Annotated in this window: 47 protein-coding genes and 1 tRNA gene; 28 read left to right on the top strand and 20 right to left on the bottom strand. The window is 69.1% G+C overall.

Features of this window, described 5'->3' with window-relative positions; genetic code table 11:
* Positions 1–517: 517 nt before the first annotated feature.
* The 3 genes from K206_RS0112115 to K206_RS0112105 all read right to left on the bottom strand — a co-directional run bounded on the left by K206_RS0112115 (position 518) and on the right by K206_RS0112105 (position 3687).
* The gene (locus tag K206_RS0112115) at positions 518–2200 is read right to left on the bottom strand and encodes a Na/Pi cotransporter family protein (protein ID WP_029043536.1); all 1683 of its coding nucleotides are present in this window, start codon (positions 2198–2200) and stop codon (positions 518–520) included.
* Between the two features lie 259 nt (positions 2201–2459).
* Positions 2460–3074 (bottom strand): LysE family translocator, encoded by a 615-nt coding sequence (locus tag K206_RS0112110; RefSeq protein ID WP_020202680.1) that lies wholly within the window; start codon positions 3072–3074, stop codon positions 2460–2462.
* Positions 3075–3114: 40 nt separating this feature from the next.
* On the bottom strand, positions 3115–3687 hold the full coding sequence (locus K206_RS0112105) for an adenine phosphoribosyltransferase (RefSeq protein ID WP_020202679.1): 573 nt from the start codon (positions 3685–3687) through the stop codon (positions 3115–3117).
* A gap of 216 nt (positions 3688–3903) precedes the next feature.
* Here K206_RS0112105 and K206_RS0112100 point away from each other — a divergent pair, with 216 nt between their 5' ends.
* Together K206_RS0112100 and K206_RS0112095 are read left to right on the top strand one after the other, a co-directional pair.
* Positions 3904–4482 carry a DJ-1/PfpI family protein gene (locus K206_RS0112100; protein ID WP_020202678.1) on the top strand — a complete coding sequence of 193 codons (579 nt, stop codon included), beginning with the start codon at positions 3904–3906 and terminating at the stop codon, positions 4480–4482.
* A 63-nt stretch (positions 4483–4545) separates the two neighbouring features.
* Positions 4546–4938 carry a ribbon-helix-helix domain-containing protein gene (locus K206_RS0112095; RefSeq protein ID WP_020202677.1) on the top strand — a complete coding sequence of 131 codons (393 nt, stop codon included), beginning with the start codon at positions 4546–4548 and terminating at the stop codon, positions 4936–4938.
* Positions 4939–4984: 46 nt separating this feature from the next.
* Here K206_RS0112095 and K206_RS0112090 read toward each other — a convergent pair whose 3' ends face one another.
* Positions 4985–6964, bottom strand: a complete 1980-nt coding sequence (locus tag K206_RS0112090) for a cation:proton antiporter (RefSeq protein ID WP_020202676.1) — start codon at positions 6962–6964, stop codon at positions 4985–4987.
* A 153-nt stretch (positions 6965–7117) separates the two neighbouring features.
* On the opposite strand from K206_RS0112090, the gene K206_RS0112085 reads away from it, so the two are divergent.
* From K206_RS0112085 to K206_RS0112035, 11 genes are all read left to right on the top strand, one after another.
* Positions 7118–8101 (top strand): SIS domain-containing protein, encoded by a 984-nt coding sequence (locus K206_RS0112085; RefSeq protein WP_029043535.1) that lies wholly within the window; start codon positions 7118–7120, stop codon positions 8099–8101.
* Positions 8102–8116: 15 nt separating this feature from the next.
* Positions 8117–8737 (top strand): LPS export ABC transporter periplasmic protein LptC, encoded by a 621-nt coding sequence (gene lptC / locus K206_RS0112080; RefSeq protein ID WP_020423758.1) that lies wholly within the window; start codon positions 8117–8119, stop codon positions 8735–8737.
* A 92-nt stretch (positions 8738–8829) separates the two neighbouring features.
* Positions 8830–9474 carry a lipopolysaccharide transport periplasmic protein LptA gene (gene lptA, locus K206_RS0112075; RefSeq protein WP_029043534.1) on the top strand — a complete coding sequence of 215 codons (645 nt, stop codon included), beginning with the start codon at positions 8830–8832 and terminating at the stop codon, positions 9472–9474.
* 34 nt (positions 9475–9508) lie between these two features.
* Positions 9509–10297, top strand: coding sequence for an LPS export ABC transporter ATP-binding protein (gene lptB / locus K206_RS0112070; protein ID WP_020202672.1), 789 nt, complete (start codon positions 9509–9511; stop codon positions 10295–10297).
* Between the two features lie 133 nt (positions 10298–10430).
* The gene (locus tag K206_RS0112065) at positions 10431–11906 is read left to right on the top strand and encodes an RNA polymerase factor sigma-54 (RefSeq protein WP_020202671.1); all 1476 of its coding nucleotides are present in this window, start codon (positions 10431–10433) and stop codon (positions 11904–11906) included.
* Positions 11907–11955: 49 nt separating this feature from the next.
* Positions 11956–12306 (top strand): ribosome hibernation-promoting factor, HPF/YfiA family, encoded by a 351-nt coding sequence (hpf, locus tag K206_RS0112060; protein WP_020202670.1) that lies wholly within the window; start codon positions 11956–11958, stop codon positions 12304–12306.
* A gap of 418 nt (positions 12307–12724) precedes the next feature.
* Entirely contained in the window at positions 12725–13180 is a 456-nt protein-coding gene (ptsN, locus tag K206_RS0112055) for a PTS IIA-like nitrogen regulatory protein PtsN (protein WP_029043533.1), read from the top strand.
* 78 nt (positions 13181–13258) lie between these two features.
* Complete coding sequence (gene hprK / locus K206_RS0112050) at positions 13259–14230, top strand: HPr(Ser) kinase/phosphatase (RefSeq protein WP_020202668.1); 972 nt, start codon at positions 13259–13261, stop codon at positions 14228–14230.
* Positions 14231–14432: 202 nt separating this feature from the next.
* Positions 14433–14768, top strand: a complete 336-nt coding sequence (locus tag K206_RS0112045; RefSeq protein ID WP_020202667.1) for a PsiF family protein — start codon at positions 14433–14435, stop codon at positions 14766–14768.
* A gap of 116 nt (positions 14769–14884) precedes the next feature.
* The gene (rapZ, locus tag K206_RS0112040; protein WP_020202666.1) at positions 14885–15793 is read left to right on the top strand and encodes an RNase adapter RapZ; all 909 of its coding nucleotides are present in this window, start codon (positions 14885–14887) and stop codon (positions 15791–15793) included.
* Positions 15794–15880: 87 nt separating this feature from the next.
* Positions 15881–16564, top strand: coding sequence for an LON peptidase substrate-binding domain-containing protein (locus K206_RS0112035; protein WP_020202665.1), 684 nt, complete (start codon positions 15881–15883; stop codon positions 16562–16564).
* Between the two features lie 80 nt (positions 16565–16644).
* Here K206_RS0112035 and mutY read toward each other — a convergent pair whose 3' ends face one another.
* The 3 genes from mutY to mutM form a co-directional block, all read right to left on the bottom strand.
* The gene (gene mutY, locus K206_RS0112030; protein ID WP_020202664.1) at positions 16645–17838 is read right to left on the bottom strand and encodes an A/G-specific adenine glycosylase; all 1194 of its coding nucleotides are present in this window, start codon (positions 17836–17838) and stop codon (positions 16645–16647) included.
* A gap of 120 nt (positions 17839–17958) precedes the next feature.
* Positions 17959–19896 (bottom strand): dynamin family protein, encoded by a 1938-nt coding sequence (locus K206_RS0112025; RefSeq protein ID WP_020202663.1) that lies wholly within the window; start codon positions 19894–19896, stop codon positions 17959–17961.
* Positions 19897–20155: 259 nt separating this feature from the next.
* Positions 20156–21085 (bottom strand): bifunctional DNA-formamidopyrimidine glycosylase/DNA-(apurinic or apyrimidinic site) lyase, encoded by a 930-nt coding sequence (mutM, locus tag K206_RS0112020; protein WP_029043531.1) that lies wholly within the window; start codon positions 21083–21085, stop codon positions 20156–20158.
* Between the two features lie 149 nt (positions 21086–21234).
* Here mutM and K206_RS0112015 point away from each other — a divergent pair, with 149 nt between their 5' ends.
* The 7 genes from K206_RS0112015 (at position 21235) to pth (ending at position 27341) form a co-directional block, all read left to right on the top strand.
* A complete protein-coding gene (locus tag K206_RS0112015; protein WP_020202661.1) occupies positions 21235–23121 on the top strand; it encodes a tetratricopeptide repeat protein in 1887 nt (628 codons plus the stop codon).
* Positions 23122–23246: 125 nt separating this feature from the next.
* Positions 23247–23843: a lipoprotein insertase outer membrane protein LolB gene (gene lolB / locus K206_RS0112010; protein WP_020202660.1), complete on the top strand. Its 597-nt coding sequence runs from the start codon at positions 23247–23249 to the stop codon at positions 23841–23843.
* Positions 23840–24718, top strand: coding sequence for a 4-(cytidine 5'-diphospho)-2-C-methyl-D-erythritol kinase (gene ispE / locus K206_RS0112005; protein ID WP_020202659.1), 879 nt, complete (start codon positions 23840–23842; stop codon positions 24716–24718). Before lolB ends, ispE begins: the two co-directional genes overlap by 4 nt.
* A gap of 58 nt (positions 24719–24776) precedes the next feature.
* A tRNA-Gln gene (locus K206_RS0112000) sits at positions 24777–24853 on the top strand.
* Between the two features lie 85 nt (positions 24854–24938).
* The gene (locus K206_RS0111995; protein ID WP_020202658.1) at positions 24939–25892 is read left to right on the top strand and encodes a ribose-phosphate pyrophosphokinase; all 954 of its coding nucleotides are present in this window, start codon (positions 24939–24941) and stop codon (positions 25890–25892) included.
* Between the two features lie 103 nt (positions 25893–25995).
* On the top strand, positions 25996–26601 hold the full coding sequence (locus K206_RS0111990; protein WP_020202657.1) for a 50S ribosomal protein L25/general stress protein Ctc: 606 nt from the start codon (positions 25996–25998) through the stop codon (positions 26599–26601).
* A 146-nt stretch (positions 26602–26747) separates the two neighbouring features.
* Complete coding sequence (gene pth / locus K206_RS0111985) at positions 26748–27341, top strand: aminoacyl-tRNA hydrolase (protein WP_020202656.1); 594 nt, start codon at positions 26748–26750, stop codon at positions 27339–27341.
* A 114-nt stretch (positions 27342–27455) separates the two neighbouring features.
* On the opposite strand, the gene K206_RS0111980 is transcribed toward pth, so the two are convergent.
* The 5 genes from K206_RS0111980 to K206_RS0111960 all read right to left on the bottom strand — a co-directional run bounded on the left by K206_RS0111980 (position 27456) and on the right by K206_RS0111960 (position 32217).
* Entirely contained in the window at positions 27456–27716 is a 261-nt protein-coding gene (locus K206_RS0111980) for a YfhL family 4Fe-4S dicluster ferredoxin (RefSeq protein ID WP_020202655.1), read from the bottom strand.
* Between the two features lie 69 nt (positions 27717–27785).
* The gene (gene coaD / locus K206_RS0111975) at positions 27786–28271 is read right to left on the bottom strand and encodes a pantetheine-phosphate adenylyltransferase (protein WP_020202654.1); all 486 of its coding nucleotides are present in this window, start codon (positions 28269–28271) and stop codon (positions 27786–27788) included.
* Between the two features lie 236 nt (positions 28272–28507).
* Positions 28508–29137: a 16S rRNA (guanine(966)-N(2))-methyltransferase RsmD gene (gene rsmD / locus K206_RS0111970; RefSeq protein ID WP_020202653.1), complete on the bottom strand. Its 630-nt coding sequence runs from the start codon at positions 29135–29137 to the stop codon at positions 28508–28510.
* Positions 29138–29288: 151 nt separating this feature from the next.
* Entirely contained in the window at positions 29289–30662 is a 1374-nt protein-coding gene (locus K206_RS0111965) for a pitrilysin family protein (protein WP_020202652.1), read from the bottom strand.
* Between the two features lie 19 nt (positions 30663–30681).
* Complete coding sequence (locus tag K206_RS0111960) at positions 30682–32217, bottom strand: pitrilysin family protein (RefSeq protein ID WP_029043529.1); 1536 nt, start codon at positions 32215–32217, stop codon at positions 30682–30684.
* A gap of 60 nt (positions 32218–32277) precedes the next feature.
* On the opposite strand from K206_RS0111960, the gene ftsY reads away from it, so the two are divergent.
* The gene (gene ftsY, locus K206_RS0111955; RefSeq protein WP_029043528.1) at positions 32278–33447 is read left to right on the top strand and encodes a signal recognition particle-docking protein FtsY; all 1170 of its coding nucleotides are present in this window, start codon (positions 32278–32280) and stop codon (positions 33445–33447) included.
* Positions 33448–33627: 180 nt separating this feature from the next.
* Here the strand turns inward: ftsY and maiA are convergent, their stop codons facing one another.
* Together maiA and K206_RS0111945 are read right to left on the bottom strand one after the other, a co-directional pair.
* Positions 33628–34272 (bottom strand): maleylacetoacetate isomerase, encoded by a 645-nt coding sequence (gene maiA / locus K206_RS0111950; RefSeq protein ID WP_029043527.1) that lies wholly within the window; start codon positions 34270–34272, stop codon positions 33628–33630.
* A gap of 7 nt (positions 34273–34279) precedes the next feature.
* Positions 34280–34981: a fumarylacetoacetate hydrolase family protein gene (locus tag K206_RS0111945; RefSeq protein WP_020202648.1), complete on the bottom strand. Its 702-nt coding sequence runs from the start codon at positions 34979–34981 to the stop codon at positions 34280–34282.
* Positions 34982–35216: 235 nt separating this feature from the next.
* Here K206_RS0111945 and K206_RS0111940 point away from each other — a divergent pair, with 235 nt between their 5' ends.
* The 5 genes from K206_RS0111940 (at position 35217) to ybiB (ending at position 40470) form a co-directional block, all read left to right on the top strand.
* Complete coding sequence (locus K206_RS0111940; RefSeq protein WP_029043526.1) at positions 35217–35861, top strand: ANTAR domain-containing response regulator; 645 nt, start codon at positions 35217–35219, stop codon at positions 35859–35861.
* A gap of 332 nt (positions 35862–36193) precedes the next feature.
* Entirely contained in the window at positions 36194–37510 is a 1317-nt protein-coding gene (locus K206_RS0111935; protein ID WP_020202646.1) for a CmpA/NrtA family ABC transporter substrate-binding protein, read from the top strand.
* A 196-nt stretch (positions 37511–37706) separates the two neighbouring features.
* The gene (gene ntrB, locus K206_RS0111930; protein ID WP_043366369.1) at positions 37707–38519 is read left to right on the top strand and encodes a nitrate ABC transporter permease; all 813 of its coding nucleotides are present in this window, start codon (positions 37707–37709) and stop codon (positions 38517–38519) included.
* A gap of 18 nt (positions 38520–38537) precedes the next feature.
* Complete coding sequence (locus K206_RS0111925; protein WP_020202644.1) at positions 38538–39341, top strand: ABC transporter ATP-binding protein; 804 nt, start codon at positions 38538–38540, stop codon at positions 39339–39341.
* Between the two features lie 118 nt (positions 39342–39459).
* Complete coding sequence (gene ybiB, locus K206_RS0111920) at positions 39460–40470, top strand: DNA-binding protein YbiB (protein WP_020202643.1); 1011 nt, start codon at positions 39460–39462, stop codon at positions 40468–40470.
* On the opposite strand, the gene K206_RS0111915 is transcribed toward ybiB, so the two are convergent.
* The gene (locus K206_RS0111915; protein ID WP_029043525.1) at positions 40467–41345 is read right to left on the bottom strand and encodes a pirin family protein; all 879 of its coding nucleotides are present in this window, start codon (positions 41343–41345) and stop codon (positions 40467–40469) included. The two genes, ybiB and K206_RS0111915, sit on opposite strands and share 4 nt — an antisense overlap.
* A 353-nt stretch (positions 41346–41698) precedes the next feature.
* Between K206_RS0111915 and rpoH the strand changes: the two genes are divergently transcribed.
* Positions 41699–42628: an RNA polymerase sigma factor RpoH gene (gene rpoH / locus K206_RS0111910; RefSeq protein WP_029043524.1), complete on the top strand. Its 930-nt coding sequence runs from the start codon at positions 41699–41701 to the stop codon at positions 42626–42628.
* 112 nt (positions 42629–42740) lie between these two features.
* On the opposite strand, the gene K206_RS0111905 is transcribed toward rpoH, so the two are convergent.
* The 5 genes from K206_RS0111905 to K206_RS38070 all read right to left on the bottom strand — a co-directional run bounded on the left by K206_RS0111905 (position 42741) and on the right by K206_RS38070 (position 47137).
* Complete coding sequence (locus tag K206_RS0111905) at positions 42741–43370, bottom strand: SCO family protein (protein WP_020202640.1); 630 nt, start codon at positions 43368–43370, stop codon at positions 42741–42743.
* A 146-nt stretch (positions 43371–43516) separates the two neighbouring features.
* The gene (locus K206_RS0111900) at positions 43517–44452 is read right to left on the bottom strand and encodes a heme o synthase (RefSeq protein WP_029043522.1); all 936 of its coding nucleotides are present in this window, start codon (positions 44450–44452) and stop codon (positions 43517–43519) included.
* Positions 44449–45552 carry a heme A synthase gene (locus K206_RS0111895; protein WP_020202638.1) on the bottom strand — a complete coding sequence of 368 codons (1104 nt, stop codon included), beginning with the start codon at positions 45550–45552 and terminating at the stop codon, positions 44449–44451. The genes K206_RS0111900 and K206_RS0111895 overlap by 4 nt, the downstream gene beginning before the upstream one ends.
* 51 nt (positions 45553–45603) lie before the next feature.
* Positions 45604–46260 (bottom strand): hypothetical protein, encoded by a 657-nt coding sequence (locus K206_RS0111890; RefSeq protein WP_020202637.1) that lies wholly within the window; start codon positions 46258–46260, stop codon positions 45604–45606.
* Between the two features lie 61 nt (positions 46261–46321).
* On the bottom strand, positions 46322–47137 hold the full coding sequence (locus K206_RS38070) for an SURF1 family protein (protein WP_020202636.1): 816 nt from the start codon (positions 47135–47137) through the stop codon (positions 46322–46324).
* Positions 47138–47221: 84 nt separating this feature from the next.
* Between K206_RS38070 and K206_RS0111880 the strand changes: the two genes are divergently transcribed.
* Positions 47222–47431 carry a twin transmembrane helix small protein gene (locus K206_RS0111880; RefSeq protein WP_020202635.1) on the top strand — a complete coding sequence of 70 codons (210 nt, stop codon included), beginning with the start codon at positions 47222–47224 and terminating at the stop codon, positions 47429–47431.
* The last annotated feature ends 29 nt before the right edge of the window (positions 47432–47460 follow it).

The raw sequence follows: 47460 nt of genomic DNA, 5'->3' as shown, positions 1-47460 counted from the left end.
GGTCCAGGCCCTTCGGGCTGCTGCCGCGACCGGGGCGGATGGGCTCGTCATAGAGATGGTGCTGGTTTCGTGGTGGGCGCGGTGGTCCCGCGTACCCGCCAACACCCGCGCCCCGGTCCACCACGCCCACCACGAAAACACGAGGGTGCTACGCCGTGACAGCCAAAACCGGTAACGGCAGATGCCCGAACCAGCGGTGCGCCCGTCATCATAGGTCTGACCCCGCAACCCATACCGCCAGCCAGATCGTGGTCGCTCGCACCGGTAACGGCAGGATGCCAGCAGAACCACGAACCCCACGACGAAACCAGCAACCTAAGCAATCCCAACGTTTCTGCCCCTGCCGGCCAGGCAGCCCGCTTTCTTTGCCTACTTTCTTTTCGGGCAAAAGAAAGTAGGTCGCTCCGGGGGAGCGAAAGCCTTTGACTTTGATGTTGACTTTGACTTTAGGCTTTTGACTTTGACTTTAAGCAGTTGACGTTAGGCAGTTGACGTTAAACCTTCCCCCCCATCAACCTCAAACCCCCGCCGAAGACACCACCCCCACCGGCGGCTCCCCATCATCCTCCTTCATCCGGCTCCGATTCAGCACCCCCGCTTCCTCCAGCACCGGATACGCCGTGGCGCAGAACAGCGAATTGAGCCGCTTGAGATTACTGATGATGTCGAGATGCAGCGAGCTGGTCTCGATGCTCTCCGCGGTCTGCACCGCAATGCGCTGCAGGTGGTTGCGCGCAAACCGGCGCTCCAGTTCGCGGAAGGTGGCTTTCTCGCTCATGAGCTGCTGCGCGCTCTTGAGGTCGCCGGAGAGGAACACCGACAACCCCAGCCGCAGGTTCGCCACCACGCGCGCGTGCATCTGCGCGATTTCCTCCATGCCCGCTTCCGAGAACGCCAGGTTGTGGGCGATCTTCTTCTCGCGCGCGTCGAGCAGGATGCGCTCGATGATGTCGCCGGCATGCTCGAGGTTGATGGTGAGCGAGATGATCTCGGTCCAGCGGCGGCCGTCGCGCTCGTCCAGCGCTTCCAGGCTGATCTGGGTGAGGTAGAGCTTGATCGCGGTGTAGAGGTCGTCGACCTCGTCGTCGATGCGGCAGGTGGCGGTGGCCAGCTTGGCATCGTTGGTGCGCAGCACGCGCAGCATGTTGTCGAGCATCTGCTCGATGCGGTCGCCGATGCGCAGCACTTCGCGCGCGGCGTTGGACAGCGCCAGCGTGGGCGTGGTCAGCGCCGCGGCGTCGAGGTGGCGCGGCGTGACCTGGCTGTCGCCGGTGTTGCGTCCCGGCAGCACCGCTTCGCACAGGCGCGCGAGCGGGCCGGTGGCGCCCAGCAGCAGCACCGCCAGCGCCACGTTGAAGAGCAGGTGGAAGTTGACCACCAGCCGCTGCGGATCGGCGTCGAGCAGCGCGAGCAGGCGCTCGGCCTGTCCCAGCAGCGGCAGCGCGATCACGCAGCCGAGCAGGCGCGACAGCAGGTTGCCCAGCGTGACGCGCTTGCCGGGCTGGTTGTTGCCCGAGGTGGTCAGCAGCGCGGAGATGCCGGAGCCGAGGTTGGCGCCCAGCACCAGCGCCATCGCCACGTGCAGCGAGACCACGCCGGCCGAGGCCAGCGCGCCGCAGAACAGCACCACCGCCAGGCTGGAATAGCACAGGATGGTGAGGAAGGCGCCGACCAGCATGTCCAGCGTGGGATCGCCGGTCAGCGTGCCGAACAGCACCTTGACGCCGGCGGCCTGCACCACCGGCCGGGTGGCGATGGAGATCAGCTCGAGCGCCAGCGTGATGAGCCCCAGGCCGATCAGCACGCGGCCGACGTGGCCGGGCTTGTTGCCCTTCCAGCTCAGGTGCAGGATCACGCCGACGAAGATCAGCAGCGGCGACAGCCACGACAGGTCCAGCGAGAACACCTGCACCATCACCGCGGTGCCCACGTTGGCGCCCAGCATGATGGCCAGCGCCGGCGCCACGGCGATCAGGCCCTGGCCGACGAAGGAGCTGACGATCACCGCGGTGGCGTTGCTGCTCTGTACCAGCCCGGTCACGCCGAGGCCGGCGGCGAACGCCGTGAAGCGGTTGGCGATGCTGGAGGAGAGCACGTGGCGCAGGTTGGCGCCGTACACGCGCAGGATGCCGACCTTGACGATGTTGGTGCCCCACACCAGCAGCGCCACGCCGGAAAGCAAATGAAGTAGAACGCCCATGGTCTGCCCTTCTGTGACCGGTGCCGCCGTTGCGAGGGCAGATGCAGGAGCCGGAAGATGCGGGGCCGGACGCGGGGCCGGGCGCGGCGCTGATGCCGGAGCTGATGCAAATGCCGGCGCAAGGTGCCGCCCGGCCATCGTATCGTTGTCAAGAGGGCATTATGCGCCGCCACGCATGGGCGGGCAACGCCGCGGACGGGGGGCGGACAGGGCGTGGGCACGCGGCGCAACGCGGCGGCGCCGGGCCGCCCGCGCGCGTTCAGGCCGGCAGCGCGACCTTGACGCCGAGCGCCACGAAGATGGCGCCGGCCACGCGGTCGAGCCAGCGGCCCGCGCGCGGCCGGTGCCGGAGCCAGTCGCCCAGCACGCCCGCGAACAGCCCGAACAGCGAGAACACCACCGCCGTCTGCAGCATGAAGACCAGGCCCAGCAGCAGCATCTGCCAGCCCGCGTGGGCGGCGTCGGCGCGCACGAACTGCGGCAGGAACACCAGGAAGAACAGCGTCACCTTGGGGTTCATCAGGTTGGCCAGCACGCTCTGGCGGAACACCCGCGCCAGCGGCACCGCCGGCGCGTCGGCACCCCGGCCGAGCGCGCCACGCGAGCGCAGCGCCTGGATGCCGATCCAGATCAGGTAGGCCGCGCCGGCGAACTTGATGCACTGGAACGCCAGCGGCGAGGAGCGCAGCACCGCCGCCAGCCCGACCGCGGCCACCACGGTGTGGAACAGGCAGCCCGAGGCGAAGCCGAGCGCCGCCACCACGCCGGCGCGGCGCCCCTGCGCCATGCCGCGCGCCAGCACCTGGAGGTTGTCGGGCCCGGGCGCCAGCGTGATGGCGACCGAGGTGACGAGGAACAGCAGCAGATCCGGCATGGCAGAGGCTCCGGTGATTGATTCAGGCGCGCGCCCGGCTTCAGTGCCCGTCGAAGCGGCACACGGTAAACAGCGGCAGCCCGCTGTCGAGCAGGTGGCGCGAGCCGCCCAGTTCGGGCAGGTCGACGATGGCCGCGCCCTCCACCACGGTGGCGCCCAGGCGCTCGAGCAGCTTGCGCCCGGCCATCATGGTGCCGCCGGTGGCGATCAGGTCGTCGATCAGCAGCACGCGGTCGCCGGGCTTGCAGGCGTCGGCGTGGATCTCGACGGTGGCGCTGCCGTATTCGAGCTCGTATTCCTCGGACACGGTCTGGAACGGCAGCTTGCCCTTCTTGCGGATCGGCACGAAGCCGAGGTTGAGCTCGTAGGCGACGATCGCGCCGAGGATGAAGCCGCGCGCGTCGATGCCGGCGACCAGGTCCAGGCGGGCGTCCATGTAGCGGTGGACGAAGACGTCGATCAGCACGCGCAGGGTCTTGGGGTCCTGCAGCAGCGGGGTGATGTCGCGGAACATCACGCCGGGCTGCGGCCAGTCGGGCACGGTGCGGATCCGCTCGCGCAGGTATTCGGTGACGTGGCCGAGGGCGGACGACTGGATGGTGGTATTGGGCATGGGAACTCGTTGGTGCGGCCTGCCGGCCCGGCAGGCCGGCCGCGGTGGCCGGATGCCGGAGGGGTGCGGAACAGGCTGCGGGACAGGATGCGGTAATGGGTTACTACCCGGGCGGCCGCGAACGGCAACACAATGGGCTCGCGCCGGGCGGGCCGGGCGCGCGGTCCGTCCGCGCGTGCGCCCCGCCGGGCACCCGTAACCATACAGGAGACCGCGATGGCAAAAAAGATCTTGATGCTGGTCGGCGACTACGCCGAGGACTACGAAACGATGGTGCCGTTCCAGGCGCTCCAGATGGTCGGCCACACGGTACACGCGGTCTGCCCGGACAAGAAGGCCGGCGCGAGCTGCGCGACCGCCATCCATGACTTCGAGGGCGACCAGACCTACAGCGAGAAACGCGGCCACAACTTCGCGCTCAACGCGACCTTCGCCGAGGTCGATCCCGCCGCCTACGATGCGCTGGTGATCCCGGGCGGGCGCGCCCCCGAATACCTGCGCCTGAACGAGCGCGTGCTGGAGATCGTGCGCCACTTCGCCGGCGCCGGCAAGCCGATCGCCGCGGTCTGCCACGGCGCGCAACTGCTGGCCGCCGCGGGCGTGCTGGAAGGACGGACCTGCTCGGCCTACCCGGCCTGCGCGCCGGAAGTGCGGCTGGCCGGCGGCAAGTACGCCGACATCCCGGTGGACCAGGCCCATACCGACGGCAACCTCGTGACCGCCCCGGCATGGCCGGCGCACCCGGCCTGGCTGGCGCAGTTCCTTGCGGTGCTGGGCACCCGGATCGTACATTAGAGGCTGCCGGAGGCGGCCCGCGTGCTTGCGTTGCCCGCCGGCCGCGCCGAACGGGAGTCTCCCATGTGCGAAATCTTCATCCGGGCCAATCCGGAGTCGTATCTGTGCCAGTCGCGCTCGCTGCGGCTGCATGGCGTGGCCACCAGCATCCGCCTGGAAAGCCTGTTCTGGGAAGTGCTGGAAACGCTGGCCCGGCGCGACGCCATGAGCGTGGGCCAGCTGATCACGCGGCTGCACGACGAACTGGTGGCCTACCGGGGCGAGGCGGCCAACTTCACGTCCTTCCTGCGCGTGTGCTGCCTGCGCTACCTGATGCTGCAGGGCGAGGGCCGCATCCCGGCCGACCCGCTGGTGCCGATCCGCTCGCTCGACGCGCGCTCGGTGCTCGAAGGCCTGCCGCCGTCGTGGGCCGACGGCGCGGCGAGCGCCACGGCCGCGCCGCGCGCGGCGGCCTGACGGTAGGTAGCTGACCGCGATCCGCGCATTTGCCTGACGGCGGGCATCAGCCCGTCAGCATGCGTTTTTCCGCCGCTTCCAGCGCCTCGGGCTGGCCGCGCAGGACCACGATGTCGCCCGGCTCCAGCACGGTCTCGGGCTGCGGGTCGAACGCGCGGATGCCGCGCCGGCGCACCGCCGTCACCTCCACGCCGATGCGCTCCAGCCCGAGCGTGCCGAGGCTGCGCCCGAGCGCGGTGGCGTCCGGCCCGAGCGAGACCGAGCACAGCCGCACCGACTCGCGCTCCACCATGTCCTCGTCGTCGTCGCGGCCGTGGAAGTAGCCGCGCAGCAGGCTGTAGCGCGCGTCGCGCGCCTGCTGCACGCCGCGCACCACGCGCCGCATCGGCACGCCCAGCAGCACCAGCGCGTGCGAGGCCAGCATCAGGCTGCCCTCGATGATCTCCGGCACCACCTCGGTGGCGCCGGCCTTCTGCAGCACGCCGAGTTCCGAGTCGTCCACCGTGCGCACGATCACCGGCAGCGCCGGCGCGAGCTCCTGCACGTGGTGCAGCACCTTGAGCGCCGACGGCGTGTTGGCGTAGGTGATGATGACCGCCGCGGCGCGGTGCAGGCCGGCGGCGATCAGCGCCTCGCGCCGGCCCGCGTCGCCGTACACCACGGTGTCGCCGGCGCCGGCGGCCTCGCGCACGCGGTCGGGGTCGAGGTCGAGCGCCACGTAGGTGATGCCCTCGCGCTCCAGCATGCGCGCGAGGTTCTGCCCGCTGCGGCCGAAGCCGCAGATGATGGCGTGCTTCTCGGTCTGCAGGCTCTGCACGGCGATGCGCGTCATGTTCAGCGACTGCATCAGCCATTCGTTGGCGGCGAAGCGCAGCACGATGGCGTCGCTGTACTGGATCAGGAACGGCGCGGCCAGCATGGAGAGCAGCATCGAGGCCAGGATGACCTGCGTCAGCACCGGGTCCACCAGGTTGAGGCCGTCGATCTGGTTGAGCAGCACGAAGCCGAACTCGCCGGCCTGCGCCAGCCCCAGCCCGGTGCGGATCGCCACGCCCTGGCGCGAGCCGAACAGGCGCGCCAGCCCGGCGATCAGCAGCAGCTTGAACAGGATCGGCACCACCAGCAGCGCCAGCACCAGCCACAGGTGGTCCAGCACCACGTGGATGTTGAGCAGCATGCCGATGGTGACGAAGAACAGCCCCAGCAGCACGTCGCGGAACGGCTTGATGTCTTCCTCCACCTGGTGGCGGTAGGGTGTCTCGGAGATCAGCATGCCGGCCATGAAGGCGCCCAGCGCCATCGACAGCCCGAGCCGCTCGGTCAGCGCCGCCATGCCCAGCGTGACCAGCAGCAGGTTGAGCATGAACAGTTCCTGCGAGCGGCGCGCGGCCACCACGTGGAACCACCGGCTCATCACTTTCTGGCCGAGGAAGAAGATCACGCTCAGCGCCACCGCGATCTTCACCGTGGCCAGCACCAGCGCCATGACCAGGTCGCCGGGGTCGCGCGACAGCGCCGGAATCACGATCAGCAGCGGCACCACGGCCAGGTCCTGGAACAGCAGGATGCTGATGATGTTGCGCCCGTGCTCGCTTTCCAGCTCGAGGCGCTCGGACAGCATCTTGGAGACGATGGCCGTGGACGACATCGCCAGCGCCCCGCCGAGCGCCACCGAGGCCTGCCAGGACAGCGGGAAGGCCCAGTTGAACAGCCAGCTCGCCGGCACCACCGCCAGCATCGACAGCACCACCTGCGAGCCGCCCAGGCCGAACACCTGGCGCTTCATGGCCTTGAGCTTGCCCAGGCTGAACTCCAGCCCGATCGAGAACATCAGGAAGACCACGCCGAATTCGGCCAGGTATTTGGTCTGCGCGGTATCGCTGGCCAGCCCGAGCGCGTGCGGCCCGATCAGGATGCCGACCGCCAGGTAGCCCAGCATCGGCGGCAATTGCAGCATGCGGAAAGCGACCACGCCAAACACGGCGGCGGCCAGCAGCACGAGAGTCAGGTCCAGCGGAGAATGCATCGAAAGGGGTCTGGGTGCGCCGTCCCGCGCCAGGGCCAGGCCCGGCGCGGGCGGCCCTGCCGGCGGGTTGCGGCAGGCGCGGCAGCCGCAACGGCCGCCCCGATCCCCGGAACAGCCAAAGCGCCATCGCATTCGTTGGTATACTTCGTCGCCATGATAGCTAATTTCAATGCGGATCGAGCACTTCGGCTCGCCCGCGACACGCTCCAGACCGAAGCCGAAGCCGTTGCCGCCCTCGCGGGCCGCCTGGACGGCGAGTTCGCGCGCGCCGTCGAGCTCACGCTCGGGTGCACCGGCCGGGTGGTGGTGTCGGGCATGGGCAAGTCCGGGCACATCGGGCGCAAGGTGGCGGCCACGCTGGCCTCGACCGGCACGCCCTCGTTCTTCGTGCACCCCGCCGAGGCCAGCCACGGCGACCTCGGCATGGTCACGCGCGACGACGTGCTGATCGCCTTCTCCAATTCCGGCGAGACCGCCGAGCTGCTGTCGATCGTCCCGATCGTCAAGCGCATCGGCGCCAAGCTGATCTCGGTGACGGGCAACCCGGAATCGGCGCTGGCCAAGCTGGCCGACGCCCACCTCAATGCCGGCGTCGAGAAGGAAGCCTGCCCGCTCAACCTGGCGCCGACCGCGAGCACCACCGCCGCGCTGGCGATGGGCGACGCGCTGGCGGTGGCGGTGCTGGACGCGCGCGGCTTCGGCGAGGAAGACTTCGCCCGCTCGCACCCGGGCGGCGCGCTCGGGCGCAAGCTGCTCACGCACGTGCGCGACGTCATGCGCAGCGGCAACGCCGTGCCCAAGGTGCGCGAAAACACGCCGCTGGCCCAGGCGCTGATGGAAATCACCCGCAAGGGCATGGCCATGACCGCCGTGGTGGACCCGGACGAGCGCCTGATCGGCGTGTTCACCGACGGCGACCTGCGCCGCCTGCTGGAGACGCCGCGCGACTGGAAGACCATGCCGATCAGTGAGGTCATGCACCGCTCGCCCCACGCCGTGGGCCCGGACCAGCTCGCCGTGGAAGCGGTGCAGGTGATGGAGGCCAACCGCATCAACCAGATGCTGGTGGTCGACGCCGACGGCCGCCTGGTGGGCGCGCTGCACATCCACGACCTGACCCGCGCCAAGGTCATCTGAGGCCGGCCACGACACATGCGGGAATTCCTGTCCTCCCTCGGCCGGCTCGGCATGCGGCTGCTGCCCCTGCTGCTGATGGCGCTGGTGGCCGGCAGCACGTTCTGGCTGGTGCAGGTCAATTCGCCGCGCGAGGCGCCCGCCGGGCCTGTCGGCGCCAAGCACGAGCCGGACTACTACATGGTCCGCTTCTCGGCCACCGAGCTGGCCGAGGACGGCAACACCAAGATGCGCTTCACCGGCGACAAGATGATCCACTTCGCCGACGACCAGACCTACGAAGTGACCAGGCCGGCCATGCGCGCCTACGAGATCGGCCGCCCGCCGGTCACGGGCCATGCCGACCGCGGCACCATGAACGCCGAGGGCTCGGTGGTGGACCTGTTCGGCAACGCCCTGATCGTGCGCGCGCAGGGGCCCGACCCGTCCAAGGACCCGCCCATGACGGCCGCCTCCGAGTATTTCCAGGTGCTGGTCAACGACGACATCGTCAAGACCGACAAGGCCGTCAAGCTCACGCGCGGGCCTTCCGTGATGACCGCCAACGGGCTCGTCTTCAACAACGTCACCCGCGAAGTACAATTGCTGGGTAACGTACACGGCACCATCATCACGGTCCCGCCGCCGGCCAGGCCGTGAGCAGGGCCTGACGTGGCCCCACCCGGAAACCGCCAGAGAAACGAAGCCGCCCGCGGGCCACAGCCGTCCGCGCCAACCGCCACCACGCCAATATGAATCCATTCCTGACGACATCGTCCTGTCGCCGCCGCGGCACGGCTGCCCTGATGACGGCTGCGGCCCTCCTCGGCCTGGCGCTGGCCGCGCCGGCCCGCGCCGAGAAGGCCGACCGCGACAAGCCGCTGGTGCTGGAGGCCGACAACGCCAGCTACGACGACGTCAAGCAGGTGTACGTACTGACCGGCAACGTGGTGCTGACCAAGGGCACGATGGTGCTGAAGTCGGACGCGGCGGAAGTGCGCACCGACCCCGAGGGCTACCAGTACGCGGTGGCCACCTCCAAGGGCGGCAAGCAGGCCTACATCCGCCAGAAGCGCGACAACGTCGACGAATACATCGACGGCTGGGGCGACCGCATCGAGTCCGACGGCAAGCAGGACCTGTCCAAGCTGATCGGCCACGCCCGCATGGCGCGCCTGGCCGGCGCCAAGCTGATCGACGAGATCCGCGGCGCGGTGATCACCTACGACAGCCGCAACGAGTTCTACACGGCCACCGGCGGCACCGACAACGCCACCGCGGGCAGCCCGTCCGGGCGCGTGCGCGCGGTGCTGTCGCCGCGCCAGGAGCAGCCCGCCAGCGGCGCCGCCGCCAGCGCGCTGCCGCTCAAGCCCGCGCCGGCCCCCGCCGCCCCCTGACCCCGCCGCAGCCGACCCACGGATTCACGCCTTCATGACCGCTACCCTGACCGAACCGTCGTCCGCGACCAACGTCCTGACCGAAAGCAGCACGCTCGTCGTGCGCCACCTGAAGAAGCGCTACGGCTCGCGCACGGTGGTCAAGGACGTGTCGCTCGACGTGAAAAGCGGCGAGGTGGTGGGCCTGCTCGGCCCCAACGGCGCGGGCAAGACCACCTCGTTCTACATGATCGTCGGGCTGGTGGCGCTGGACGAGGGCGACATCGTGCTCGACGACAAGCACATCAGCGGCCTGGCCATCCACGAGCGCGCCCGCATGGGCCTGTCCTACCTGCCGCAGGAAGCGTCGGTGTTCCGCAAGCTCAACGTGCAGGAGAACATCCGCGCCGTGCTGGAATTGCAGGTCCACGACGGCAAGCCGCTGGCCAAGGCCGAGATCGAGCGGCGCCTGGACACCCTGCTCGACGACCTGCAGATCGCCCACCTGCGCGACAACCCGGCGCTGTCGCTGTCGGGCGGCGAGCGCCGCCGCGTGGAAATCGCGCGCGCGCTGGCCTCCGCGCCGCGCTTCATCCTGCTCGACGAGCCGTTCGCCGGCGTGGACCCGATCGCGGTGGGCGAGATCCAGCGCATCGTCAGCTTCCTCAAGGCGCGCAACATCGGCGTGCTGATCACCGACCACAACGTGCGCGAGACCCTGGGCATCTGCGACCACGCCTACATCATCAGCGAAGGCACGGTGCTGGCGTCCGGGCAGCCGGAAGACATCATCGCCAACGAGTCGGTGCGCAAGGTCTACCTGGGCGAGAACTTCCGCATGTAGCCGCGGGAGGGGCACGCGGGGACACCCGCGAGGCGGCGTTCATGCCGCCTTTCGCCCCGCAAACGATCACGGCGACGCCAGCGATAGCAATTTCCGTTCCACCAGTACGGAAGTTGGGCATAAAATAGCTCGCATGAAACCGTCGCTACAGCTCCGCCTCTCGCAACATCTCGCGCTCACGCCGCAACTCCAGCAGTCGATCCGCCTGCTGCAACTGTCCACGCTCGAACTGCAGCAGGAAGTGGAACAGGCCCTGACCGAGAATCCGCTGCTCGAACGCGAGAACGACTGGATCGAAAGCCCGCTGCGCGTGGCCGCCGACGGCTCGGTCAACCTGCAGAGCGCGCCCGCGCCGGCCCCCGCCGACGGCCAGGGCACCAGCGAGAACCGCGCCGACGGCGCCGCCGACAGCGAGGACAGCTACAGCGACAGCGGCGAGGACTACGGCAACGACTGGAGCCTGGACGACTTCGCCCGCCGCCCGCAGGGCGACGAGGACGAAAAGACCCCGATGCAGTTGCGCGACGCGGAGCCCACGCTGCGCGAGCACCTGATGGAGCAGCTCGCCCCGCTGAAGATCTCCATGCGCGACAAGGGCCTGGCCATCTTCCTGATCGAGTCGCTCGACGACGACGGCTACCTGAGCGCCTCGCTCGAGGAAATCTGCACGGAACTGCCCGAGGAGCTCGAATTCGAGCTCGACGAGGTGCACGCCATCCTCACGCTGCTGCAGAGCTTCGACCCCGCCGGCGTGGGCGCGCGCAACGCCGCCGAATGCCTGGCGCTGCAGCTGCGCCGGCTCAAGCATCCGCAGCGCGAGCTGGCCCTGACCATCGTCACCAGCCATCTCGAACTGCTCGCGGTGCGCGACTACACGCGCCTGAAGAAGGCGCTGCAGGTCGACGAGGCCGACCTCAAGGCCGCGCACGAGCTGATCCGCTCGCTCGCGCCCTACCCCGGCCATGCCTACAGCCGCCCCGAAGCCGACTTCGTCGTGCCCGACGTGTTCGTGCGGAAAATGAGCGGCGGCTGGATCGCGCAGCTCAACCCGGATGTGATGCCGCGGCTACGCATCAACGACATGTACGCGCAGATCCTGCGCGGCGCAAAAGGCGACTCCGGCGCGGCCGGGCTGCAGCAGAAGCTGCAGGAAGCGCGCTGGCTCATCAAGAATATCCAGCAGCGCTTCGACACCATATTGCGCGTCGCACAAGCGATTGTCGAACGTCAAAAGAACTTCTTCACCCACGGGGAAATTGCGATGCGCCCCTTGGTTTTGCGGGAGATTGCCGATACACTGGGTTTACACGAGTCCACCATCTCTCGGGTGACAACTAATAAATACATGGCAACGCCGATGGGGACTTTCGAGCTGAAGTACTTCTTCGGCAGTCACGTATCCACGGAAACCGGCGGCGCGGCCTCATCAACGGCAATCAGGGCGTTGATCAAGCAACTCATAGGAGCCGAAGACCCCAGGAACCCCCTGTCGGACAGCAGGATCGCCGAACTGCTCGGCGAGCAAGGCTTCGTGGTGGCCCGGCGAACCGTGGCCAAATACCGTGAAGCGCTGAAAATCCCTGCCGTCAATCTCCGCAAGACTTTGTAGCCGAGCCGCACCGCCTGCCTGGTGTGGCTCTTTCAGAAGGAGAAACGCTATGAACTTCAAGATCAGTGGACACCACTTGGACATCACGCCCCCGCTGCGTGAGTACGTGGAAACGAAACTGGAGCGTATCGTCAGGCATTTCGATCAAGTCATTGGCGTAAGCGTGCTGCTCTCTGTCGACAATACAAAAGAAAAGGACCGGCGGCAATATGCGGAAATCAATCTACATCTCAAGGGCAAGGACATCTTTGTCGAGGCGCATCACGAAGACCTGTATGCCGCCATCGACGCACTGGTCGACAAGCTCGACCGGCAGGTGATTCGCCACAAGGATCGCGTGCAGAGCCACGACCGCGACGCGGTCAAGTACCAGATGGCCGCATCGCAGATGCAGCAATGACCGTGCCTGGCGGCCCGCCAAGGGGGCCGCCGGTGTCAGTCCCTTGAACCAGAACAAGCCGCGCCCGTTGCGCGGCTTTTTTGCGCCGTCCGCTTTCGTGTCCACCCTCGCGCCGGCGGCCGTTGCGCAATGCCACAAGGGGATTCCGCAACGCCCCGCCGCCGGTGTATGCTGCGCAATACATGAACGGTGGTTCAGCGATTCCGGGCATGCGCGCGGCACCGCTTCCGCGCACGGGCTATTGCGATGCACAAGGCGGGGGCGGGCCTGCTCTATAATGGCCAGACGCCCGACACCGGCATGGGACAACCGGTGCAATGCGGGTATGAGCCGGCACCAGCCTTTTCATCCCCTTTTTGCCTGGCGCGCCCCCCTGCCGGCCCCGGGCCTGCTTACTAGAAAAACCTGCGCATTCCACATGAATCGTTTGGCTAAATTGCTGCCACCCGGCAACATCAACCTCGACGTCAGCGTCACCAGCAAGAAGCGGGTGTTCGAACAGGCCGGGCTCCTCTTCGAGAACAACCACGGCGTAGCGCGCGCCACCGTGACCGACAACCTGTTTGCCCGCGAATCGCTGGGCTCGACCGGCCTCGGCGCCGGCGTGGCCATTCCGCACGGCCGCATCAAGGGCCTGAAGCAGCCGCTGGCCGGCTTCATGCGCCTGGCCGAGCCGATCCCGTTCGAGTCGCCGGACGGCAAGCCGGTATCGCTGCTGATCTTCCTGCTGGTGCCCGAGCAGGCCACCCAGCAACACCTGGAAATCCTCTCCGAGATCGCCCAGCTGCTGTCCGACCGCGAAATGCGCGAAGGACTCGCCACCCTGCCCACTTCCGATGCCGTGCACCAGTTGCTGACGCAATGGCATCCCTGATCCGCCTGGGCAGCCGCCACCCGGCACGCCGGGCGACGGCCCGCCCGGCCTGAAAGCCCGTCCCCCGAAAGTAGCCGCATGGAACTCACTGGCGTCACCTCGCAGTCGATCTTCGACGACAACGCAGCCGACATCAAACTCTCCTGGGTTGCTGGGCTGGAAGGCGCGGACCGCGCCTTCGACGTCGAGTTCGCGCGCGAAGCCACCTCCGCCGCCGACCTCGTCGGCCACCTGAACCTGATCCACCCGAACCGGATCCAGGTGCTCGGCAAGCCGGAGATCACCTACTACCAGCGCCTCGACGACGAGATGCGCAAGCGCCAGATGGGCGAGCTGATCCTGCTCGAGCCGCCGTTCCTGGTGATCGCCGACGGCATGGAGCCGCCGCCCGACCTGGAACTGCGCTGCACGCGCTCGTCCACGCCGCTGTTCACCACGCCGGTGTCCTCGGCCGCGGTGATCGACCACCTGCGGCTCTATCTCTCGCGGATCTCCGCGCCGCGCGTGACCATGCACGGCGTGTTCCTCGACATCCTCGGCATGGGCGTGCTGATCATGGGCGAGTCGGGCCTGGGCAAGAGCGAGCTCGGCCTGGAACTGATCTCGCGCGGACACGGGCTGGTGGCCGACGACGCGGTGGACTTCGTGCGCCTGGGGCCGGACTTCATCGAAGGCCGCTGCCCGCCGCTGCTGCAGAACCTGCTTGAGGTGCGCGGGCTGGGCCTGCTCGACATCAAGACCATCTTCGGCGAGACCGCGGTGCGCCGGAAGATGAAGATGAAGCTGGTGGTGCAGCTCGTGCGCCGCAACGACGGCGAGTTCGAGCGCCTGCCGCTCGATTCGCAATACCTCGACGTGCTCGGCCTGCCGATCCACATGGTCAAGATCCAGGTGGCGGCCGGCCGCAACCTCGCCGTGCTGGTCGAGGCCGCCGTGCGCAACACCATCCTGCGCCTGCGCGGCATCGACACGCTGCGCGACTTCATGGACCGCCAGCGCGCGGCGATGCAGGCCGACGTGGTCGCGCGCGGCCAGGGCCGGCTGCTCTGAAGCGCCGGGAGCGCGGGCGCGCGCGCGCAGAAAGCGCGCCCGCCCCGCGCGGTTTTCATTTGCTTACATTGCTTGCGGGTCCAGGCCGTCAACGGCTTTGGGACATCGTCCGTTTTGTGCTGTAATGGGCATCGAGCCCACCCCGAGCCGCCGCGCCGACAGGCCGGCGGCCATGACGTTTTCCACAGCCAGGAGAGCAAGCATGAAGAAGATGATCGCGATGTGCGCGCTGGTAGCCCCGCTGTTCGCCAGCGTGGCGTTTGCCCAGACGGCTGCGGCCCCCGCCGCACCCGCCGCCCCCGCGGCGGCACCCGCAGCCGCCAACACCCAGCAGGACAAGATGAAGGCCTGCAACACCCAGGCTTCCGGCAAGAAGGGCGACGAGCGCAAGACCTTCATGAAGGGCTGCCTGTCGAACAAGCCGGCGGCGGCGCCCGGCAACAGCCAGCAGGAAAAGATGAAGGCGTGCAACAAGGACGCCACCGGCAAGAAGGGCGACGAGCGCAAGGCCTTCATGAAGGATTGCCTGTCCAAGTAAAAGGGCCGCCCTTGCGGCAAGGCACGCAGTCGAATGGCGAACCCCGGTTCGCCATTTTTCTTGGCGCCCGCGCCGTCATGACGGCGTCATTCCCCTGATGTTATGCTTGTGACGCTATGCGCATCATACTTATCACCGGAATTTCCGGCTCCGGCAAGTCGGTCGCCCTGAACGTACTGGAAGACGCGGGCTACTACTGCGTCGACAACCTGCCAGCGCAGTTCATCCCCGAACTGGCGCGCTATCTCGCGTCCCAGGGCTACACGCACCTGGGCGTCGCCACCGACATCCGCAGCCGCGAATCGCTCGACCAGCTGCCGGGCACGCTGCGCGACCTCGCGGCCGAGCACCAGGTCCGCGTGGTGTTCCTGACCGCCAATACCGACGCGCTGGTGCAGCGCTACTCGGAGACGCGGCGGCGCCACCCGCTGTCCATGCGCACCGAGAAGCCCGGCGCGGCCGGCGAGAACAATGCAGACAATGTCGCCGCTGCCGCGCCGCTCAACGACACCTCGCTGGTCGAGGCGATCGAGATGGAGCGCGAGCTGCTCAGCCCGCTGGCCGAGGCCGCGCACCGCATCGACACCAGCAACGTGCGCACCAACACGCTGCGCGCCTGGATCAAGGAATTCGTGCGCGAAGACGGCCTGCAGCTCACGCTGCTGTTCGAGTCGTTCGGCTTCAAGCACGGCGTGCCCAGCGACGCGGACATGGTGTTCGACGTGCGCTCGCTGCCCAATCCGTACTACGACCTCGCCCTGCGCCCGCTGACCGGGCGCGACGCGCCGGTGATCGACTTCCTGCAGAGCCAGCCGATGGTGCTGGCGATGGCCGAGGACATCCGCGCCTACGTCGAAAAGTGGCTGCCGAGTTTCATCGCCGACAACCGCAGCTACCTGACCGTGGCCATCGGCTGCACCGGCGGCCAGCACCGTTCGGTCTACATCGCAGAAAGACTTGCCAACTATTTCCGCGCGCATGGTAATGTGCTGGTGAGACACCGCGAGCTCGCGCCGGGCGGCTGATACACGCTGCCGCGCCCGCCTTCGCGGCCCGGCCCCGGCAGCCGGTGCCCGGCACCGCTGCCCGCCCGCAACCTTTGCTGGCTCAGCATGTCCTCACGCGCCACGCCCGCCGCACCCGGCCCATCCGCCTCGCCTTCCCTGTCCGCCACATCGGCGCCGCCCACGCTGGATAGCCTGCCGCTGTTCCCGCTGAACACCGTGCTGTTCCCCGACGGCCTGCTGCCGCTGCGCGTGTTCGAGGCGCGCTACGTCGACATGGTGCGCGCCTGCATGCGCGACCGCGCGCCGTTCGGCGTGTGCCTGATCGCCAGCGGCAGCGAGGTGGCCCGCCCCGACGAGCCCACCGTGCCGGAAACCGTCGGCTGCCTGGCCGACATCATCGACTGCAACATGGAGCAGCTCGGCGTGCTGCTGATCAGCACGCGCGGCCGGCAGCGCTTCGAGCTGCTCAGCTACAGCGTGCGCGACAACGGCCTGCTGGTCGGGCAGGCCAGGTTGCTGCCGCCGGACATCATCGACTGCAAGCTGGAACTGCTGGGCGAATGCCTGGCCGTGCTACGCCGCATCGTCGGCGCGCTGCATGCCGAGCACCCGGGCAAGCTGCCTTTCTGCGAGCCCTTCCTGTGGGACGACCCGAGCTGGGTGGCGAACCGCCTGTGCGAGCTGCTGCCGGTGCCGCTCAAGGCCAAGCAGATGCTGATGGCGCTGCCGGACGCGGGGATGCGGATCGAGATCGTCCACAAGTACATGCACCAACACCACATCCTGTAGCGAAGGCGCGAATAAATCTACTGCGCGGGCCGTGGCAGGCGCTACGATTTCTTCGCACCTTCGGGGCGCTGATCAAACCATCAGAACAGGCCGCTTTGCGCTTGCGTTTCGAGCAGCTTGCGCACCGGCGCTGGCGTGCCGACTTCGTCCAGGTCATCCAGCGAGATCCAGCGCAGCGCGGGGCCATCGCCGCCGTCGCGCATGGCCAGCGCGGTCATGTCCACGCGGATGGCGCGGATCAGCAGGCGGAAGTGGGTGAAGACGTGGGTGAGCTCGCCGACCAGTTCGGCGCGGCCGGGCGTGCCGAACGCGCGGGCGCGTTCGAGCGCGGCGTCCTCGGCCCGCTCGGCGTCGAAGGGCACGGTGTCGACCGGCATTTCGGGCAGGCTCCACAGGCCGCCCCAGATGCCGCTGTCGGGACGCAGCGCGAGCAGGATCTCGCGGCCGCGCCGCAGCAGCAGCATCACGGTGCTGCGCTCGGGGATGGCGGCGCGCGGCTTGGGCGTGGGCAGCGCGGCGGTAAGGCCGTCGCGGCGCGCCACGCAGTCGGCGGACAGCGGACAGGCCGCGGCGCTGCCCAGGCAGGCGGGCTTGCCGCGCGAGCAGATGGTGGCGCCGAGGTCCATCAGGCCCTGGGTGTAGGACACCATGTCCTCGGACTGCGCGGGGCCTTGGGCGGGCAGCACCTCGCCGGCCAGTTGCCACATGCGGGTCTCGACCGCCTTGACGCCGGGATGTCCGTGGATGCCGAAGAACCTGGCGAACACGCGCTTGACGTTGCCGTCGAGGATGGGCGAGCGCACGCCGGCGCTGAAGGCCGCCACCGCCGCCGCGGTCGAGCGGCCGATGCCGGGCAGCGTCACCAGGACTTCGGGGTCGCTCGGGAACACGCCGCCGTGCTCGCTCATCACGGCCTTGGCGCAGCGGTGCAGGTTGCGCGCGCGCGAGTAGTAGCCGAGCCCCGCCCACAGCGCCATCACCTCGTCCGCGCTCGCCTCGGCCAGCGCGGCCACGGTGGGCAGGCGGCCGACGAAACGCTGGAAGTATTCGATCACCGCGCTGACCTGGGTCTGCTGCAGCATGATCTCCGACAGCCAGATGCGATACGGGTCGCGCGTGTTCTGCCACGGCAGGTCATGGCGCCCGTGCACGCGCTGCCACGCCACCACGCGGGCGGCGAAATCGGTGGGAACACCGGCGGCGGGAACGCCGGCGGCGGGCCGGGCTACGGTGGCGGGAATATCGGCGGACAGGACGGCGGACTTGCGGGGCATCGGGGACGTGGCGAGCAAAGGCGGCGCCGGGAGCGGCGGCGCGTCATGATACCGCCTCCCGCGGCGCGGCCCGCGGGCCGCGCTGCTTCATGCCGCCTTCAGACTGCCTTCAGCCTGCTTTCAGGCCGCCGCCCGCGCGTGGCCGCTGCTCTCGGGCCGCAGGATCTGCCGGGCATAGGCTTCGATGCGCCCGCTGCGGTCGTCCAGGCCGTTGAGCACTTCCTCGAGCTGCGCGATGCGGCTCTCGAGCGTGTCGGTGGCTTCATGGATGCGCTCGATCGAATCGACGCGGCGGCGCAGCTGCTTCTGGTGCTCGCGCACCTGCGCCTCGAGCGGCGTCATCACCGACTTGAGCCAGATCTCGATGTCGCGATTGAGGTCGCGGAAGGTCTCCAGCACGCGGCTGGCGATGGTCGAGAACGCGCTCTGCACCAGTTGCGGACGCGAGCGCGTGAGCATGCTCATGGCGCCGAAATGCGTGTTGGCCAGCGCCAGCGTGGCCTGCAGCTCGCTGACGTAGCGCGCGGTGACGAACTGGATCGGCGCCGGCAGCGTGAAGCCGTGCTCGGCATTGAAGCGGCGGTACATGCTGTCGGTGAGCTGGTGCAGCTGGGCGATCTTCTGGTCGGCCTCGCTGACCAGCTCGACCAGCCGCGCGAACAGGCTGTCCATGTCCTCGCGCAGGCCGCGCGAGAAGAAGCGCTCCTTCATCTGCTCGCGGCGCTCGCGCATGGTGCTGCGCACGTCGCGCAACTGCAGGCTCTTGATGATGTCGGCGCTGTGCCGGCCGAACACCAGCCGCAGCGCCTGGAACTTGGCGATGCTCTGCTCGAACTCCTCCTTCTCGGACTGCACGCGCGAGAGCATGTGCTTGACCATCGCGTGGTTCTTGCCGCGCAGCCCGCGCAACTCGAACAACTGCTCGACGATGCTGCGGCGGCGGCTTTGCAGCAGTTGCTGCGCGCCGCGCGCCATCTCCTCGACGGCGCGCTGCACCTGGTCGGCGACGATCTCGCGCCGCTGCGGGATCAACTGGTCCGACAGCACGTGCTCGAACTGCGGCAGGCCGCTGCGCACGAGCAGGTCGTCGTCGTGCGTCACCTTGGCGACCAGGCCCTTCTGCGCCGACACCGGGTAGACGCGCGCCTCGTCGATGCCCAGCACCTGCGCGCTGGAGGTGACCTGGCGCGTGATCTCCGCGGCGGTCTCGGCCGGCGACTTGAGCGGGTCCCACAGGCCGTCGATCTTGTTGAGCACCGCCAGGCAGCCCTTGCGGTGCCCCGCGCTGACATGGCTGCGCCACAGGTCGAGGTCGCTCTTGGTAACACCGGCGTCGGCGGCCAGCATGAACACCACCACGTGCGCATCGGGGATCAGGCGCAGCGTCAGTTCCGGCTCGGTGCCGATGGCGTTGAGGCCCGGCGTATCGAGGATCACCAGGCCCTGGCGCAGCAGCGGATGCGGGAAGTTGATCACCGCGTGGCGCCAGCGCGAGATCTCGACCATGCCGTCGGCGTCGAGCGCGTAGGCGGCGTCGGGGTCCTTGTCGTTGTACAGGCCCAGCGACTCGGCCATCTCGCGCGTGACGCGGCTGGTCTCGATCACGTGGCGGAAGGCGTCGAGCATGCCGTCGGGCGAGGACGGGTCGAGCGGCACGGTGTGCCAGTGCGAATCGACGTCGAGGAAGTCGGCGGTGGAGGCTTCCTGCAGGCGCGTCTCGATCGGCAGCAGGCGGATGCAGGGCGCCTCGGTCTCGTCGTAGCGCAGCTCGGTCGGGCACATGGTGGTGCGCCCGGCCGACGACGGCAGGATGCGCCGGCCGTAGTCGGCGAAGAAGATCGCGTTGATCAGTTCGCTCTTGCCGCGCGAGAACTCGGCGATGAACGCCACCTTGAGCCGGTCGCTCTTGAGCACGCTCTGGATGCGCTGCGCGCGCTCGTCGGCCTGGGCGTCGTAGAGGTCGTGCTGCTGCAGCCAGCCACGGAATTCGGCCAGGGAATCGAGTACCCCGGTTCTCCAGGCGCCGTACTGTTCGAATTGAAGGGCGAGGGTTGTCATTGGTACTGGGATCTTGAGCGATCAGCCCCCGCGGCGGCATCACGGGCCTGGCGCAGGCGTCTACGCCGGCTCGCGCCGGCGCAGGGGCTGAGTATTCGGCTGTGTATTCTGTAACACTTTTTTACGTTATCGAAGATACAGGTTTCCGGCGCACTTTTGTGAAATTAGAAGCGCCCGCGGGCCGCGGTGTTGCGCCGGCCCATCGGGTGCGCGCGGCACCAGCCGCAAGACGCCCGCGAAGCACTTCGCCGGGCGCCGCTCAACGCTGGCAGGTCGGGCAATAGAAGGTGGAGCGCTGGCCCTGCACGATCTGCCGGATGGTCGTGCCGCACACCCGGCACGGATGGCCGGCGCGGTCGTACACCGCGCAGTCGAGCTGGAAGTAGCCGCTGCTGCCGTCGCTGCCGACGAAATCGCGCAGGGTGCTGCCGCCGCGCTCGATGGCGCGCGCCAGCGTGTCGCGCACGGCCGCGGCCAGCCGTTCGCAGCGCGCCAGCGACAGCCGCCCGGCCGGCGTGGTCGGGCGGATGCCGGCGGCGAACAAACTCTCGGAGGCGTAGATGTTGCCCACGCCGACCACGATGTTGCCGGCCAGCAGCACGGTCTTGATGGCCGCGCTGCGGCCGCGCCCGTGGCGGTGCAGCCAGGCGCCGTCGAAGCGCGCGTCGAAAGGCTCGATGCCGAGCCCGCGCAGCAGCGGATGGGTCTCGAGTTCGGCCTCCGCCAGCGCGCTCCACAGCACCGCGCCGAAGCGGCGCGGATCGCGAAAGCGCAGCACGAGCGGCGCCGCGGCGCCATCTCCGTCCGTCCCGGCCAGGACCAGGTCGAGGTGATCGTGCGCGCCCGGCGGCGGCGCCTGCGGCAGCACCCGCAGCGTGCCGGTCATGCCGAGGTGGATCAGCAGCCAGCCGCGCTCGCCTCCGGGCGGCGACCCAGGCGCCGGACCCGCCACGGCGGCCGGGCCCGGCACCCCATCATCGTGCGGGGCCGCCCGCACGCACTCCAGCAGCAGGTACTTGCCGCGCCGCTCGATGCGCGCGACCACGCGCCCGGCCAGTTGCGCCTCCAGCCCGGTTTCCACCGGCCAGCGCAGGCCGCGATGGCGCACCACGACCTCGGCGATACGCCGGCCGACCACGTGCGGCAGCAAGCCGCGCCGGGTCACTTCGACCTCCGGCAACTCAGGCATCGAACCTCTCCCTTGCAAGCCACTCAAACCGCCAGAAGCCCCATGCCGGCTGGCGCCACGCGGACAAGCAAGGCATTGTAACGGCAGGCTACAATGCCCTTAACTATCCCATCGCATCTGCGCTTTTGCGTGCTGGAGCACCCACCCACATGTCGGACCGTCTGGACCGTACCTCGATGACCCCCGCTGACTCCATCCTTGCCCGGCCGGCCCGGCGGCCCCTGCGTCACAGGCTGGCGGCCATCGCCGCGGCCGCGCTGGCGGTCTGCGCCCTGGCTCCGCTCGCCGGCCATGCCGCCGACGCCCGTCCGCTCACGCTCGCCGCGGAAGCCGCGCCGGCGCCGGCCCGCTCCAACCCGCTGCCGCCCAAGATGCCGCTGCCGGCGGTGCCGCTGACCGGCGACATCCTGTACCGCGTGCTGGCCGCGGAGATTTCCGTGCAGCGCGGCGTGATCGGCCCGGCCTACCAGACCTACCTGGAACTGGCCCGCAACACGCGCGACCCGCGCTTCGCCCAGCGCGCCACCGAGATCGCGTTCAACGCGCGCAGCGCCCCGCAGGCGCTGGAGGCCGCGCGCCTGTGGACCGAGCTTGCGCCCACTTCGGCGGGCGCGCGCCAGGTGCTGTCCACCCTGCTGGTGCTGAGCGCCCGCTGGGACGAGGCCGAGCCGCTGCTCGCGCTGCAGCTCAACGGCGTGCCGCCGGGCCACCGGCCGGACGCGATCCTGCAGATGCAGCAGCAGCTCTCGCGCACCAGCGACCCGGCCGGCGCCGCCGCCCTGCTGCGGCGCCTGGTGGCCAACGACATGGGCTCGGCCGAGACCCACCTCGCGCTGGCCCGCGCCAGGGAAGCCGCCAACGACATCCCCGGCGCGCTGACCGAGCTCGACCAGACGCTGCGCATGCGGCCCGACTACGAGGCGGCCGCGCTGATGGCCGCCGAGCTGCGCGCGGACGGCGCGCCCGACCAGGCCATCGCCGGGCTGAAAGCCTTCGTCGACAAGGCGCCGGTCTCGATCAACGGGCACATCACGCTGGCCCGCCTGTACCTGCAGCAGAACGACCTGCAGGCCGCGCGCGCCGAGTTCGAGACCCTGCGCAAGATCGCGCCGAAGGACCCGCGCGTGCCGCTCGCGCTCGGCCTGACCAGCCTGCAGTCCAAGCGCTACGACGAGGCCGAGCAGTACCTGAAGGAATACCTGCAGCTGGCCGGCCAGGTGCCGACCGCCAGCCCGGACATCGCCTACCAGTACCTGGCGCAGATCGCCGAGGAAAAGAAGGACTACCCGGCCGCGGTGGCCTGGCTCGACCGCATCGACGACAGCCGCCTGGCGCCAGCCGCCGCGGTGAAGCGCGCGCAGCTGCTGGGCCGCATGGGCAAGCTCGACGATGCCCAGGCCGTCTTCAACGACATGCTGGCCGACAGCGAGGACATCGCCGAGCCGGACCAGCGCGCCCAGCGCATGACCGCGATACGCCAGGCCGAGGTCGGCATGCTGCTCGACGCCAAGGCCTACGGCCGCGCCCGCAAGGTGCTGGAAGAGCGGACCACGGCCGAGCCCGACAACTCCGACTGGGTCTACGAGCTGGCCATGCTCGACGAGCGCGAGAAGCGCTACGACAGCATGGAGACGCTGCTGCGCCGGGTGATCGCCATGCAGCCCGAGCAGAAGCAGGGCTACAACGCGCTCGGCTACTCGCTGGCGGACCGCAACGTGCGCCTGCCCGAGGCGCTGCAGCTGCTCGAGAAGGCTTCGGCGCTGGGCCCGGACGATCCCTACATCATGGACAGCCTGGCCTGGGTCAAATTCCGCCTGGGCCAGCTCCAGCCGGCCGCCGAACTGCTGCGCAACGCCTACGCCCGGGCGCCCGAGGCCGAGATCGGCGCCCACCTGGGCGAGGTCCTCTGGCAGCTCGGCCAGCAGGACGAGGCGCGCAAGACCTGGACCGAAGCCGCCAAGATCGAGCCGGACAACGTGATCCTGATCGACACCCTGCGCCGCTACAACGTGCCGCTGTCGGCGCTGTCCAAGTAGGCCCGCGCCTGCCTTCGCCGACGTTCGCCTCTGTTCGCCGCGTCCGATGATCCACCCGCTTCCTTCCGGCCCGCGCCGGAAGGAAGGCCCGCCGCCCGCGCCGCCGGCGCGGGCGCCAGACACCCATGCCCATATCCCGACGCCTAGCCCTGCTGTGCCTGACCGCGCCCCTCTGGCTCGCGGCCTGCGCCAGCATCACGCCCACCCGCCAGTTCGACACCGGCGAGGCCGCGCAGGCGCGCGACCTCAAGGGCCGCTTTGCCGCCAGCTACGTGCGCTACGGCCGCGACGAAGGCGTGCAGGGCAGCTTCCAGTGGCATGAGCAGGGCCGCAACGTGCGGCTCGACCTGATCTCGCCGCTGGGCCAGACCCTGGCCGTGGTGACTTCCACGCCGTCCGGCGCCACGCTCGACCTGCCCAACCAGCCGCCGCGCAACGCGCCCGAGGTGGACACGCTGCTGGAGGAAGCCCTCGGCTTCTCGCTGCCGGTGGCCGGCATGCGCGACTGGCTGTACGGCAGGCCCGCGCCGGGCTCGCCCGCGCGCGCCACGCGCGACGACAGCGGGCGCCTGGCCACGCTGGCGCAGAACGGCTGGACCGTGCGCTACGTTGCGTGGCAGGATGCGGCCGCACAGCAGCCGCGCCGCATCGACCTCGCGCGCGACGGCGACAGCAACCCCTTGTCGGTCCGCCTCGTGATCGACCCGGAACAGGCCCAATGAATACTGCCCGCACCCTGCCCCCGCCCGAACTGCGCGGCTGCCCCGCGCCCGCCAAGCTCAATCTCTTCCTGCACGTGACCGGGCGCCGCCCCGACGGCTACCACACGCTGCAGACCGTGTTCCAGCTGGTGGACTGGAGCGACACGCTGGACTTCCGCCGCCGCGACGACGGCCGCATCGAGCGCGTCACCGAGGTGCCCGGCGTGCCGGCCGACTCGGACCTGATCGTGCGCGCGGCGCGCGCGCTGCAGCAGGCCGGCGGCACCGCGTTCGGCGCCGACATCGCCATCGACAAGCGGCTGCCGATGGGCGGCGGCATCGGCGGCGGCTCGTCCGACGCGGCCACCACGCTGATGGCGCTCAACCACCTGTGGGGCCTGGGCCTGCCGCGCGAGGAACTCAAGCGCATCGGCCTGACGCTCGGCGCCGACGTGCCGTTCTTCCTGCACGGCGAGAATGCCTTCGCGCAGGGCATCGGCGAGGAACTGGCCACGGTCGAGCTGCCCGAGAGCTGGTTCGTGATCGTCCATCCGCGCCAGCACGTCCCGACCCCGGAAATTTTTTCGGACGGGCGCTTGACAAGGGATACGCCGATCTCTATAGTTGCGGTCTTCGCTGCTTGCACAAACAAATTCGCTTTCGGTCGCAACGATCTGGAAACGATAGCAACGGCGAAGTTCGGCGAAGTTGCCCGAGCCCTTGAATGGTTGAGACAATACAGTCCCCATGCAAGGATGACCGGATCCGGCGCCTGCGTGTTTGCACGGTTTGATGACGAGCAGACGGCGCAGCAGGTACTGGAACGGTTGCCACCCGGATGGGATGGCAAGTGTGCGAGGAGTTTGTCCCGCCACCCGCTCGCAGCGCTCGCTTGATAGTTTTTCGTTCGGCGTCACGCTGGCTGTATGTGACGATGGACGGACCCGGTTGTGTAGGGGAGTCGCCAAGTTGGTCAAGGCACCGGATTTTGATTCCGGCATTCGAAGGTTCGAATCCTTCTTCCCCTGCCATTACATTCCTCGCAGATCCGCAGAATACGTCACCGGCACTAGCCGGTGACGGTCGTCCCCCCCAGCAGCAAGACAGGTGCACCGAATGAGCAGCGAAGGCTTGATGGTTTTTACCGGCAACGCCAACCCCAAACTCGCGGAGGCTGTCGTGCAGCACCTCGGCATTCCCCTTGGGAAGGCACAGGTGGGCCGGTTCTCCGACGGCGAAGTCCAAGTCGAAATCCAGGAAAACGTTCGCGGCAAGCACGTCATCGTGCTGCAGTCCACCTGCGCGCCGACCAACGACAACCTGATGGAACTGATGGTGATGGTCGACGCGCTCAAGCGCGCCTCGGCACGCAGCATCACCGCCGCCATGCCTTACTTCGGCTATGCCCGCCAGGATCGCCGCCCGCGCTCGGCGCGCGTCGCGATCTCGGCCAAGGTGGTGGCCAACATGCTGGAAGTCGCCGGCGTCGACCGCATCCTGACGATGGACCTGCACGCCGACCAGATCCAGGGCTTCTTCGACATCCCCGTCGACAACATCTACGCCTCGCCGGTCCTGCTGGGCGACCTGCGCGAGAAGAACTACGGCGACCTGCTGGTGGTCTCGCCCGACGTCGGCGGCGTGGTGCGCGCCCGTGCGCTGGCCAAGCAGCTCAACTGCGACCTGGCCATCATCGACAAGCGCCGCCCCAAGGCCAACGTGGCCGAGGTGATGAACATCATCGGTGAAGTCGACGGCCGCAACTGCGTGATCATGGACGACATGATCGACACCGGCGGTACGCTGTGCAAGGCGGCCCAGGTGCTCAAGGAGCGCGGCGCGCAGAAGGTCTTCGCCTATTGCACCCATCCGGTGCTGTCGGGCGGTGCCGCTGCCCGCATCGCGGATTCCGAGCTGGACGAAGTGGTGGTGTGCGACACCATCCCGCTGCGCGACGACGCCATCCAGTCCGGCAAGATCCGCCAGCTGTCGACCGCGCCGCTGCTGGCCGAAACCTTTACCCGGATCGTCAAGGGCGACTCGATCATGTCGCTGTTTGCCGATTCCTGATAGAATTCAAGGCTTTACTGTGGCAGGCAGGGGCGAATAGCCCTTTCCTGCCGGTTCATCGGGCTGTCTGGTCGCGGACAGCCCTCTTACATTTGGAGTCATCATGAAAGTCGTAGCTTTCGAGCGTAGCGTACAGGGAACGGGTGCGAGCCGCCGCCTGCGCAACGCCGGCAAGACCCCGGGCATCATCTATGGCGGCGCTGCCGAACCCAAGATGATCGAACTCGATCACAACGCGCTGTTCCACGCGCTGAAGAAGGAAGCGTTCCACTCGTCGATCCTCGACCTCGAAGTGGAAGGCAAGGCCGAGAAGGCCCTGCTGCGCGCGTTCCAGATGCACCCGTTCAAGCCGCTGGTGCTGCACGTCGACTTCCAGCGCGTGTCGGCCTCGGACAAGATCCACGTGAAGGTGCCGCTGCACTTCGTCAACCAGGAAAACGCCCCGGGCGTGAAGCTGGGCCACGGCATCGTCAACCACATCCTGAACGAACTGGAAGTGTCGTGCCTGCCGGCCGACCTGCCCGAGTTCATCGAGGTGGACCTGGGCGCGGGCGAGCTGGGCCAGACCCTGCACCTGTCGGACGTGAAGCTGCCGAAGGGCGTGAGCGCCATCACCCACGGTGACGAAAACCCCGCCGTCGCCAGCATCTCGCTGCCGGCCGGTGGCGTCGCGGAAGCTGCCGAAGGCGGCGAAACGCCCGCTGCCTGAGTTGCCTGAGCGCGGCCCGCGGGCCGCGCACCAGCAATGGCAAGAAAGAGCCGCCGGCGTGTCCGGCGGCTTTTTTTCGCGTGCCGGTCCCCATGCCGTTTCGCGTATGCTTGGCCTCTGGCCGCCCTCACCCACGTAGTGCACGCATGATCAAACTCATCGTCGGCCTCGGCAATCCCGGGGCGGAATACGAAGCCACCCGCCACAACGCCGGCTTCTGGCTGGTCGACCAACTTGCCCGCATGGGCGGCGCCACGCTGCGCGTGGAAGGCCGCTTCCACGGGCTGGCCGCGCGCGCGCGCCTGTGGGACCAGGACATCTGGCTGCTCAAGCCGTCCACCTTCATGAACCGCTCGGGGCTGTCGGTGGTGTCGCTGGCGCGCTTCTACAAGATCCTGCCCGACGAGATCCTGGTCGCCCACGACGAGATGGACCTGCCGCCGGGCGCGGTCAAGCTCAAGCGCGGCGGCGGCGCCGGCGGCCACAACGGCCTCAAGGACATCGCCGCGCACCTGACCACGCAGGACTACTGGCGGCTGCGCCTGGGCGTGGGCCATCCGCGCAACGCGCCGGGCGGCGCGGGCGGGCGCGAGGACGTGATCAATTATGTGCTCAAGCCGCCGCGCCGTGAGGAGCAGCAGGCCATCGACGAGGCCATCGACCGCAGCATCGCGCCGCTGTCGCTGCTGGCCAGGGGCGAGAGCGAGCGCGCCATGCTGGAGCTGCACACGGGCCGCTGAGCGCCGCGCCGGCATCACGCGCGCGGGACGCCCAACAAGCACCCAACAAAAAACCCCGCCACCTTCCGGTGCCGGGGTTTTTTGCCGCCGAACGGGCTGCCTGGCCTTGTGGCTTCAGGCGGCGCGCTTGGCCGCCGTCAGCAGGCGGTAACGCCCCATCAGCGTCTCGCGCGACTCGACCCGGGCCGGATCGTGCGGGATGCAAGCCACGGGGCAGACCTGCTGGCATTGCGGTTCATCGAAGTGTCCGACGCATTCCGTGCATTTGTTGGGGTCGATCTCGTAGATCTCGGGCCCCATCGAAATGGCTTCGTTCGGGCACTCCGGCTCACAAACGTCGCAATTGATGCAGTCGTCGGTGATCATCAGTGCCATCGTGTTTCCTTTCAGCCGGACATGGGCCGCGCCCGACTGGCCGCGGTCCGCATGTCGCAAGCCCTCATTCTATTCCGCTTTGCCGATTTTCTCTTTCAGCCAGCGCTCGACCGAGGGGAATACGAACTTGCTGACGTCGCCACCGAGCACCGCGATCTCGCGCACGAAGGTGCCGGAGATGAACTGGTACTGGTCCGACGGCGTCAGGAACATGGTTTCCACGTCGGGCAGCAGGTAGCGGTTCATGCCCGCCATCTGGAACTCGTACTCGAAGTCGGACACGGCGCGCAGGCCGCGCACGATCACGCGGGCGTTGTTCTTGCGGACGAAATCCTTGAGCAGGCCGGAGAAGCCTTCCACGCGCACGTTGGGATAGTGGCCCAGCACCTCGCGGGCGATACCGATGCGCTCTTCCAGCGAAAAGAACGGGCGCTTGTTGGGACTATGCGCCACACCGACCACGAGCTCATCGAAGATGTTGGACGCTCTGCGCACCAGATCCTCGTGGCCCCGGGTCATTGGATCGAACGTGCCGGGGTAGACCGCGACGACCATGCTTCCTCCTTGTTCTGCCCGTTGCCGGTCCTGGATGGACCGCTTGGCCCCGCCCGCTATGGTGAGGGCTGGGAGCCGAGGCTGCGTGACGAGCGTTGGCGACAGCGGCGTAGTGTAACGCTAAAAGCAGCACTTGCAAGCCGCCCGATGACGGTTTCGCGGCAGTGCGGCATCCAGCGTGCGATGGCCGGCCACGGCGCCCCGCCGGGCGGATCGGGCCGATCGCGCCGGGCGGATCAGGTGGTCCGGTGCTGCAGCAGATGGAAGTGCACCGCGCCCGCGCGCGCATGCCGCACGATCTCCAGCGCGGCCGGCACCGGCGCGTCGGGACCGTTCAGCGCGCGGTCGGTCTCCACGTAGACCGCGCCGCCCTGGCGCGACAGCCTGGCCGCGTGCTCGAGCGCGGGCCGCAGCCAGTCCTGCGCGAACGGCGGATCGAGGAAGACCACGTCGAAGCTCGACGCCGGCATCTGCGCCGCGGTTGCGAATGCGTCACCCTGCACGATGCGGATCTGCTGCGCGTCGAGCCGGTACTGGTTGTCGCGCAACTGTTTGGCCACGCGCGGATTGGCCTCCACCATCGTCACCTGCGCCGCCCCGCGCGAGGCGGCCTCGAAGCCGAGCGCGCCGGAGCCGGCGAACAGGTCCAGGCACGCCAGGCCGGACATGTCCTGGCCGAGCCAGTTGAACAGGGTTTCCCGCACGCGGTCGGGCGTGGGGCGCAGGCCTTCGGCGTCGAGCACGGGCAGCGGCGTGCGCTTCCACTTGCCGCCGATGATGCGGACCTGCGCGGGCGAGCGCCGCGCGGCAGGCGCCGGGGATGGCCCGCCGGCGGCGGGCGAAGGAGATCGGGTACGCGAATTCATGCCGTGATTGTAGAGCCTGCGGACGCGCCCGTGCTCCGCGCCCGCCTTGCTCCGCCTGTTCCGCCTGTTCCGCCTGTTCCGCTTGCCCCGCCGGTTCCGCCGGTTCCGCCGGTTCCGCCGGTTCTGGCCAGGATCTTTCCGAAACGACGTCTTATTCCGGTCCGCCCACGATCACGGTGGCCATCGCATCCGGATGCACGTGGCGCTGGAAGGCGTCCTTCACCTGCGCCCGCGTCACCTTGCCGATCTGCGCGGTCCAGGTGTCCAGGTAGTCCAGCGGCAGGCCGTACCAGCCGATGTTGGCCACGTTGGTCAGCAGCTTGCGGTTGCTGTCGATGCGCAGCGGGAAGCCGTTGACGAGGTTGTCCCTGGCCGCCTTGAGCTCGGCCTCGGTCGGGCCCTCGGCCACGTATTGCGCCAGCACCTTGCGCACCAGCGCCAGCGCCTCGTTGGTCTGCTCCTTCTTGGTCTGCAGGCCGATGCCGAACGGGCCCGCCTGCTTGGCCGGCGCGAAATAGCTGTCCACGCCGTAGGTCAGGCCGCGCTTCTCGCGCACCTCGTTGGTCAGGCGCGAGCTGAAGCCGCCGCCGCCGAGCACGTAGTTGCCCACCAGCAGCGGGAAGTAGTCGGGGTCGCCGCGCGCGATGGCGGGCTGGCCGATCGCCACCGTGGCCTGCTGCGCCGGATGCGGCACGCGCTGCTCGCTGGCCGGGATGGCGAGCTGCACCGGCGGCATGGCCGGCGGCGCGGCGCCGGCCGGCAGGCCGCGCGTAAGCGCCTCGGCGATGGACTCGGCCTGCTTGCGGTCGATCGCGCCGATCAGCGTCACCACGGCGCGCGAGGCGGCGAAGTTGTCGTGCCAGAAGCGCTGCAGGTCGGCCCGCGTGATGGACTCGACCGAGGCCACGGTGGCGGACACGCCATACGGATGCGCGGGATAGATCGCGCGCGACACCATCTTGTCGGCGATCACGCCGGGCTTGGAGTCGGCTTCGCGGATGGCGGTGATCAGGCGCTGCTTCTCGCGCGCGACCACGGCATCCGGGTAGGCCGGCGCCTTGACCAGTTGCGCGGCGAGCGCGAGCGACTGGCTCAGCTCGGGCTCGCTGGTGAGCGTGCGCAGGCCGATGCCGCCGCGGTCGCTGCTGGCCGCGCCGCCGAAGTCCGCGCCGGTGTCGGCGAAGGCGTCGGCGACCTGGGCTTCGTCGCGCGCGGGCTGGCCGTCCTGCGCGCCGGCGCCCTTGTCGAGCAGGGCCGACGCCAGCGTGGCCAGCCCCGCCTTGCCGGGCGGGTCATAGCGGCTGCCGGCGTCGAAATCCATATTGACGTCCAGCATGGGAATGGACGGGCTGCGCACGAAATAGACGCGCGCGCCGGTGGAGGTGGTCCACTGCTCGATCGGGATGGCGGCCTGCGCGGCCTGCGGGGCCAGCAGCGAGGCGGCCGCGAGCAGCGCGCCGCCGGCCACGCCCGCGAGGCGGCGCAGCAGGCGTGGCGACGGGATCGTCGGGGCAAAGAGAGGCATCTTCGGTCCTCTTGGTGACTCAGCGCAGCGAGCCGGGATCGACCGGCGCCTGCTGCTTCTTGTTGGGATCGATCGGCTGGGGCAGCAACGTCGCCACAGTGAGGTTGTCGTCGCTGAAATACCTGGCGGCCACGGCCTGCACCTGCGCCGGCGTGACGTCCTTGATGCGCTCCAGCATGCGGTCGAGCTTGCGCCACGAAATGCCGGCCATCTCCGCCACGCCGATCTCCATGCCTTGCCCGAACACGGAGTCGCGCTTGTAGATCTGCGAGGCCACGACCTGCGCCTTGACGCGCTTGAGCTCCTCGGGCGAGACGCCGTCGCGCGCGATGCGGGCGACCTCGTCGCGCAGCGCGCGCTCGATCTCCTCGGCGGTGTGGCCGGCGGCCGGGGTGCCGTCGAGCACCATGATCGATTCCGCGCGGTTGATGCTGTCGTAGCCGACGTTGACGTCGTCCGCCAGGCGCCGCTCGCGCACCAGGTCGCGCGTCAGGCGCGCGTTGTCGTAGCCGTTGAGCACGGCGGCCAGGACCTCGAGCGCGTAGGGGTCGACGTCCTTGTCCACGTCGTGCAGGCGCGGCACCTTGTAGGCCAGCACCACGTAGGGATTCTCGGCCGGCGCCTTGACCCAGATCCGCTTGATGCCCTTCTGCTCGGCCTCGAGCTGGGTCTTGCGCAGCGGCAGCGGGCGCGGCTTGAGCTTGCCGTAGGTGCGCTCGGCCAGGGTCTTCACCTCGGCGGCGGTGACGTCGCCGGTGACGATCAGCAGCGCGTTGTTGGGCACGTACCATTCGCGGTACCACGCCTGCACGTCTTCCACGCGCATGTTGACGAGGTCGTCCATCCAGCCGATCACCGGGTGGCGGTACGGCGCGGCGGTAAACACCGTGGCCAGCAACTGCTCGTAGACCGTGCCGCGCGCGGAGTCGTCGGTGCGCAGGCGGCGCTCTTCCATCACCACCTTCATCTCGCGCTCGAACTCGTCCTTGCGGATGATGAGGTTGGCCATGCGGTCGGCCTCCAGCTCCATCATGCGCGGCAGATACTGCTTGCCGATCTGCTGGTAATAGAGCGTGAAGTCGCGGTTGGTCATGGCGTTCTCGCGCCCGCCCAGCTCGGCGATCTGCTTGGAGAACTCGCCGATGCCCACCTTGGGCGTGCCCTTGAACATCATGTGCTCGAGCATGTGCGCCACGCCGGTGGTGCCGCTGACCTCGTCCATGCCGCCGACCCGGTACCAGATCTGGTGGGCCACGGTGGGCGCGCGGTGGTCTTCCTTGACGATCACGCGCATACCGTTGGACAGCGTGAACTCGGTAGTGGTAGCCTCGGCAGCCGCGCTCTGCGAGGAGGCGGTAGCCCGGCCGGTGGGCAGGGGCGGCGCCACCACGCCGGTCTGCGCGTGAACCGCGCCGAACCAGGGCAGGACGCCTAGCAGCAGGGTGGGAAGAAGGCGCCGCGCACGAGCGGCGGCGCGTGAAGCCCGGAAGGCGCCGGCGAGCGGCGATGCGGCACGGGCGGCGCCCGGCCTGGACCTGACAGCACAATGGTTCATGCAACCCCGTCTGCTAGAATTTTGGCGATTGATTCTACCGGGGTATTGACCCCTTTCCCAATGTTTAGTTTCTGGAAGAAGCGCAAGGCCGAACCGGCCAGTGCGCCACCCGAGGTGCCGGCCCCGGCGCCCGCGGCCGCGCCTGCACCCGTTCCGTCGCCGGCCGCCGCACCAGCGGCGCTTCCCGCCGCCGGGCCCGCCCAGGTTCCGGCCCCCCGGCCCGTCCCCATTTCCACTCCCGCTCCCGCGCCGGTCGCGCAGCAGCCGGTGCCCCAGCCGGCCGCCGCCGAGGAAATGGTCCTGACCCCGCCGCCGGCCGCCACGCCGGAAGCGCGGCGCGGCTGGATGCAGCGCCTGCGCTCGGGCCTGTCCAAGACCAGCCGCAACCTCGGCACCCTGTTCGTCGGCGTCAAGGTCGACGAAGCCCTGTTCGAGGAGCTGGAAACCGCGCTGCTGATGGCCGACGCGGGCGTGGAGGCCACCGAATACCTGCTCGGCGAGCTGCGCCGCCGGGTCAAGAGCGAGCGCATCGAAACCTCCGAGGGCGTCAAGGCCGCGCTGCGCGAGCTGCTCACCAACCTGCTGCGCCCGCTCGAAAAGACGATGGCGCTGGGCCGCGAGCAGCCGATGGTGATGATGATCGCGGGCGTCAACGGCGCCGGCAAGACCACCAGCATCGGCAAGCTGTGCAAGCATTTCCAGAGCTACGGCCAGTCCGTGCTGCTGGCCGCCGGCGACACCTTCCGCGCCGCCGCGCGCGAGCAGCTGACGATCTGGGGCGAGCGCAACAACGTCACCGTGGTGTCGCAGGAAAGCGGCGACCCGGCCGCGGTGATCTTCGACGCGGTCAACGCCGCGCGCGCGCGGCGCATCGACATCGTGATGGCCGACACCGCCGGGCGCCTGCCGACGCAGCTGCACCTGATGGAAGAGCTCAAGAAGGTCAAGCGCGTCATCGCCAAGGCCATGCCGAGCGCGCCCCACGAAGCGCTGCTGGTGATCGACGCCAACACCGGCCAGAACGCGCTGGCCCAGGTCAAGGCCTTCGACGACGCGCTCGGGCTGACCGGGCTGATCGTGACCAAGCTCGACGGCACCGCCAAGGGCGGCATCCTCGCCGCGATCGCGCGCCAGCGCCCGGTGCCGGTCTATTTCATCGGCGTGGGCGAGAAAGTGGAAGACCTGCAGCCGTTCCGGGCCGACGAGTTCGCCGAGGCTTTGCTGGGCTGAACGGAAAAAAGCCCCGCAATAGCTGCGGGGCCTGGATTGCCGGCAAGGCCGGCTTGCCGCTTGTGGTCTCCCCTCTCCCGCGTGCGGGAGAGGGGAGCAAACCTTCGGCAATGGAGAGTTCGTCAGCAACCTGAACCCCGCAAACCACCGCGGGGTCTTCATCACCGGCAACCCGCCGCCCTACTCCGCGTCCGGCTGCGCCTTCGGCTCGGCCTGCTGGAAAGCCGGCAGCGCCATGCACGCCTCGAACGCCTTCGCGATCGCCGCATAGCGGCTCACGTCGATGTTGAAGCGCTGCGCGTTGAACACCTGCGGCACCAGGCAGATGTCGGCCAGCGTCGGCGTGTCGCCGAAGCAGAAACGGCCGGCCTTGCCCGAGCGCGCGAGGTTGGTGTTGACCGCCTCGAAGCCCAGCTCGACCCAGTGGCGGTACCACGCGTCCTTGGCTTCCTCGGTCACGCCCAGCGTGTGCTTGAGGTACTTCAGCACGCGCAGGTTGTTGAGCGGATGGATCTCGCACGCGACCTCGAGCGCGACCGCACGGATGTAGGCGCGGTCGAGCGCGCTGCCGGGCAGCAGCGGCGGCTCGGGATGCGTCTCGTCGAGGTACTCCACCATCGCGACCGATTGCATCAGGACGTGATCGTCGTCGACCAGGGTCGGCACCAGCGCGTCCGGATTGAGCGCGCGGTAGGCCGGCAGCAGTTGCTGGCCGCCGTCGCGCAGCAGGTGCACCGGCGCGTAGTCGTAGGGCAGGCCCTTGAGGTTCAGCGCGATGCGCACCCGGTACGAAGCCGAGCTACGGAAGTAGCTGTAGAGCTTCAGCATCGGCTCACACCACCTTGACGGTGAGCTCGCCCACGCCTTCGATCTTGCATTGCATGACGTCGCCCTTGACCACCGGGCCCACGCCTTCGGGCGTGCCGCTGTAGATCAGGTCGCCCGGCTGCAGTTCGAACAGGCGCGACAGGTAGGACACCATTTCGGGCACCGACCAGATCAGGTCGGAGAGGTCGCCGCGCTGCTTCTCGGCGCCGTTCACGGCCAGCGTGACCGCGCCCTTGTCGGGATGGCCGATGGCGGACACCGGCACGATCGGGCCGATCGGCGCGGACTTGTCGAAGGCCTTGCCGGTCTCCCAGGGGCGCCCGGTCTTCTTCGATTCGTTCTGCAGGTCGCGGCGCGTCATGTCCAGGCCGATGGCGTAGCCGAACACGTGGCTGGCGGCGTCGGCCTCGGCGATGTCCTTGCCGCCCTTGCCGATGGCCACCACCAGCTCCACCTCGTAATGGCAGTTGCTGGTGCCCTGCGGATACGGGAAGTGGCCTTCGGTGCCGTCGGCCACGTAGCTCACCGCGTCGGCGGGCTTGCAGAAGAAGAACGGCGGCTCGCGGTCGGGGTCCGAACCCATCTCGCGGGCATGGGCGGCATAATTGCGGCCCACGCAGTAGACCCGGCGCACCGGGAACTGGGCATGGCCCCCGCGCACGGGCACGCCGGTGGGCGCGGGCGGGGCGAATACGAATTCGGTCATCCAACTCTCCAGACTTTGCTTGTACTGTGTGTGTACTGTGTTTTTTGGGCCGCGCGCCGGCGCACCGGCACCGCGGCGTTGCCGGCGCACGCCCTGCCGCGCAGCAGGGCGATAGCATACACCGCGCCTCCGCGCCGTGTACTCCCGCGGGCCGCGCATGCGGGTATCCCCGCAATACATGGCAGGAACCATCCGGCGCGGTTCTTGCATGACTGCCGACAATGCCCCTGACGCCATGACCCGACGCTCCCCCGCCCCTCCCAGCCCGCCGAGCCCCGCGACGCCGCCCACGGCATCGCGCAGCCTGCGCATCCTGCTGGTCAGGGACCCGCACGACGCCGACCCGCTCAATGTCGAGACCATCCAGGCCGGGCTGGTCTCGGCGGGCTTCACCGACATCGACACGGTGGATGCGGACCTGCGCCTGCCCGACGCCATCGCCGCGCGCCAGCCCGACCTCATCATCATCGCCTCCGAGTCCGCCGCGCGCGACACGGTGGAACATGTGTGCGTCTCGACCCAGCACGCGCCGCGGCCGATCGTGCTGTTTACCGACAACGACGACGCCCAGCGCATCAAGGCCGCGCTCACCGCGGGCATCACCGCCTACATCGTCGACGGCCTGCGCGCCGAGCGCGTCAAGACCGTGCTCGACGTGGCCTACGCGCGCTTCCAGCTCGACCAGGAACTGCGCGCCGAGCTCGACGCCACGCGCCTGCAGCTGGCCGAGCGCAAGGAAGTGGAGCGCGCCAAGGGCCTGCTGATGAAGGAGCGCGGCATGACCGAGGACGAGGCCTACAAGCGCCTGCGCAGCATGGCGATGGAGCGCGGCATCAAGCTGGTCGAGGCCGCCCGCCGCGTGATCGATGTGATGAGCTGAGCGCGCACGGCGCTGGTGCATTGCACAAACATGGCGCCGCGCGGCAACCCCGCGCGCACCGCGCCCGCGCCGGAGCGCGCGTGCCGGCCAACCCGTTCACGGTTCCCGTGCGCCGTGCGGCCCGTCTTTCGCGCGCGTTTCCCGGATTCCCAGTTTCGGCGCCTGGCACACCGCTTGCGTAGTTGCCATGCCGGCCAACGAAGGCCGCACACAAACCCGATCGGCGCCGCCAACGAAGGCCGCGCCGCATCACAGGACAACGGCGTCCTGGACCGTCCCGCATTCTGGCGAACGCGGCGCGGTTCAGGACGCTTTTCTTTTGGAGCCGTGGAATGCCCTCTCGCCTGAAGATTGCCAAGCCGCTGCATGCCGCGGTCGCCAACGATGCCGGCGCCGCCGCCGACGCGGTGCCCGCCAGCAGCGGACGCCGCCGCGCGCTGGCGACCATCGCCGGCGCCAGCGTGGTCACGCTGGTCGATCCGCTGGTGCGCGCGGGCGCGTGGGCGGCCGGCTCCGACGCGCCGGAAAAGCCGGAGGTGAGGATCGGCTTCATTCCGCTGACCGACTGCGCCTCGGTGGTGATGGCCAGCACGCTCGGCCTCGACAAGAAATACGGCATCAAGATCACGCCCACCAAGGAAGCCTCCTGGGCCGGCGTGCGCGACAAGCTGGTCAACGGCGAGCTGGACGCGGCGCACGTGCTCTACGGCCTGGTCTACGGCGTGCAGCTCGGCATCGGCGGCCCCAAGAAGGACATGGCCGTGCTGATGAGCCTGAACCACAACGGCCAGGCCATCACGCTGTCGTCCAAGCTGGCCGAGAAGGGCGTCAAGGACGGCGCCAGCCTGAAGGCGCTGATGACGAAGGAAAAGCGCGACTACACCTTCGCCCAGACCTTCCCCACCGGCACCCACGCGATGTGGCTGTACTACTGGCTGGCCGCCAACGGCATCAACCCGATGCAGGACGCCAAGGTCATCACGGTGCCGCCGCCGCAGATGGTGGCCAACATGCGCGTGGGCAACATGGACGGCTACTGCGTGGGCGAGCCCTGGGGCGCGCGCGCCATCGCCGACAAGATCGGCTTCACCGCGGAGACCACGCAGGCGATCTGGAAGGACCATCCCGAGAAGGTGCTCGGCACCACCGCCGAGTTCGTGCAGAAGTACCCGAACACCGCGCGCGCGATGGTGGCCGCGGTGCTGGAAGCGTCCCGGTTCATCGACGCCTCGGCCTCCAACCGCCGCAAGACCGCCGAGACCATCGCCGCCAAGTCCTACGTCAACACCGACATGGACATCATCCTGGACCGCATGCTGGGCCGCTACAGCAACGGCCTGGGCAAGACCTGGGACGACCCCGACGCGATGAAGTTCTACCAGGACGGCGTCGCCAACTACCCGTTCCTCTCCGACGGCATGTGGTTCCTCACGCAGCACAAGCGCTGGGGCCTGCTCAAGGAGCATCCCGACTACCTGGCGGTGGCCAAGAAGGTCAACCGCATCGACGTCTACAAGCAGGGCGCCGCCGCCGCGCAGGTGCCGCTGCCCAAGAGCGATTTCCGCACCGCGCGCCTGATGGACGGCGTGACGTGGGACGCCGCCAAGGACCCGAAGGCCTACGCCGACGGTTTCAAGATCAAGGCCTGAGCCGGTCCGATTGCCGCATGAATGCCGGCGCCGCCTGCGCGCCGGCGCCTCCAAGGAGCCTGACGTGAATGCACTAGCTCGGCCGGCCGACCATGCCGGCAACCCAGCTTCTCCCGCCGATGCCGGCGCCGCCAGTCTCGGCGGACTCGCCTCGCTCGGCGACCCGCAGGCGCGCGAGCGCGCCGAGCGCCGCGCGCTGGAGGCCCAGGCCGAGGCGCGCCGCGCGGCGCGGCGCGAGGCCGTCGCGGCGGTGGTGCTCAAGGCGATGCCGCCGGTGGCCGGCTTCGCGCTGTTCCTGCTGTTCTGGCACGGCGTGGCCACGCTGATCCCGGCCATCCCGACGCCGGCCGCCACCTGGCACGCGGCCGTGCCGCTGTTCTCCGACCCGTTCTACCGCAACGGGCCCAACGACCAGGGCATCGGCTGGAACGTGCTGGCGTCGCTGGCGCGCGTGGCGGCGGGCTTCGGGCTGGCCGCGCTGATCGGCATCCCGGCCGGCTTCGCGCTGGGCCGCTTCGCCTTCCTCAACGCCATGATGGCGCCCATCATCAGCCTGCTGCGGCCGGTCTCGCCGCTGGCGTGGCTGCCGATCGGGCTGCTGCTGTTCAAGTCCGCCAACCCGGCCGCGATCTGGGCCATCTTCATCTGCTCGATCTGGCCGATGGTCATCAACACCGCGGTGGGCGTCACGCGCGTGCCGCAGGACTACCTGAACGTGGCGCGCGTGCTCGACCTGTCCGAGTGGAAGGTGTTCACGCGCGTGCTGCTGCCGGCGGTGCTGCCCTACATGCTGACCGGCGTGCGGCTGTCGATCGGCACCGCGTGGCTGGTGATCGTGGCCGCGGAGATGCTGACCGGCGGCACCGGCATCGGCTTCTGGCTGTGGGACGAGTGGAACAACCTGAAGGTGGAGCACATCGTGATCGCCATCTTCATCATCGGCGTGGTGGGCCTGCTGCTCGAATACGCGCTGCTGAGCCTCGCCAAACGCTTCAGCTACGGCAACTAGCGCGCCAGGGAGAACGACATGGAAAAGTTCGTCCGCATCGAAAACGTGGGCCAGACCTTCAAGACCAAGAAGGGACCGTTCGTCGCGCTGCGCGACGTCAACCTGACCATCGCCCGCGGCGAGTTCATCACGCTGATCGGCCATTCGGGCTGCGGCAAATCGACGCTGCTGAACCTGCTGGCCGGGCTCGACCGCCCCAGCAGCGGCGCGCTGATCTGCGCCGAGCGCGAGATCTCCGGCCCGGGGCCGGACCGCGCGGTGGTGTTCCAGAACCACTCGCTGCTGCCGTGGCTGACCTGCTTCGAGAACGTCTACCTCGGCGTGGAACGCGTGTTCGGCGGCAGCGAAAACCGCACGCAGCTCAAGGCCCGCACGCACGACACGCTGGCAATGGTGGGCCTGACCCATGCCGAGGGCAAGTACCCGCAGGAGATCTCCGGCGGCATGAAGCAGCGCGTGGGCATCGCGCGGGCGCTGGCGATGGAGCCCAAGGTGCTGCTGATGGACGAGCCGTTCGGCGCGCTCGATGCGCTCACGCGCGCCCACCTGCAGGACGAGCTCATCAAGATCGTCGCCAAGACCCGCAGCACGGTGGTGATGGTGACGCACGACGTGGACGAGGCCGTGCTGCTGGCCGACCGCATCGTCATGATGACCAACGGCCCCGCGGCGACCATCGGCGAGGTGCTGCCGGTGGACCTGCCGCGCCCGCGCGAGCGCATGGCGCTGGCCGACGACAAGGCCTACCACGCCTGCCGCACCGCGGTGCTGGACTTCCTGTACCGCAAGCAGCGCAATCCGGCGCTCAAGGAAGCGGCCTGAGCGCGGGCCGGGCCGCGGGTTCATGGCGCGGATTCAACGGCGCGGGCCGGCGGCTGCGATGGGCAGCGCCGGCCCGCTCCGCTATCATGAACCACAAACAACACCGTCCCAGCCCGCCATGACCGACACCGCCACGCCCGCTGCCACCCCCGCCGCTGCCCCTTTCGCCGCAGCCAGGTACATCAAGGAAATCGGCCGCGGCGTCAACGGCGCCCGCGCGCTGCCGCGCGAGGATGCGCAGACGCTGTTCGACGCCATGCTGGCCGGCCGCGTGGCCGACATCGAGCTGGGCGCCGTGCTGATGGCCTACCGCATCAAGGGCGAGGCGCCGCACGAGCTGGCCGGCATGCTGGAGGCCGCGCACGCGCACTGCCTGCCGCTGGCCGCGCCGCCCGACCGCGTGGTGGTCTCCATCCCCAGCTACAACGGCGCGCGCAAGCAGCCCAACCTGGTGCCGCTGCTGGCGCTGCTGCTGGCGCGCGAAGGCGTGCCGGTGCTGGTGCACGGCAGCCGCGAATTCAGCGGGCGCGTGACCAGCATCGCGCTGTTCGGGGCGCTCGGCATCGCGCCGTGCGCGACGGTGGCCGAAGCCGAGTCCCGCCTGCGCGAGAAGGACAACCCGCTGGCGGTGCTGCCGGTCGACGTGCTGTCGCCGGCGCTGTCGCGGCTGCTCGACCGGCGCATGCAGATCGGCCTGCGCAATTCCTCGCACACGGTGGCGAAGATGCTGCAGCCCGTCGGCGCGCATACGCCGGCCGAGGCGCTGCGCCTGTACAGCTACACCCATCCGGAATACCGCGAGACCCTGACCGACTACTTCTCGCACGAGCCGGCCAACGTGCTGCTGGCGCGCGGCACCGAGGGCGAGGTGGTGGCCGACGCGCGCCGCGCCGGCCGCATCGACTGGCTGCACGACGGCCACCAGCGCACGCTGGTCGACCCCACCGCGGGCTCGATTGGCGAGGTGCCGGAGCTGCCGCCCGGCAACGACGCCGCGCAGACCGCGGCCTGGATCCGCGCCGTGCTGGACGGCAAGGTGCCGGTGCCGGCACCGATCGCCACCCAGGTCGAGGCCATCCGCGGCTGCGTGCAGCAGGGCACGCGCGTGGCCTGGACCAGCCCGGTCTAGCGCTTGCGCGGCGGCAGCGGGATGCGGTCGTCCTCGCCCGGCACGCGCGGGAACTGGTCGTTCTCCCAGCGCTGCGACGCGGCTTCGATGGCCTCCTTGCTGCTGGCGACGAAATTCCAGAAGATGAAGCGGTGCCCGTCGGTCGGGTCGCCGCCGAGCAGCATCACGCGCGAAGGCGCCTCGGCGTTCAGCGTGACGGTCTGGCCGGGCACCAGCACCGCCATGTGACGCTCCGGCAGCACCTCGCCGTCGAGCGCGACCACGCCGTCGACCGGATAGACGCCGCGCTCGGCATGCTCGGGCGGGATCTCCAGGCTAGCGCCCGCCTCCAGCTCGATCGCCACGTACAGCGTGCGGCTGAAGACCTTCACCGGCGCCTCGGCGCCGAACGCATCGCCCGCGATCACGGTCATGCGCACGCCCGGGCGCTCGAGCTTGGGCAGCGTCGCGGCCGGATGGTGGAAGAACGACGGCGCGGTGGTTTCGTGTTCCAGCGGCAGCGCCACCCAGGTCTGGATGCCGTGCAGGCTCGGCCCGGCCTCGCGGGCCGCCGCGGGCGAGCGCTCCGAGTGCGCGATGCCGCTGCCGGCGGTCATCCAGTTGACGTCGCCGGGCCGGATCACCTGCTTGCTGCCCAGGCTGTCGTGGTGGAGGATTTCGCCGTCGAACAGGTAGGTCACGGTGGCCAGGCCGATATGCGGATGCGGGCGCACATCCAGCCCCTGGCCGCGCGGCAGGGCCGTGGGCCCCATGTGGTCGAAGAAGATGAACGGGCCCACCGTCTGGGCCGCGGCGGCGGGCAGCACGCGGCTGACGGTGAAGCCGTCGCCGAGGTCGCGTGTGTGCGGCTTGAGCAAGTGTTCGATGACAGACATGGATCTCCCCGGTTGGGCCGAAGCTGAGGGCCGGCCAAATGAGAGGAGTGTAGCTGCTGGCGGAACACAGCATCTCATCCGGCGACAGAACCAGACGGGGCGCGCCCCCTCTAATCTTTGTCCGATAAGGCAGCGAACGCTGTCTGATAGTGATTACGCCACATGACGGAAGCCGGCCCCGATAAAAGACTATGTGATTCACGGCATCAATTAGCTGGAACTATCAACCCCATGGGGACTCCAACTTAGCAGTCCCCCGGCTTGAGTGCTAATATGTGTTGCAATGCAGTGCGCGGACCCTTGTGGCGAGCGCCGCGGGCAACCCACCCGCCGGATGCGAAAGGAGCAATCGAGTGAACGCGGTCCTATCTGCCGACCAGACCCAAACCAGCAGCCGCCTGCCTACGGCGCCTCAGGGCGCCGGGGCGTTCGCGCTGACGTTTCCCGGTAATCTGGGAAACCTGGACAGCTATATCCAGGCTGTCCATCGTATCCCCATGCTGACGCCCGAGGAGGAGCAGCGGCTTGCGCGCGACCTGCGCGAGCACGACTCCGTCGACGCGGCGCGCCGCCTGGTGCTGTCGCACCTGCGCCTGGTGGTGTCCATCGCCCGCCAGTACCTTGGCTACGGCCTGCCCCACGCCGACCTGATCCAGGAAGGCAACATCGGCCTGATGAAGGCGGTGAAGCGCTTCGACCCGGACCAGGGCGTGCGCCTGGTGTCGTATGCCATGCACTGGATCAAGGCCGAGATCCACGAGTACGTGCTGAAGAACTGGCGCATGGTCAAGGTGGCCACCACCAAGGCCCAGCGCAAGCTGTTCTTCAACCTGCGCAGCCACAAGCAGGGCGCCCACACCTTCACGCCGGAACAGATCGACGCGGTGGCGCGCGAGCTGAACGTCAAGCCGGAAGAAGTGATGGAGATGGAGACCCGCCTGTCGGGCGGCGACCTGGCGCTGGAAGGCCAGATCGACGACGGCGAGGAGGAATTCGCCCCCATCGCCTACCTGGCCGACAACCACAACGAGCCGACCCGCGTGATCGAGGCCCAGCGCCACGACCGCCTGCAGGTGCAGGGCCTGGAAGAAGCGCTGGGCAAGCTCGACGAGCGCAGCCGCCGTATCATCGAGGCGCGCTGGCTGCACGTCAACGACGACGGCTCGGGCGGCTCGACGCTGCACGAGCTGGCTGACGAGTTCGGCGTGTCGGCCGAGCGCATCCGCCAGATCGAAACGGCGGCGATGAAGAAGATGAAGGGCGCGCTGCAAGCGTTTGCCTGAAGCGTTTGCCTGACCGCGCGCGGCGGTGAAAGCCGCGCCGCGCAACGAAAAAGGGCCGGTCCTCACGACCGGCCCTTTTTTCGTCCGCGCGCCGCCGGCGGCGGCACGCGGATCAGGACAGCAGCTGCTTGAGGTCGTGCACGATCGGCTCCGGCCCCTGGCCGTGGCGGATGAACAGGCGCAGCTTGCCGCTCGGGTCGAACACGTAGCTGCCGGCCGAGTGGTCCATCGTGTAGTTGTTCGGCGAGGTGCCGGGCACCTTGGCGTAATACACCTTGAAGTCCTTGGCCACCTTCTGCAGCGCGGCGTCGTCGGCCGCGCGCATGCCCAGGAAGCGCGGGTCGAAGGCCGGCACGTATTGCGCCAGCAGCTCCTGCGTGTCGCGCTCGGGGTCGACCGTGACGAACAGCACCTGCACCTTGTCGGCATCGGGGCCGAGCTGCTCCATGACCGCCTTGAGCTCGGCCATCGTGGTCGGGCAGACGTCCGGGCAATGCGTGTAGCCGAAGAACATCACCACCGCCTTGCCCTTGAAGTCGGCCAGCGTGCGGACCTTGCCGGTGTGGTCGGTGAGGCTGAAGTCCTTGCCGAATTCGCTGCCGCCGGTGATGTCGACGTTCTTGAAGGACGCGCGCTGCTGGCCACACGCGGCGAGCAGCAGCGAACACAGCGCCAGCAGGCAGAAACGACGAAGCAGCAGCGCGAAGCTGGAGGAAGAACCGGGGAAGGGGCGGGTAGGCATTCGGGTCGCGTGATGGATGGGGCGGCGCGGGGCGGCCGCTTCACATTGGCCGCCTCGCATTGGCATATGGGCGCAGTATCGCCGATCGCGCCGCCGCTGCGCCCGGTCCGCGACAAGATGCCGCAAGACCGGCGCCGGCGCGCCGTTCAGGACTGCGGCAGGAACTTGAAATAGTGGTCGATCAGCAGCGCCGCGAACAGCAGCGACAGGTACAGGATCGAGAAGCGGAACATGCGCTGCGCCAGCGCATCCGAGTAGTTGCGGTACAGCTTCCAGGCATAGGCCAGGAAACCGCCGCCGAGCACCAGCGCGGACGCCAGGTAGATATAACCGCACATGCCGTACACGAACGGCAGCAGCGTGGCCGCGATCATGATCAGCGTGTACAGCAGGATGTGCAGCAGGGTGAAGCGCTCGCCGTGGGTGATCGGCAGCATCGGCAGGCCCGACTTGGCGTAGTCGGCGCGGCGGTACAGCGCCAGCGCCCAGAAATGCGGCGGGGTCCAGGTGAAGATGATGAGCACCAGGAACCACGCTTCGGCCGGCACGGTGCCCGACACCGCCGCCCAGCCCAGCGCCGGCGGCATGGCGCCGGACAGGCCGCCGATCACGATGTTCTGCGGCGTGGCCGGCTTGAGCAGGATGGTGTACACCACCGCGTAGCCGACGAAGGTCGCCACCGTCAGCCACATGGTCAGGTCGTTGGCGAACACGTGCAGCAGCCACATCCCCGCCCCGCCCAGCACCGCGGAGAACACCAGCGTCTGCGCGGTGGTGATCTCGCCGGTGGCCGAGGGGCGCCACGCGGTGCGGCGCATCAGCGCGTCGATCTTCTGCTCCACCAGGCAGTTGATGGCGAACGCCGCGCCCGCCAGCAGCCAGATGCCCGCCGCGCCGCCGATCAGCACCGGCCACGGCACCATGCCCGGCGAAGCCAGGAACATGCCGATGATGGCGCAGAAGACGGCCAGTTGCGTGACGCGGGGCTTGGTGAGGGCGGCGTACTGGCGGACCAGGTGACGGACCCGTCCGGCAGGATGAGGGTGGGTAGCAGTAACCACGGGGGGAATCTTCTCTTTCATGTGGCGCGCACGGCGGCCGGCACGTCAGTAGCGAGGTCAGCGGCGCGGGCCGCGAGCCCTATATTGTAGTTGAGGCGGACCAACAGCATCAGAAGCACCGCCGCGCCGCCGTTGTGGGCCACCGCGGCCACCAGCGGCCAGTCGAACACGATGTTGGACAGGCCGGTGGCCAGTTGCAGCGCGAGCACGCCCAGCAGCCAGCCCGCGTGGCGCGCCAGCCCGCCGAGGCGGCGCGCGCGCAGCCCGAACCACGCCAGGTAGCCCAGCACCACGAAGGCGAAGCCGCGGTGCACCCAGTGGATCGCCACCAGCGCCGAGTGCGGGATGTAGTCGCCGTCGGCGGTCATGCCGAGCTGGCGCCACAGCGTGAAACCGTGGCGGAAGTCCATCTCCGGCACCAGCTGGCCGTTGCACAGCGGGAAGTCGGTGCAGGCCAGCACCGCGTAGTTGGTGCTCACCCAGCCGCCCAGGAAGATCTGCAGCACCAGCAGCGCCAGCCCCAGCCGCGCCGGCCAGCGCAGCGCGCCGGCGGCCGGCGCCACGCCCAGCGGCGGGTCGTTGCGCGAGCCCAGCCAGATCAGCGACGCCAGCAAGGCCATGCCCAGCATCAGGTGCGTGACCACGATGACGGGCTGCAGCTTGAGCGTGACCGTGAACGCGCCGAACGCGCCCTGCACGCACACCAGCAGCAGCACGCCGGTGGCGAACCACGGCGACTGCCGCAGCTCGCGCCGCCTGACCCAGGCCAGCACCATCAGCGTGATGATCAGCACGCCCACCGCCATCGCGAAATAGCGGTGGATCATCTCGATCCAGGCCTTGGTGGCGGAAACCGGGCCGCTGGGCAACGCGGTCTCGGCCGCGCGGATCGGCTCGCTGGCCGCGTGCGGGTTGGAGTGGCCGTAGCAGCCCGGCCAGTCCGGGCAGCCCAGGCCGGAATCGGTCAGCCGCGTGAAGCTGCCGAACATGATCAGGTCCAGCGTCAGGAAGGCGGTGATCCACACCAGTTTGCGGTACTTGTTGCGGTCGCCCCTGACCAGCACGTAGCTCAGGGGAAACAGCGCGATCAGGACGCCGATGACGGCGAGTTGGAGCAGCATGCGCGTAGTCGTTGAGTCTGGCCGTAAGCCCGGGCTTCAGTCGATGTGGGTTCAGCCGATGTGGGAATACTTGAGCAGCTTCTTGAGGTCGGAGCTCATCTTCTGGGGGTCCGGGTCCTTCGGGAAGCGCATCATCAGGTTGCCGAGCGGGTCGACCAGGTAGAGCGTGTCCTCGATGCGCGCGCCCGCGTCGGGCGGCAGCCACTTCTGCAGCGCGTCGCGCGGCGCGCGCAGGAAGCGCACGCCGGCGTAGGGCTCGTTGTAGGCGGCGGACAGGCGCGCGTCGATGGGGCCGTCGTCGCTGACCAGCCATACCGGCACGATGCGCTCGCGGTCCTGGCCCTGGCCGGCGCGCAGCTGGCGGATGGTGAACAGCTTCCTGGCGCAGGCTTCGCCGCAGGCGGCGCCGTCGGCGCTGATCAGCAGCCACTTGCCCTTGAAGCTGTCCAGCGGCACCGGCTCGGCGCGCTCGTTGGCGACCTGCACGGCCGGCATCGGGCGCTGCGGCTCGATCAGCGCGCCGTAGTTGGTGGTGCCGCCGGCCGGCCTGAACACGTAGTAGGTCAGGTAGGAGGCAATCACCGGCGAAGCACACACCAGCAGCAGCAGCAGCATCTGGATGCGGCCGCGCCGGGTGCGGGCATCGATGCGCGGGTCCTGCGGTGCGGCGCGCGCGGCCTGGGCCGGCGCTGGGTCTCGTTGTGGCATCACGTTCGTTCGTCTCTTCTGTCTTTTCTGTCTCTCGGGCGTCCGGTCGCGGGTGCCGCGCTCATCTGACCGCGCGGCCCCGCGGTGGTTCGGGCCGCATCTCCGGCGGCATCTCCGACGGCGTCTCCGCCCGCGCCTCGGCCGCCATGCGCCGCGCGCGCCGCCAGCTCAGCGCCACCAGCAGCACCAGCGTCAGCGCGGCCATCCCGAACCACTGGAAGGCATAACCGTAATGGCGGTCGGCGCCGATGTCGGCCGGCGCCCAGTCGCGCGCCAGCCCGTCGCCATTGTCGCTGCGCTGCTCCAGCACGAACGGCTGCAAGGGCATGCCCAGCTCCCTGGCAAAGGCGGCGATGTCCACGTTCTGGCGGATCTTCTGGCCGGCTTCGGCATCCGCGCCGCGGCCGAGGCCGAAGACCCGGGGCACCGTTGCCAGCGCCGTGCCTTCCACGTCCACCTCGCCCGCGGGCGTGGCGAACGGCGCGATGCGGGTGCGGTCCTGCGCGTCGCGCGGCAGCCAGCCGCGCAGCACCAGCACCGCCGGCGCGACGCGGTCGTCCGCCACGCGCAGCGGCGTCAGCACCATGAAGCCGGCGCGGCTGTCGCTGCCGTTGCCATGCGGCCGGTTGTCCAGCAGCACGGTATGGTCCGCGTCGAAACGGCCGCGCGCATGCACGCGCCGCTCGGCCACCGGGCCCGCCACCAGCGTCCGCCCGACTTCCAGCGGCGGCTGCGCGGCCAGCGCCTGCAGCCGCTGCGCCCGCGCGATCTTCTCGTGGGCGCGGCCGAGCTGCCAGTTGCCCAGCGCGCAGGTCACGGCGATCACCGCCAGCGCGGCGATGGCAGGCACCGGGCTCAGCGCGCGCCACGGTTTCACGGGCGGCCCCCGAGTGCCGGCAACGGCGCGCCGGTGCGATAATGGTACTTCACCTCCAGCCGATCCCACCCGGGCGAACCCTCCATGCGCATCGTCATCCTCATCGCGTTCGTCCTCATCGTCGGCAGCCTGGCCTCCGCCTTGTTCTTCATGATGCGCGACCGCGGCAGGACGCCGAACATGATGCGCTCGCTGATGTTCCGGGTCGGCTTCTCCGTGGCGCTGTTCCTGTTCATCCTGTTCTCGCACTGGATGGGCTGGATACAGAGCACCGGCATCCGCATGGGGCCGTGAGGCGCGCGCGCCGGGCCCGCGGATGGCCG

Origin of the sequence: Cupriavidus sp. WS (assembly GCF_000395345.1) — a bacterium.
Lineage (GTDB): Bacteria > Pseudomonadota > Gammaproteobacteria > Burkholderiales > Burkholderiaceae > Cupriavidus > Cupriavidus basilensis_B.
Note: the sequence above shows the minus strand (reverse complement) of the source record. Positions and strands in the feature narration are given on the sequence as shown.

Coding starts and splice junctions, on each gene's coding strand:
- K206_RS0112115 (WP_029043536.1), bottom strand. CDS start 2,200: ATGGGCGTTCTACTTCATTTGCTTTCCGGCGTGGCGCTGCTGGTGTGG.
- K206_RS0112110 (WP_020202680.1), bottom strand. CDS start 3,074: ATGCCGGATCTGCTGCTGTTCCTCGTCACCTCGGTCGCCATCACGCTG.
- K206_RS0112105 (WP_020202679.1), bottom strand. CDS start 3,687: ATGCCCAATACCACCATCCAGTCGTCCGCCCTCGGCCACGTCACCGAA.
- K206_RS0112100 (WP_020202678.1), top strand. CDS start 3,904: ATGGCAAAAAAGATCTTGATGCTGGTCGGCGACTACGCCGAGGACTAC.
- K206_RS0112095 (WP_020202677.1), top strand. CDS start 4,546: ATGTGCGAAATCTTCATCCGGGCCAATCCGGAGTCGTATCTGTGCCAG.
- K206_RS0112090 (WP_020202676.1), bottom strand. CDS start 6,964: ATGCATTCTCCGCTGGACCTGACTCTCGTGCTGCTGGCCGCCGCCGTG.
- K206_RS0112085 (WP_029043535.1), top strand. CDS start 7,118: ATGATAGCTAATTTCAATGCGGATCGAGCACTTCGGCTCGCCCGCGAC.
- lptC (WP_020423758.1), top strand. CDS start 8,117: ATGCGGGAATTCCTGTCCTCCCTCGGCCGGCTCGGCATGCGGCTGCTG.
- lptA (WP_029043534.1), top strand. CDS start 8,830: ATGAATCCATTCCTGACGACATCGTCCTGTCGCCGCCGCGGCACGGCT.
- lptB (WP_020202672.1), top strand. CDS start 9,509: ATGACCGCTACCCTGACCGAACCGTCGTCCGCGACCAACGTCCTGACC.
- K206_RS0112065 (WP_020202671.1), top strand. CDS start 10,431: ATGAAACCGTCGCTACAGCTCCGCCTCTCGCAACATCTCGCGCTCACG.
- hpf (WP_020202670.1), top strand. CDS start 11,956: ATGAACTTCAAGATCAGTGGACACCACTTGGACATCACGCCCCCGCTG.
- ptsN (WP_029043533.1), top strand. CDS start 12,725: ATGAATCGTTTGGCTAAATTGCTGCCACCCGGCAACATCAACCTCGAC.
- hprK (WP_020202668.1), top strand. CDS start 13,259: ATGGAACTCACTGGCGTCACCTCGCAGTCGATCTTCGACGACAACGCA.
- K206_RS0112045 (WP_020202667.1), top strand. CDS start 14,433: ATGAAGAAGATGATCGCGATGTGCGCGCTGGTAGCCCCGCTGTTCGCC.
- rapZ (WP_020202666.1), top strand. CDS start 14,885: ATGCGCATCATACTTATCACCGGAATTTCCGGCTCCGGCAAGTCGGTC.
- K206_RS0112035 (WP_020202665.1), top strand. CDS start 15,881: ATGTCCTCACGCGCCACGCCCGCCGCACCCGGCCCATCCGCCTCGCCT.
- mutY (WP_020202664.1), bottom strand. CDS start 17,838: ATGCCCCGCAAGTCCGCCGTCCTGTCCGCCGATATTCCCGCCACCGTA.
- K206_RS0112025 (WP_020202663.1), bottom strand. CDS start 19,896: ATGACAACCCTCGCCCTTCAATTCGAACAGTACGGCGCCTGGAGAACC.
- mutM (WP_029043531.1), bottom strand. CDS start 21,085: ATGCCTGAGTTGCCGGAGGTCGAAGTGACCCGGCGCGGCTTGCTGCCG.
- K206_RS0112015 (WP_020202661.1), top strand. CDS start 21,235: ATGTCGGACCGTCTGGACCGTACCTCGATGACCCCCGCTGACTCCATC.
- lolB (WP_020202660.1), top strand. CDS start 23,247: ATGCCCATATCCCGACGCCTAGCCCTGCTGTGCCTGACCGCGCCCCTC.
- ispE (WP_020202659.1), top strand. CDS start 23,840: ATGAATACTGCCCGCACCCTGCCCCCGCCCGAACTGCGCGGCTGCCCC.
- K206_RS0111995 (WP_020202658.1), top strand. CDS start 24,939: ATGAGCAGCGAAGGCTTGATGGTTTTTACCGGCAACGCCAACCCCAAA.
- K206_RS0111990 (WP_020202657.1), top strand. CDS start 25,996: ATGAAAGTCGTAGCTTTCGAGCGTAGCGTACAGGGAACGGGTGCGAGC.
- pth (WP_020202656.1), top strand. CDS start 26,748: ATGATCAAACTCATCGTCGGCCTCGGCAATCCCGGGGCGGAATACGAA.
- K206_RS0111980 (WP_020202655.1), bottom strand. CDS start 27,716: ATGGCACTGATGATCACCGACGACTGCATCAATTGCGACGTTTGTGAG.
- coaD (WP_020202654.1), bottom strand. CDS start 28,271: ATGGTCGTCGCGGTCTACCCCGGCACGTTCGATCCAATGACCCGGGGC.
- rsmD (WP_020202653.1), bottom strand. CDS start 29,137: ATGAATTCGCGTACCCGATCTCCTTCGCCCGCCGCCGGCGGGCCATCC.
- K206_RS0111965 (WP_020202652.1), bottom strand. CDS start 30,662: ATGCCTCTCTTTGCCCCGACGATCCCGTCGCCACGCCTGCTGCGCCGC.
- K206_RS0111960 (WP_029043529.1), bottom strand. CDS start 32,217: ATGAACCATTGTGCTGTCAGGTCCAGGCCGGGCGCCGCCCGTGCCGCA.
- ftsY (WP_029043528.1), top strand. CDS start 32,278: ATGTTTAGTTTCTGGAAGAAGCGCAAGGCCGAACCGGCCAGTGCGCCA.
- K206_RS0111945 (WP_020202648.1), bottom strand. CDS start 34,981: ATGACCGAATTCGTATTCGCCCCGCCCGCGCCCACCGGCGTGCCCGTG.
- K206_RS0111940 (WP_029043526.1), top strand. CDS start 35,217: ATGACCCGACGCTCCCCCGCCCCTCCCAGCCCGCCGAGCCCCGCGACG.
- K206_RS0111935 (WP_020202646.1), top strand. CDS start 36,194: ATGCCCTCTCGCCTGAAGATTGCCAAGCCGCTGCATGCCGCGGTCGCC.
- K206_RS0111925 (WP_020202644.1), top strand. CDS start 38,538: ATGGAAAAGTTCGTCCGCATCGAAAACGTGGGCCAGACCTTCAAGACC.
- ybiB (WP_020202643.1), top strand. CDS start 39,460: ATGACCGACACCGCCACGCCCGCTGCCACCCCCGCCGCTGCCCCTTTC.
- K206_RS0111915 (WP_029043525.1), bottom strand. CDS start 41,345: ATGTCTGTCATCGAACACTTGCTCAAGCCGCACACACGCGACCTCGGC.
- K206_RS0111905 (WP_020202640.1), bottom strand. CDS start 43,370: ATGCCTACCCGCCCCTTCCCCGGTTCTTCCTCCAGCTTCGCGCTGCTG.
- K206_RS0111900 (WP_029043522.1), bottom strand. CDS start 44,452: ATGAAAGAGAAGATTCCCCCCGTGGTTACTGCTACCCACCCTCATCCT.
- K206_RS0111895 (WP_020202638.1), bottom strand. CDS start 45,552: ATGCTGCTCCAACTCGCCGTCATCGGCGTCCTGATCGCGCTGTTTCCC.
- K206_RS0111890 (WP_020202637.1), bottom strand. CDS start 46,260: ATGCCACAACGAGACCCAGCGCCGGCCCAGGCCGCGCGCGCCGCACCG.
- K206_RS0111880 (WP_020202635.1), top strand. CDS start 47,222: ATGCGCATCGTCATCCTCATCGCGTTCGTCCTCATCGTCGGCAGCCTG.